The organism is Allobosea sp. P4_H5 (genome assembly GCF_056400825.1).
In genome coordinates this window covers 56,084-111,256 of the sequence record NZ_JBFUKM010000015.1, presented here as the reverse complement: position 1 = coordinate 111,256, position 55,173 = coordinate 56,084, and the positions used below count along the sequence as shown (strand labels likewise).

Annotated in this window: 56 protein-coding genes (1 of these 56 running past the window's edge); 25 read left to right on the top strand and 31 right to left on the bottom strand. The window is 67.3% G+C overall.

The window, feature by feature from the left end:
* Positions 1–57 precede the first annotated feature (57 nt).
* The 5 genes from phnE (AC1DS0_RS26290) to sugE all read left to right on the top strand — a co-directional run bounded on the left by phnE (AC1DS0_RS26290) (position 58) and on the right by sugE (position 4,122).
* Complete coding sequence (phnE, locus tag AC1DS0_RS26290; protein WP_476817171.1) at positions 58–939, top strand: phosphonate ABC transporter, permease protein PhnE; 882 nt, start codon at positions 58–60, stop codon at positions 937–939.
* Entirely contained in the window at positions 936–1,790 is an 855-nt protein-coding gene (gene phnE / locus AC1DS0_RS26285; RefSeq protein WP_476817170.1) for a phosphonate ABC transporter, permease protein PhnE, read from the top strand. The genes phnE (AC1DS0_RS26290) and phnE (AC1DS0_RS26285) overlap by 4 nt, the downstream gene beginning before the upstream one ends.
* 366 nt (positions 1,791–2,156) lie before the next feature.
* Positions 2,157–2,789: a glutathione S-transferase family protein gene (locus AC1DS0_RS26280; protein WP_476817169.1), complete on the top strand. Its 633-nt coding sequence runs from the start codon at positions 2,157–2,159 to the stop codon at positions 2,787–2,789.
* 41 nt (positions 2,790–2,830) lie between these two features.
* Positions 2,831–3,754: a DMT family transporter gene (locus AC1DS0_RS26275; RefSeq protein WP_476817168.1), complete on the top strand. Its 924-nt coding sequence runs from the start codon at positions 2,831–2,833 to the stop codon at positions 3,752–3,754.
* A gap of 50 nt (positions 3,755–3,804) precedes the next feature.
* On the top strand, positions 3,805–4,122 hold the full coding sequence (gene sugE / locus AC1DS0_RS26270; protein WP_476817167.1) for a quaternary ammonium compound efflux SMR transporter SugE: 318 nt from the start codon (positions 3,805–3,807) through the stop codon (positions 4,120–4,122).
* Positions 4,123–4,125: 3 nt separating this feature from the next.
* Here sugE and AC1DS0_RS26265 read toward each other — a convergent pair whose 3' ends face one another.
* Both AC1DS0_RS26265 and AC1DS0_RS26260 read right to left on the bottom strand, forming a co-directional pair.
* Entirely contained in the window at positions 4,126–5,028 is a 903-nt protein-coding gene (locus tag AC1DS0_RS26265) for a LysR family transcriptional regulator (RefSeq protein WP_476817166.1), read from the bottom strand.
* Between the two features lie 25 nt (positions 5,029–5,053).
* The gene (locus tag AC1DS0_RS26260; protein ID WP_476817165.1) at positions 5,054–6,025 is read right to left on the bottom strand and encodes a KpsF/GutQ family sugar-phosphate isomerase; all 972 of its coding nucleotides are present in this window, start codon (positions 6,023–6,025) and stop codon (positions 5,054–5,056) included.
* A 149-nt stretch (positions 6,026–6,174) separates the two neighbouring features.
* Here AC1DS0_RS26260 and AC1DS0_RS26255 point away from each other — a divergent pair, with 149 nt between their 5' ends.
* On the top strand, positions 6,175–7,731 hold the full coding sequence (locus tag AC1DS0_RS26255; RefSeq protein ID WP_476817164.1) for an outer membrane beta-barrel protein: 1,557 nt from the start codon (positions 6,175–6,177) through the stop codon (positions 7,729–7,731).
* Positions 7,732–7,744: 13 nt separating this feature from the next.
* Here AC1DS0_RS26255 and AC1DS0_RS26250 read toward each other — a convergent pair whose 3' ends face one another.
* From AC1DS0_RS26250 to phnG, 9 genes are all read right to left on the bottom strand, one after another.
* The gene (locus AC1DS0_RS26250) at positions 7,745–8,365 is read right to left on the bottom strand and encodes an LbetaH domain-containing protein (protein WP_476817163.1); all 621 of its coding nucleotides are present in this window, start codon (positions 8,363–8,365) and stop codon (positions 7,745–7,747) included.
* Between the two features lie 22 nt (positions 8,366–8,387).
* On the bottom strand, positions 8,388–9,089 hold the full coding sequence (locus AC1DS0_RS26245; RefSeq protein ID WP_476817162.1) for a DUF1045 domain-containing protein: 702 nt from the start codon (positions 9,087–9,089) through the stop codon (positions 8,388–8,390).
* A gap of 7 nt (positions 9,090–9,096) precedes the next feature.
* Positions 9,097–10,236 carry an alpha-D-ribose 1-methylphosphonate 5-triphosphate diphosphatase gene (locus tag AC1DS0_RS26240; RefSeq protein ID WP_476817161.1) on the bottom strand — a complete coding sequence of 380 codons (1,140 nt, stop codon included), beginning with the start codon at positions 10,234–10,236 and terminating at the stop codon, positions 9,097–9,099.
* On the bottom strand, positions 10,236–10,934 hold the full coding sequence (phnL, locus tag AC1DS0_RS26235; RefSeq protein ID WP_476817160.1) for a phosphonate C-P lyase system protein PhnL: 699 nt from the start codon (positions 10,932–10,934) through the stop codon (positions 10,236–10,238). The genes AC1DS0_RS26240 and phnL overlap by 1 nt, the downstream gene beginning before the upstream one ends.
* Positions 10,935–11,076: 142 nt before the next feature.
* Complete coding sequence (phnK, locus tag AC1DS0_RS26230) at positions 11,077–11,883, bottom strand: phosphonate C-P lyase system protein PhnK (protein WP_476817159.1); 807 nt, start codon at positions 11,881–11,883, stop codon at positions 11,077–11,079.
* On the bottom strand, positions 11,880–12,800 hold the full coding sequence (locus AC1DS0_RS26225) for an alpha-D-ribose 1-methylphosphonate 5-phosphate C-P-lyase PhnJ (RefSeq protein WP_476817158.1): 921 nt from the start codon (positions 12,798–12,800) through the stop codon (positions 11,880–11,882). Before AC1DS0_RS26225 ends, phnK begins: the two co-directional genes overlap by 4 nt.
* Complete coding sequence (locus tag AC1DS0_RS26220; protein WP_476817157.1) at positions 12,797–13,918, bottom strand: carbon-phosphorus lyase complex subunit; 1,122 nt, start codon at positions 13,916–13,918, stop codon at positions 12,797–12,799. Before AC1DS0_RS26220 ends, AC1DS0_RS26225 begins: the two co-directional genes overlap by 4 nt.
* The gene (gene phnH, locus AC1DS0_RS26215; RefSeq protein WP_476817156.1) at positions 13,919–14,521 is read right to left on the bottom strand and encodes a phosphonate C-P lyase system protein PhnH; all 603 of its coding nucleotides are present in this window, start codon (positions 14,519–14,521) and stop codon (positions 13,919–13,921) included.
* A gap of 2 nt (positions 14,522–14,523) precedes the next feature.
* The gene (phnG, locus tag AC1DS0_RS26210; protein ID WP_476817155.1) at positions 14,524–14,964 is read right to left on the bottom strand and encodes a phosphonate C-P lyase system protein PhnG; all 441 of its coding nucleotides are present in this window, start codon (positions 14,962–14,964) and stop codon (positions 14,524–14,526) included.
* 88 nt (positions 14,965–15,052) lie between these two features.
* On the opposite strand from phnG, the gene phnF reads away from it, so the two are divergent.
* Positions 15,053–15,802 carry a phosphonate metabolism transcriptional regulator PhnF gene (gene phnF / locus AC1DS0_RS26205; protein WP_476817154.1) on the top strand — a complete coding sequence of 250 codons (750 nt, stop codon included), beginning with the start codon at positions 15,053–15,055 and terminating at the stop codon, positions 15,800–15,802.
* Between the two features lie 21 nt (positions 15,803–15,823).
* Here the strand turns inward: phnF and serA are convergent, their stop codons facing one another.
* The 4 genes from serA to AC1DS0_RS26185 form a co-directional block, all read right to left on the bottom strand.
* Positions 15,824–17,080, bottom strand: coding sequence for a phosphoglycerate dehydrogenase (serA, locus tag AC1DS0_RS26200; protein WP_476817153.1), 1,257 nt, complete (start codon positions 17,078–17,080; stop codon positions 15,824–15,826).
* A 119-nt stretch (positions 17,081–17,199) separates the two neighbouring features.
* Positions 17,200–18,048, bottom strand: a complete 849-nt coding sequence (locus tag AC1DS0_RS26195) for a heme ABC transporter ATP-binding protein (RefSeq protein ID WP_476817152.1) — start codon at positions 18,046–18,048, stop codon at positions 17,200–17,202.
* Between the two features lie 3 nt (positions 18,049–18,051).
* Complete coding sequence (locus AC1DS0_RS26190) at positions 18,052–19,167, bottom strand: FecCD family ABC transporter permease (protein WP_476817151.1); 1,116 nt, start codon at positions 19,165–19,167, stop codon at positions 18,052–18,054.
* Positions 19,164–20,135 carry a heme/hemin ABC transporter substrate-binding protein gene (locus AC1DS0_RS26185; protein WP_476817150.1) on the bottom strand — a complete coding sequence of 324 codons (972 nt, stop codon included), beginning with the start codon at positions 20,133–20,135 and terminating at the stop codon, positions 19,164–19,166. Before AC1DS0_RS26185 ends, AC1DS0_RS26190 begins: the two co-directional genes overlap by 4 nt.
* A gap of 213 nt (positions 20,136–20,348) precedes the next feature.
* Between AC1DS0_RS26185 and hmuQ the strand changes: the two genes are divergently transcribed.
* From hmuQ to AC1DS0_RS26170, 3 genes are all read left to right on the top strand, one after another.
* Positions 20,349–20,696 (top strand): heme-degrading protein HmuQ, encoded by a 348-nt coding sequence (hmuQ, locus tag AC1DS0_RS26180; protein ID WP_152013468.1) that lies wholly within the window; start codon positions 20,349–20,351, stop codon positions 20,694–20,696.
* 13 nt (positions 20,697–20,709) lie between these two features.
* The gene (gene hutX, locus AC1DS0_RS26175) at positions 20,710–21,240 is read left to right on the top strand and encodes a heme utilization cystosolic carrier protein HutX (protein ID WP_476817149.1); all 531 of its coding nucleotides are present in this window, start codon (positions 20,710–20,712) and stop codon (positions 21,238–21,240) included.
* A 240-nt stretch (positions 21,241–21,480) separates the two neighbouring features.
* Positions 21,481–22,926, top strand: a complete 1,446-nt coding sequence (locus tag AC1DS0_RS26170; RefSeq protein WP_476817148.1) for a hypothetical protein — start codon at positions 21,481–21,483, stop codon at positions 22,924–22,926.
* A 120-nt stretch (positions 22,927–23,046) separates the two neighbouring features.
* On the opposite strand, the gene AC1DS0_RS26165 is transcribed toward AC1DS0_RS26170, so the two are convergent.
* Positions 23,047–23,769 (bottom strand): fused DSP-PTPase phosphatase/NAD kinase-like protein, encoded by a 723-nt coding sequence (locus AC1DS0_RS26165; RefSeq protein ID WP_476817233.1) that lies wholly within the window; start codon positions 23,767–23,769, stop codon positions 23,047–23,049.
* 146 nt (positions 23,770–23,915) lie between these two features.
* Between AC1DS0_RS26165 and ppa the strand changes: the two genes are divergently transcribed.
* Complete coding sequence (ppa, locus tag AC1DS0_RS26160) at positions 23,916–24,455, top strand: inorganic diphosphatase (protein ID WP_476817147.1); 540 nt, start codon at positions 23,916–23,918, stop codon at positions 24,453–24,455.
* Between the two features lie 62 nt (positions 24,456–24,517).
* On the opposite strand, the gene galU is transcribed toward ppa, so the two are convergent.
* Positions 24,518–25,396, bottom strand: coding sequence for a UTP--glucose-1-phosphate uridylyltransferase GalU (gene galU / locus AC1DS0_RS26155; protein ID WP_476817146.1), 879 nt, complete (start codon positions 25,394–25,396; stop codon positions 24,518–24,520).
* Positions 25,397–25,718: 322 nt separating this feature from the next.
* Between galU and galE the strand changes: the two genes are divergently transcribed.
* The 3 genes from galE to AC1DS0_RS26140 all read left to right on the top strand — a co-directional run bounded on the left by galE (position 25,719) and on the right by AC1DS0_RS26140 (position 29,352).
* Positions 25,719–26,708 (top strand): UDP-glucose 4-epimerase GalE, encoded by a 990-nt coding sequence (galE, locus tag AC1DS0_RS26150; protein WP_476817145.1) that lies wholly within the window; start codon positions 25,719–25,721, stop codon positions 26,706–26,708.
* A gap of 90 nt (positions 26,709–26,798) precedes the next feature.
* Entirely contained in the window at positions 26,799–28,034 is a 1,236-nt protein-coding gene (locus AC1DS0_RS26145) for a lytic murein transglycosylase (protein ID WP_476817144.1), read from the top strand.
* A 67-nt stretch (positions 28,035–28,101) separates the two neighbouring features.
* Entirely contained in the window at positions 28,102–29,352 is a 1,251-nt protein-coding gene (locus AC1DS0_RS26140; RefSeq protein ID WP_476817143.1) for an SGNH/GDSL hydrolase family protein, read from the top strand.
* Positions 29,353–29,359: 7 nt separating this feature from the next.
* Here the strand turns inward: AC1DS0_RS26140 and AC1DS0_RS26135 are convergent, their stop codons facing one another.
* From AC1DS0_RS26135 to AC1DS0_RS26090, 10 genes are all read right to left on the bottom strand, one after another.
* Complete coding sequence (locus tag AC1DS0_RS26135; protein ID WP_476817142.1) at positions 29,360–30,514, bottom strand: winged helix-turn-helix domain-containing protein; 1,155 nt, start codon at positions 30,512–30,514, stop codon at positions 29,360–29,362.
* A gap of 85 nt (positions 30,515–30,599) precedes the next feature.
* Positions 30,600–30,875 (bottom strand): hypothetical protein, encoded by a 276-nt coding sequence (locus AC1DS0_RS26130; RefSeq protein WP_476817141.1) that lies wholly within the window; start codon positions 30,873–30,875, stop codon positions 30,600–30,602.
* A 6-nt stretch (positions 30,876–30,881) separates the two neighbouring features.
* A complete protein-coding gene (locus tag AC1DS0_RS26125; RefSeq protein WP_476817140.1) occupies positions 30,882–31,892 on the bottom strand; it encodes a WD40 repeat domain-containing protein in 1,011 nt (336 codons plus the stop codon).
* Between the two features lie 167 nt (positions 31,893–32,059).
* A complete protein-coding gene (locus AC1DS0_RS26120; protein ID WP_476817232.1) occupies positions 32,060–33,691 on the bottom strand; it encodes a B12-binding domain-containing radical SAM protein in 1,632 nt (543 codons plus the stop codon).
* Positions 33,692–34,150: 459 nt separating this feature from the next.
* Positions 34,151–34,264, bottom strand: a complete 114-nt coding sequence (locus tag AC1DS0_RS26115; RefSeq protein ID WP_476817139.1) for a PsiF family protein — start codon at positions 34,262–34,264, stop codon at positions 34,151–34,153.
* 191 nt (positions 34,265–34,455) lie between these two features.
* On the bottom strand, positions 34,456–35,418 hold the full coding sequence (locus AC1DS0_RS26110) for a CobW family GTP-binding protein (RefSeq protein WP_476817138.1): 963 nt from the start codon (positions 35,416–35,418) through the stop codon (positions 34,456–34,458).
* A 43-nt stretch (positions 35,419–35,461) separates the two neighbouring features.
* Entirely contained in the window at positions 35,462–36,370 is a 909-nt protein-coding gene (locus AC1DS0_RS26105) for a metal ABC transporter substrate-binding protein (RefSeq protein WP_476817137.1), read from the bottom strand.
* A 35-nt stretch (positions 36,371–36,405) separates the two neighbouring features.
* Positions 36,406–37,281, bottom strand: coding sequence for a metal ABC transporter permease (locus tag AC1DS0_RS26100; protein WP_476817136.1), 876 nt, complete (start codon positions 37,279–37,281; stop codon positions 36,406–36,408).
* A gap of 155 nt (positions 37,282–37,436) precedes the next feature.
* Positions 37,437–38,162 carry a zinc ABC transporter ATP-binding protein AztA gene (aztA, locus tag AC1DS0_RS26095; RefSeq protein ID WP_476817135.1) on the bottom strand — a complete coding sequence of 242 codons (726 nt, stop codon included), beginning with the start codon at positions 38,160–38,162 and terminating at the stop codon, positions 37,437–37,439.
* Positions 38,163–38,176: 14 nt separating this feature from the next.
* Positions 38,177–38,323 carry a hypothetical protein gene (locus AC1DS0_RS26090; RefSeq protein ID WP_476817134.1) on the bottom strand — a complete coding sequence of 49 codons (147 nt, stop codon included), beginning with the start codon at positions 38,321–38,323 and terminating at the stop codon, positions 38,177–38,179.
* Positions 38,324–38,436: 113 nt separating this feature from the next.
* Between AC1DS0_RS26090 and AC1DS0_RS26085 the strand changes: the two genes are divergently transcribed.
* Entirely contained in the window at positions 38,437–38,700 is a 264-nt protein-coding gene (locus AC1DS0_RS26085) for a macro domain-containing protein (RefSeq protein ID WP_476817133.1), read from the top strand.
* Between the two features lie 152 nt (positions 38,701–38,852).
* Here the strand turns inward: AC1DS0_RS26085 and AC1DS0_RS26080 are convergent, their stop codons facing one another.
* Positions 38,853–40,475 (bottom strand): OpgD/OpgG family glucan biosynthesis protein, encoded by a 1,623-nt coding sequence (locus AC1DS0_RS26080; protein ID WP_476817132.1) that lies wholly within the window; start codon positions 40,473–40,475, stop codon positions 38,853–38,855.
* Between the two features lie 269 nt (positions 40,476–40,744).
* Here AC1DS0_RS26080 and AC1DS0_RS26075 point away from each other — a divergent pair, with 269 nt between their 5' ends.
* From AC1DS0_RS26075 to AC1DS0_RS26065, 3 genes are all read left to right on the top strand, one after another.
* Positions 40,745–41,674, top strand: coding sequence for a TAXI family TRAP transporter solute-binding subunit (locus AC1DS0_RS26075; RefSeq protein WP_476817231.1), 930 nt, complete (start codon positions 40,745–40,747; stop codon positions 41,672–41,674).
* 76 nt (positions 41,675–41,750) lie between these two features.
* Positions 41,751–43,910 (top strand): TRAP transporter permease, encoded by a 2,160-nt coding sequence (locus AC1DS0_RS26070; RefSeq protein ID WP_476817131.1) that lies wholly within the window; start codon positions 41,751–41,753, stop codon positions 43,908–43,910.
* Positions 43,907–44,269, top strand: a complete 363-nt coding sequence (locus AC1DS0_RS26065; RefSeq protein WP_476817130.1) for a DUF1850 domain-containing protein — start codon at positions 43,907–43,909, stop codon at positions 44,267–44,269. The genes AC1DS0_RS26070 and AC1DS0_RS26065 overlap by 4 nt, the downstream gene beginning before the upstream one ends.
* Positions 44,270–44,271: 2 nt before the next feature.
* On the opposite strand, the gene AC1DS0_RS26060 is transcribed toward AC1DS0_RS26065, so the two are convergent.
* Positions 44,272–44,511, bottom strand: a complete 240-nt coding sequence (locus AC1DS0_RS26060) for a hypothetical protein (protein ID WP_476817129.1) — start codon at positions 44,509–44,511, stop codon at positions 44,272–44,274.
* 111 nt (positions 44,512–44,622) lie between these two features.
* On the opposite strand from AC1DS0_RS26060, the gene AC1DS0_RS26055 reads away from it, so the two are divergent.
* The 6 genes from AC1DS0_RS26055 to AC1DS0_RS26030 all read left to right on the top strand — a co-directional run bounded on the left by AC1DS0_RS26055 (position 44,623) and on the right by AC1DS0_RS26030 (position 50,123).
* Positions 44,623–46,212: a gamma-glutamyltransferase family protein gene (locus tag AC1DS0_RS26055; protein WP_476817128.1), complete on the top strand. Its 1,590-nt coding sequence runs from the start codon at positions 44,623–44,625 to the stop codon at positions 46,210–46,212.
* Between the two features lie 27 nt (positions 46,213–46,239).
* Entirely contained in the window at positions 46,240–47,436 is a 1,197-nt protein-coding gene (locus tag AC1DS0_RS26050; RefSeq protein WP_476817127.1) for an amidase, read from the top strand.
* A 13-nt stretch (positions 47,437–47,449) separates the two neighbouring features.
* Positions 47,450–48,082 carry a nitrile hydratase subunit alpha gene (gene nthA / locus AC1DS0_RS26045; RefSeq protein WP_476817126.1) on the top strand — a complete coding sequence of 211 codons (633 nt, stop codon included), beginning with the start codon at positions 47,450–47,452 and terminating at the stop codon, positions 48,080–48,082.
* On the top strand, positions 48,079–48,738 hold the full coding sequence (nthB, locus tag AC1DS0_RS26040) for a nitrile hydratase subunit beta (RefSeq protein ID WP_476817125.1): 660 nt from the start codon (positions 48,079–48,081) through the stop codon (positions 48,736–48,738). Before nthA ends, nthB begins: the two co-directional genes overlap by 4 nt.
* On the top strand, positions 48,725–49,114 hold the full coding sequence (locus AC1DS0_RS26035; RefSeq protein ID WP_476817124.1) for a nitrile hydratase accessory protein: 390 nt from the start codon (positions 48,725–48,727) through the stop codon (positions 49,112–49,114). The genes nthB and AC1DS0_RS26035 overlap by 14 nt, the downstream gene beginning before the upstream one ends.
* A gap of 76 nt (positions 49,115–49,190) precedes the next feature.
* Positions 49,191–50,123, top strand: coding sequence for a DUF6454 family protein (locus AC1DS0_RS26030; protein WP_476817123.1), 933 nt, complete (start codon positions 49,191–49,193; stop codon positions 50,121–50,123).
* A 125-nt stretch (positions 50,124–50,248) separates the two neighbouring features.
* On the opposite strand, the gene AC1DS0_RS26025 is transcribed toward AC1DS0_RS26030, so the two are convergent.
* Both AC1DS0_RS26025 and AC1DS0_RS26020 read right to left on the bottom strand, forming a co-directional pair.
* Positions 50,249–51,265 (bottom strand): nickel/cobalt transporter, encoded by a 1,017-nt coding sequence (locus tag AC1DS0_RS26025; RefSeq protein WP_476817122.1) that lies wholly within the window; start codon positions 51,263–51,265, stop codon positions 50,249–50,251.
* A complete protein-coding gene (locus tag AC1DS0_RS26020; RefSeq protein ID WP_476817121.1) occupies positions 51,256–51,906 on the bottom strand; it encodes a DUF1007 family protein in 651 nt (216 codons plus the stop codon). Before AC1DS0_RS26020 ends, AC1DS0_RS26025 begins: the two co-directional genes overlap by 10 nt.
* Before the next feature lie 278 nt (positions 51,907–52,184).
* Between AC1DS0_RS26020 and AC1DS0_RS26015 the strand changes: the two genes are divergently transcribed.
* Positions 52,185–55,173, top strand: the 5' portion of a protein-coding gene (locus AC1DS0_RS26015) for an indolepyruvate ferredoxin oxidoreductase family protein (RefSeq protein WP_476817120.1). 563 nt of this gene lie beyond the right edge of the window; 2,989 of the gene's 3,552 nt are visible here — the first part of the coding sequence; its start codon is at positions 52,185–52,187; the stop codon falls past the right edge of the window.

The window sequence follows — 55,173 nt, the reverse complement described above, 5'->3', positions numbered from 1 at the left end:
TGACGCCCAGTCCGGGACCGGCATCAGCCGGTCCCGCGACGTGATGGAAGCGCCCCCATGACACTCGCGATCGATCGCAACGACCCGGCCATCGCCGCCCATGCCGAGCTCTATCGGCGCGAAATGGCGGCCAGGCGCCTGCGCACCCTGCTTGGCGCGGCGATCTTCCTCGCCTGCGTCGCCCTCGCCGCCATCGGCGCCGAGGTGGATCCGGCCAGGTTCGCGCAGAATCTCTGGCGTTTCCCGAAATACATCTACGAGACCCTGCCGACCTTGCGGCTCTCCAGCCTCGGGGCCGATCTCGGCGAATGGTACTGGGGCCTCAAAGGCTGGCTGAAGCTGCTCTGGCAGACGCTCCTGATCGCCTATGTCGGCACTGTGCTCGGCGCCATCGGCGGCTTCCTGCTCTGCTTCACCGCCGCCGCCAATCTCGGCCGTTCCTCGTGGGCGCGCTGGGCGACGCGCCGCTTCCTCGAATTCTGCCGCACCGTCCCCGAAATCGTCTTCGCGCTGATCTTCGTCATCGCCTTCGGCCTCGGCCCGCTGCCCGGCGTGCTCGCCATCGCCATCCACACCATGGGTGCGATGGGCAAGCTCTTCTCCGAGGTGGTCGAGAACATCGACATGAAGCCCGTCGACGGCCTGACCGCGACCGGCGCCGGCTGGTGGCAGACCATCCGCTTCGCCGTGGTGCCGCAGGTGCTGTCGAACTTCGCCAGCTATGCGCTGCTGCGCTTCGAGATCAATGTCCGCGGCGCTTCGATCATGGGCTTCGTCGGCGCCGGCGGCATCGGCCAGGACCTGATCGAGGCGATCCGCAAATTCTATTTCACCGATGTCAGCGCCATCCTCTTGCTGATCATCGTCGCCGTGATGCTGATCGACTTCGCCACCGAGCGGCTGCGGCACACGCTGCTCAGCCTGGAGCATGGCAAATGACGCTCGCCCTCTCGCCCAGCGACCGTGCCGCGCTGATCGCCCGCCACAAGGCCGCGATCGACGGCTCGCTGAAGACCAAGCTGATCACAGTCGCCGTGATTGCAGGCCTCGCCGGCCTCTTCCTCTATGGCGTCGCCTCGCTCGAGGCCTCGATCTGGAAGATCATCGCGGGTTTTTCCAATCTCGGCAGCTTCGTCGTGCTGATGCTGCCGCCCGATCCCGGCTCGCTCGCCCGCGCCATCATCTTCGTCAAGGCGCTGTTCGAGACGATCGCGATCGCCTTCCTCGGCACCATCCTCGCAGCGATCCTCGCCTTCCCGCTCGGCTTCCTCGCCGCCAAGAACGTCGTCGCCAACCGCGTCGTGCACTTCTTCGCCCGCCGCTCGCTCGACACGGTGCGCGGCGTCGACGCGCTGATCTGGGCGCTGATCTGGATCAACGTCGTGGGCTTAGGCCCCTTCGCCGGCATGCTCGCGATCATGACCAGCGATCTCGGCGCCTTCGGCAAGCTGTTCTCGGAAGCCATCGAGGCGGCCGACAGGAAGCCGGTCGAAGGCGTCGCTTCCGTCGGCGGCGGCAAGGCGCATGAAATCCGCTTCGGCCTGATCCCGCAGGTGCTGCCGGTGATCGCCAGCCAGGTGCTCTACTACATCGAGTCGAACACCCGCTCCTCGACCATCATCGGCATCGTCGGCGCCGGCGGCATCGGCCTGCATCTGGCCGAGACGATCCGCACGCTGGAATGGCAGCAGGTTTCCTTCCTGATCCTGCTGATCCTGGCGGCGGTGACGACGATCGACTTCCTCTCAAGCAAGCTGCGCTTCGCCATCATCGGCAAGCGGGCGATCTGAGGCCCTCATCACACCGGCGCGGCACACTACATCTGTCCAGTTCGATCGAGGACGATAGGGGCGCGGGGAACCCTCTCCTGTAAGGAGAGGGCAGGGTGAGGTGTGGGAGATTGGACCAGCTCCGCGAGCGCTCACCGCGCGGTCGGGTTCAGGCCAACGTTTTCAGTCCGAACACCTCACCCCTACCCCTCTCCTTCCAGGAGAGGGGTTCCCGCGCATGTTCGATCAGACACTCCAGCCATGACCATGATGCTCGGCCTTCCGCAAAGTCATGTGCTATTCTGCATAATCTGAAGGCTACATCACACATCGTGATGCACAATCGCACAAGCTATCTCATCGGCATCCAAACTTCGGAGCAAGCCGATGACCCCGATCGACCTCTACACCTACCAGACCCCGAACGGCCATAAGGCCTCGATCATGCTCGAGGAAACCGGGCTGCCCTACGCCGTCAACCTCATCGACATCGAGACGGGCGAGCAGCACCGGCCGAGCTTCCTGGCGCTCAATCCGAACAACAAGATCCCCGTCATCGTCGACCACGACCATGACCAGACGATCTTCGAGTCCGGCGCGATCCTGCTCTATCTCGCCGAACGCTCCGGCGTGCTCCAGCCGAATGACCCGCAGGCGCTGGGCAAGACGCTGCAATGGAGCTTCTTCCAGGCGGCACATGTCGGGCCGATGATCGGCCAACTCTGGCATTTCAAGGTCTTCGCCAAGGAGAAGCTGCCCTACGCGATCGAGCGCTATGAGCGCGAGACCGCCCGCATCCTGCGTGTCCTCGACGGCGAGCTGGCGCTGCGGCCCTATCTGGTCGAAGCCAGCTACGGCATCGCCGACATCATGGTCTGGCCCTGGATCGACGCCCTGCCCAAGCTCGGCGTGAGCCTGACCGACACCCCTCATCTGCAACGCTGGCACGAGACGATCGCGGCCCGCCCAGCCGTGCAGCGCGGCCTTGCCGTGCCGGCGCTCGCGCACGCCGACTCCTGAACGCGTCGCTCGCTCCCGGCCAAGCCTACAGGACGTTTGTCATGGATACCCTCTTCATCCCCCTTTCCCTCGCCGCCGGCGGCCTGCTGGCGGTACAGGCCGGCGCCAATGCTCAGTTGTCGAAGGCGACGGGGAGCCCCTTCGCCGCAACGACGATCCAGGTCGTCCTCGCCGCCCTCCTCCTGCTGATCGTCGCGATCGCGACCGGCACGGCCGCCGCTTTCGGCGGACTGCGAGCCGTGCCCTGGTGGCATGCGATCGGCGGCGTCGCGACGGCGCTCTATGTCGCCTCGACCATCCTGGTCTTCCCGCGGCTCGGCGCGGTCGTCGCGGTTGGCCTGTTCATCGCCGGCCAGATGCTGGCCTCGCTCGGGCTCGACAGCTTCGGCCTGCTCGGCGTGCCCCAGCAGGCGCCGAAGCCCGCCACATTGATCGGCACGGCCGCCGTCCTGGTCGGCGTGGTCGCGATCGTCTTCGGCCAGAAGGGCGCGACCAAGGAGCTCTCCGGCTCCAAGCTCGGCTGGATGCTGCTCGCCCTCGTCGCCGGGGCGGTTCTGCCGGTGCAGGGCGCGATCAACGGTTTGCTGCGACACGATCTCGGCGCGCCCTTCGTCGTCGGCACGATCAGCTTCGCGGTCGCGACCTTGTCGATGATCGCCGTGCTGCTGGTGACGCTGCTGCTGATGGATGACGCGAGGCCCCAGCTCGGCGGCCTCAGGACGATGCCCTGGTGGGGTTGGATCGGCGCGATCTGCGGCGCGACCTATGTCACCACCGTCTTCGTCGCGATCCCTGCCATCGGCACCGCCGCAACCGTCGGCCTCACCGTCGCCGGCCAGCAGATCGTCTCGCTCTTCGTCGATCGCCATGGCTGGTTCCGCCTGCCCCAGCGCGAGATCTCGCCCCTGCGCTTTGCCGGCGTCGTGGTCCTGCTGCTCGGCGTCGCCGCGATCAAGGTCTTCTGACCCTCAGCCCTTCTGACGGCGCCGTCCTCCCCATTCCAAGGAGACATCCCATGTCCTGGTTGCTGCTCACCGGAGCCGGACTGCTCGAGATCGTCTGGGCGATCGCGCTGAAGCAGGCCGGCGGCTTCACGCGGCTGTGGCCAAGCCTGATCGGCATCGTCTCGGCCATCATCAGCTTCGTGATGCTGTCGCTGGCGCTGAAGCAATTGCCGGTCGGAACCGCCTATGCGGTCTGGGTCGGCATCGGCGCGCTCGGTGTCGCCATCGCCGGCATCGTCGCCCTCGGCGAGAGCGCCTCGCCCATGCGCCTTGGCCTGCTCGCGCTGATCCTGATCGGCGTGATCGGCCTCAAGCTGGTCGAGGCCTGATCCTCAAGCGGAGGGTGAGCCCTCGCCTTCCAGCAAGGCACGGCGCTTCCTGAAGGCACCATAGGCGAAATCGGTGAAGGCGCGGACGCGCGCCGCGGCGCGCAGGTCCTCATGGGTCAGGATCCAGAGCGCCGTCTCCATCTCCGGTATGGGACGGCGCACGCAAGCCAAGGCCGGGACGCTGTCACCGAGATAGCAGGGCAGCGCCACCAGCCCGAGCCCCGCCACCGCCACCTGCTGCATCGCCAGCAGCGAATCGGCCCGGAGCACGATCTCGCTCTTCGGCAGCTTCGCCTGCATCCAGCGCGCCACCGAGGTGCCGCCGAGCGTGTCGTCCGGCCCGACCCAGCGATGTTCAGCGAGGTCGGCGTAATCGTGCCGCGAGAGATAGGCGGGCGCGGCGTAGATCGCGAAGGCAATCTTGCCGACCCGGCGTCCGACCAGCGTCGCCGGTGGGTTGTCGGCGGTGCGCAAGGCGACATCGGCATCGCGCTTGGTCAGGTTGAACATCAGGTTGGAGACAGCGACCTCCAGGGCAATGCCGGGATGCGCCTCGCCGAATTCTGCCAGGATCTCCGGCAGGATCGAGCCCATCAGCGTGTCGGTCGCGGTGATCCGAAGCGTGCCGGAGAGGCGCAGGTCCTGCCCGGCGATCCTGCGTTCGAGCTCGGTGACGGTGCCGGAGATGCTGCGCGCCGCCGCGACCAGTTCCTCGCCGCCGGCCGTCAGCACATAGCCGGTCGGCAGGCGCTCGAAGAGGCGTAAGGCCAGCTGCTGCTCAAAGGCGGCGATGCGGCGCAACACCGTCGAATGGTTGACGCGCAATTCGCGCGCCGCGCCGGCAAGCGAGCCGGCCTCGGCGACAGCGAGGACATAGCGCAGATCATCCCATTCGAGCGCGGCCATGAGCCCCCTCGCCAGGTACTATGGGTCAGGCGACGCCCAGCGCCAGCAGATCGTGGACATGGACGAGGCCGACCGGCCTGTCTTGCGCATCGGCGACGATCAGCGCGGTGACGCGCAAACGGTTGACCATCTCCAGCGCCTCGGCGGTCAGCGCATCCGGCGCGATCTTGCGCGGATCGCGGGTCATCACGTCGCGCGCCAGCCGCCCGCCCCAGCCGGCGCCGTGCTTGCGGCGCAGGTCGCCATCGGTGACGACACCGGTGAGCTTGCCGTCGGCATCGATGACTATGGCGCAGCCGAAGCCCTTGGCCGTGATCATCGAAACGACATCAGGCATCGCCGCCGCCTCGCCGACAACCGGCAGGCGCTCGCCCGAATGCATGATGGTCGCGACGGTCTTGAGCTGCGCCCCGAGCTTGCCGCCGGGATGGTAGACGTAGAAGTCCTGGCGCGAGAAGCCGCGCGCCTCGAGCAGGGCGACGGCGAGCGCATCGCCCAGCGCCATCTGCATCGTCGTCGAGGTCGTCGGCGCGAGCCCGTTCGGGCAGGCTTCCTCGGCCTTGGGCAGGACGAGCGGGACATCGGCCTCGCGGCCGAGCGCGCTGTCGCGATTGGCGGTGATCGCGATCAGGCCGACGCGGAAGCGGCGGGTGTAGCCGACGATCGCCGAGAGCTCGACCGCCTCGCCCGACCAGGACAAAGCGATGACGACGTCCTCGGGCTGGACCATGCCGAGATCGCCATGGCTGGCCTCGGCCGGATGGACGAAATAGGAGGGTGTCCCGGTCGAGGCGAGCGTCGCCGCGATCTTGCGGCCGACATGGCCGGATTTGCCCATGCCGGTGACGATGACGCGGCCAGTGGCAGCGCGGATCATTTCGACGGCGGCGGCGAAGGGGTCGGCGAGCCCGTTGCCGATCGCCTGGTGCAAGGCGTCGAGCCCGGCGCGTTCGGTGGCGATGGTGCGAAGGGCGGAAGCGCTGATGGTCGCGGTCATGGAGCGCGCCTCTAGCACGGCGCAGGCCCGCCTGGCCACCGGCGCCGGCGCATTGACGCGGCATTAACCCTCTTCGTTCTAACTCCATTAACCATGCGCGCCGGCCCGGCGCGGATATGTCTTTGCCTTGCCGGAGCATCGTCGCGCCCGTGTCCCGTTTCGCCCAGATCTGCTGGCTGGCAGGCGTCGCAGGCTGCTGCGGCGTCGCCGGGCTGACGGTGTGGCCGGAGCAGGCTCTCGCGCAGACGCAGCCGGCCGATATGCCGGCACGCGCACGCACTCCCGCCTTGCGGACAGGCACGCCCGACTATGTCGCCCAAAGGCCGAGCCCCGCCCCCGGGACTGCGTCCGCCCTGCCTGATGGCGTCGAGGATGCGGCCCCCGCCCCTCGCGGCCGGTCCAGCGCGATCTCGCGCGGCCAGCCGGCGCGCGCCAGCCAGCCGCTCCAGTCCTCGCGCCTGCGCGGCGTCACCCAGCGCCAGTTCCGTGCGCCACCGCAGACGGTGTCCAATCTGCCGCCGGCGCTCCCGCCGGCGCCCGAACCGCGCAAGCGCAAGCGACCGGAGGAGGACCCTTACGCGCCGCTCGGCCTGCGGCTCGGCAATGTCATCCTGCGCCCGGCGATCACCGGCTCGGTCGGCTATGACAACAATCCCGAGCGCATCTCCGGGCCGAGCAAGGGCTCGCTGTTCAGCCGCACCGAGGGCGAGCTCGGCGTCCAGTCCGATTGGAACGTCCACGAGCTCACCGGCATGCTGCGCGGCGGGTACAGCCGCTATTATCGCAACGACAGCGCCTCGCGACCGGACGCGGAAGGCAACATGGCGCTGCGCCTCGACGCGACGCGCGACACCCGCATCCTGCTCGAATCGCGCCTGCGGCTCGACACACAGCGCCCCGGCTCGCCCGACCTGACCTCCGCCGTGCAGGGCCGACCGATGACCTGGAACTATGGCGCCGCAGCCGGTGTCACCCATGATTTCAACCGCCTGCAGGTGACCTTGCGTGGCGCAATCGACCGGCAGGATTACGAGGACGCCGAGCTCGGCAATGGCCGCAGGCTCAGCCAGGCCGACCGCAACCAGACGCAGTACGGCCTGCGCCTGCGCGCGGCCTATGAGGTGACGCCGGGCTTCAAGCCCTTTGTCCAGGGCGAAATCGACACCCGCCAGTTCGACGAGAAGGTCGATTCCAGCGGCTATATGCGCTCATCGGACGGATATACGCTTCGCCTCGGCTCGACCTTCGAGATCAGCCGCATGCTCACCGGCGAGGTCTCGGGCGGCTATCAGGACCGCAAATACGAGGATGGCCGCCTGCGGAACCTGCGCGGCTTCGTCGGCGATGCTGCGATCCTGTGGACCCCGACACCGCTGACCACGGTGACGCTGCGCGGTTCAGCCGAGCTCGGCGACACCACCATCCCCGGCTCGAGCGGCACGACGGCGCGCCGCGTCGGTCTCGAGGTGGCGCACGCCCTGCGTCGCAACCTGACCGTCACCGGCTTCACCACCTTCAGCCGCACCGAATATGACGGCCAGGACCTGCGCGAGAACCTGTCGACCATCGGCGCCAGGATCGAATACAAACTAACCCGGACCTTCGCGATCCGCGCCAGCTTCACCCATGAGCGGCTGAACTCGACCAATCAGGGCTCGGACTACACCGCGAATGTCGCGCAGGTCGGCTTGCGGGTGCAGTTCTGACGGCGCTTGGCTGTCAGCCCTCGTATTTCTCCAGGAACGCCTCGACGCTCAGCGCGCGGAAATCGTTGAGCGCGGTGCGCAGCTGCGCATGTTCCCAATCCCACCAGGTCAGCGCCTTCAGTCGCTCGGCGATCTCCTCGGGGAAGCGCCGGCGGATGATGCGGGCCGGGTTGCCGGCGACGATGGTATAGTCCGGCACGTCCTTGGTCACGACCGCGCCGCCCGCGACGACCGCGCCAGTGCCGATGCTGCGGCCGGCGAGCAGGATGGCGCCGTGGCCGATCCAGACATCATGGCCAATCGTGACAGGTGTCGAGCGGCGCCAGTCGAAGAAGGCGGCCTCGTCCTGTGCATCCTCGAAATAGGCGCTGGCGCGATAGGTGAAATGCGCCTGGCTCGCCCGCTGCATCGGATGGTTGCCGGGATTGATGCGGGTGTGCGCCGCGATCGAGCAGAACTTGCCGATGGTCGTGTAGATGATATTGGAATCGTTCACGACATAGGAATAGTCGCCCAGCGTCGATTCCGCGAAGACGGTGCGGGCGCCGATCTCGGTGTAGCGGCCGAGCACCGCGTCGCGGACGTTCGCGGTCGGATCGATCACGGGTTCGAGCCCGAGCTTCTTGCCTGCCATGACGGGCTTCCCTGAGGATGAACTAGCCGAGCGGGATGTTGTCGAGCAGCACGAAGCGGCTGCTGCGGCTCTCCTGCTTGAAGATGGCAACGCGATCGATCAGCACCGGGCCGGCCGGGAGGGTGCCTGCGTAAGCCTGCGTCAGTGCCGCCTTGACCGGAGCGACCTCTCCGTCCGGCAACGAGCCGGTCAGGGTCATGTGGAAGCGGAAGGCGTCACCGACATAGGGGTAGCCATAGGCTTCGAGATAGGCCCGGTGCGCCGGTGTCAGCGGGCTCTGGAGGCGCCGCGCCAGATCGGCAGCGGAAAGCGGGGCGCGGAACGGCTCGAAGGCCTGGACGATGTCGAAGGCGAAACGCTGCAGCTCCTCGCTCGGCTCCGACGGGGTCAGCGCGATGAAGCGGCCGAGCGCGTTGACGGCAAGCCCGGTGAGCCGGACCGGCGGACGCCCGGCGACATAGTTACGCGCGAAGGCGCGCAAGGCGCCCTCATTGCGGCCATTGGCGAGCTCGAACGGCGCCTTCAGCGTGGCGTGGAAGCCATAGCGGCGCGGCTCGGCGGTCACGTCCGACCAATCGAGCTCTTCGCAACCCGGCGGGACGGCGAAGTCGATGTCCGCGCCGGTGACGGCGTCAAAGCCCAGCGTCGCACTGCCGAAGCGCCAGAGGGCGCTGTCGGCGGCGGGAGCGTAGTAGAGCGCGTAGCGCGGCGTGGCCTCAGTCATGCTGCGCTCAGAAGGCCCGGCGTCCCTGCGACCAGACGGTGGCGATCACCGGCGTCGCGCCCAGCGCCTTGAAGCGCACGATGTCGGCGCGCAGGCCGGGCTTGAGATGGCCGCGATCTTTCAAGCCGAGGATGTCGGCGACCCTCCAGGTGACCTTGGCCATCGCAGCCGGCAGGGTGATGCCGTGCTTGTCGTTGAGCTTGAGCACGGCCTGCAGCAGGCTCGCCGGGACATAGTCGGAGGAGAGCCCGTCGAGCAGGTCCTTCTCGGCGAGCTCGGCCACCGAGACGCCGCCGGAATGCGAGCCGCCGCGGACGACATTGGGAGCGCCGGCGATGGTGGCGAGGCCGCGCTGCTTGGCCGCCTGCGCCGCCTCGACCGTGGTCGGGAATTCCGAGATCACCGCGCCCGAGGCGATGCCGGCATCGACATGCTCGATGGTGGTGTCGTCATGGGTCGCGATCGGGATGCCGCGAGCCTGGAACATCTCGACCACGGCGCCCCAGTTGCGCCCGACATTGTCGGCGCCTTCACGCTGGCGGACGACGACATCCTCCTCGAATTCGGCCTCGGTCTTGCCGTTGCCGAGCGCATAGGTGCGCAGGTGAGCGAGATCGCGCCACTGCCGCTGGCCAGGAGTGTGGTCCATCAGCGAGACCAGCTGGACCAGGGCATCCTCCTGATAGGGCTCGATGTCGCGGAGCAGGTCCGGGCTGGTCAATTCGCAGCGCATATGGATGCGGTGATCGATGCGGAAGACGTTCTCGGCGGTACCAAGCCGCAGCGCATCCATCACGTCGGCGAAGATGTCCTTGCGGTAGTCCTTGGCCGAAAAGGGCGTGCCGGCACAGATCGCGTCGTAGACGGTGGTGACGCCCGCCGCCGCCATCTGGGCATCATGGACGAGCGCCGCCGCCAGCCCGTTCGGCCAGAAGACCTTCGGGCGCGGCATGAAGTGCTTTTCCATGTTGTCGGTGTGCATCTCGACGAGGCCGGGCGCGACATAGTCGCCCTGCACGTCGATCGCCTCCGGCAGGGAGGAACGGCCCTGGTCGACCGAGCGGATGCCGTTCTCGTCGAAGGCGATGGTCCCGGTGACGACCTCGTCCTCGAGGATCAGGCGGGCATTGGTCAGGATGGTGGACATCAGGCGGCCTTCCGGAAATCGGTGATGTCGAGATAACGGGTCGCGACAGCCTCTCGCACGGCCTCGTCATGGAAGATACCGACGATGGCGGAGCCCTGTTCGCGGGCTTCGGCGATCAGCTTGACCACGACGTTGCGGTTATTGGCGTCGAGCGAGGCGGTGGGTTCGTCGATCAGCATGATCGGCGAGGGATCGACGAAGGAGCGGGCGATGTTGACGCGCTGCTGCTCGCCGCCGGAGAAGGTCGCAGGGGCAAGATCCCAGAGGCGCTGCGGCAGGTTGAGACGGGCGAGCATGGCTTTCGCGCGCTCGCTCGCCTCCTCAGGGGAAGCGCCGCGGGCAAGCAGCGGATCGCGAACGATGTCGAGCGCCGTGACGCGCGGGATGACCCGCAGGAACTGCGAGACGAAGCCGAGCGTGCGGCGGCGGATGTCGAGCACGGTTCGCGGCACCGCCGAGACGATGTCGATGGGACGACCGGCATGGGTGATGGCGATGGTGCCGGAGGTCGGCCGGTAATTGCCGTAGAGGATGCGCAGCAGGCTCGACTTGCCGGCGCCGGAGGCGCCAGCGAGCACCAGCGCCTCGCCGGCCGCGACCGAAAAGTTGACGTTGTCGAACACTGGCAGGCGCACGCCGCCCTGATTGTGCAGGGTGAATTCCTTGGCGACGTTCTCGACGTGAATCATCGTGGTCATGGTGTCAGTGCCTTGTGCCGGCGCGGTGACGAGGATGTGACGGAAGCGCTGCCGTCATGCTCGGGCTTGACCCGAGCATCTCTTGCCGGAGATTCTCGGGTCTCCGCTGTGCTCCGCCCGAGAATGACGTGCTCGTGCTTGCTCATACCGTGAGCACCGCGGAGGTCAGCAGCTGCGTGTAGGCGTGCTGGGGATCGTCGAGGACCTGGTCGGTCAGGCCCTGTTCGACGACCCGGCCATCCTTCATCACCATCAAGCGGTCTGTCAGCAGGCGGGCGACGGCGAGATCGTGGGTGACGATGATCGCGGCGAGGCCGAGATCGCGCACCAGCACGCGCAAGAGATCGAGCAGGCGGGCCTGCACGGAGACATCGAGGCCGCCGGTCGGCTCGTCCATGAAGACGAGCTTCGGCTCGGAGACCAGCACGCGGGCGATCTGCAGGCGCTGCTGCATGCCGCCGGAGAACTGACGCGGCCGGTCGTCGATGCGGTTGCCGGCGATCTCGACGCGGGCGAGCCAATCGAGCGCAGTCTCGCGGATCCTGCCGTAATGGCGGGCGCCATTGTCCATCAATCGCTCGCCGACATTGCCGCCGGCCGAGACGTCCATGCGCAGGCCGTCGCGCGGGTTCTGGTGGACGATGCCCCAGGCCGTGCGCATCAGCCGGCGCCGTTCCTGCTCGGCGACCGAATAGATGTCGAGCGGCTCGGTGCCGCCCCTGAACAGCACCTCACCCTCGTCGGGTTTGTCGATGCCGGCAAGGCAGCGCAGCAGGGTCGACTTGCCCGAGCCGGATTCGCCGACGATGCCGAGAACCTCGCCCGGCCAGAGGTCGAAAGAGACGTCGGCGCAACCGATGCGCTCGCCATAGAAGCGGCTGACGCCGGCGACCGAGAGCAGCGGGGCGGGATCGAGCCCGAGCTCCTGCGGATTGACCTGCATGTTCATGGCTTATCCTCGACCAGATGCAGCGCCGAGGCGTCGGCGAGCATGGCGCCGCGGTGGCCGTCGGCCCGCCGCGTCTCGCAATGATGGCTGTCGGAGCAGACGAACATGCGCCCGCCCTGGTCGTCGATCACCACCTCGTCGAGATAGGAATCGGCGGCGCCGCAGAGCGCACAGGGCTGCTCCCAGCTCTGGATGCGGAAGGGATGGTCGTCGAAATCCAGGCTGCGCACGCTGGTATGCGGCGGCACCGCATAGATGCGCTTCTCGCGCCCGGCGCCGAAGAGCTGCAGGGCCGGCGACATCTGCATCTTCGGATTGTCGAATTTCGGGATTGGCGAGGGCGCCATCACGTAGCGGCCATTGACCATGACCGGGTAGTCATAGGTCGTCGTCACCTCGCCGAAGCGGGCGATGTTCTCGTAGAGCTTGACCTGCATCAGCCCATATTCGGCCCAGGCGTGCATCTTGCGCGTCTCGGCCTCGTGCGGCTCGAGCTTCCTGAGCGGTTCTGGCTGCGGCACCTGGTAGACCATGATCTGGCCGGCCTTCAGCGGCGCCTCGGGGATACGGTGGCGCGTCTGGATGATCGTCGCCTCATCGGTCGCCTCGGTCGTGCGGGCATCGGCGGTGCGCTCGAAGAAGCGGCGGATCGAGACAGCGTTGGTGGTGTCGTCGGCGCCCTGGTCGATCACCTTCAGCGTATCGTCCGGGCCGATGATCGCGGCGGTGACCTGGATGCCGCCGGTACCCCAGCCGCGGGCGAGCGGCATCTCGCGCGAGCCAAACGGCACCTGGTAGCCGGGAACCGCGACCGCCTTGAGCAAAGCGCGGCGGATCATCCGCTTGGTCTGCTCGTCGAGATAGGCGTAGTTGTAGGCTGGCCTGGTCTCGTCGCTGATGCTCTGGTGCACGGTCATTCCGCGGCCTCCGGCAGGGCTTCGTTCTGTTGCTCGGCAAGGCGCAGCTCGCGCTCCTTGCGGATGCGGCGGATCAGTTCGAGCTCGCCCTGAAAATCGACATAGTGCGGCAGCTTGAGATGCTCGACGAAGCCGGCCGCCTCGACATTGTCGGAGTGATAGAGGACGAATTCGTCCTGCTGGGCCGGATAGGTCGCCGCCTCGCCGAATTCGCGCGCCTTCAGCGCCCGGTCGACCAGCGACATCGACATCGCCTTGCGCTCGCTATGGCCGAAGGAGAGCCCGTAGCCGCGGGTGAACTGCGGCGGGACTTCCTTTGAGCCGGCGAACTGGTTGACCATCTGGCATTCGGTCAGGGTGACGTCGCCGAGATCGACGGCAAAGCCGAGCTCTTCCGGCACATACTCGACAGCGACCTCGCCGACCCGGACCTCGCCGACGAACGGGTGGCTGTTGCCGAAGCCGCGCTGCACCGAATAGCCGAGGCCGAGCATGAAGCCCTCGTCGCCGCGCGCCATCGCCTGCAGGCGGACATCGCGCTCGGCCGGGAAGGTGACGGGCTCGCGGGTGAGATCGAAAGGGCGCGGATCGCCCTCCGGCGGCGCTTCCTCTTCCATCAGCCCCTCGGCGCCGAGAATGTCGGGCACCCGCGGCATGGAGGCGTCGAGCGGCTGTGCGGCGGGGCGGGCCGGGCTCTCCGCCGGAGCCGCCTGATCCATCAGGGCAAAATCGAAGAGCCGGTGGGTGTAGTCATAGGTCGGGCCGAGCACCTGGCCGCCAGGTAGATCCTTGTAGGTCGCCGAGACGCGGCGGCGGATCGCCATCTTCGCCGTATCCAGCGGCTCGGATGAGCCGAAGCGCGGCAGGGTGGTGCGATAGGCGCGCATCAGGAAGGCGGCCTCGATCGCGTCGCCCTGCGCCTGTTTCAGCGCCAGCGCGGCGAGATCGGGATCGTAAAGCGAGCCCTCGTTCATGACGCGAGCGCAGGCGAGGCCCATCTGCTCGCGGATCTGCGCGACGGCGAGTTCCGGCACGCTCTCATCGCCGCGCCTTGCCTCGGCGATGAGATCATGGGCGGCGAGGATGGCGGCTTCGCCGCCCTTGACCGCGACATACATTCAGCGGGCCTCCACAATTTGTGTCGAGCGCGGCAAGCCGAGCACCTGCGCGCCATGGACCAGCAGCAGGTCGATGCCGAGCGGGTAGAGCGCGACGTTGCCTTCGACCTCGGCCCAGAAGTCCGGACGCAGGCCGCTCGGAGCAATGGTGCGCTGGCCGGCAATGCCGGGACCTTCGAGCGTAACGACCTCGCCACCTTCGAGCCCGGCACACTGGACCAGCACAGTGGTTGAGCGATCCGGGAATTGATCGTCGCCGGAATTGAAGGCGGCGAGCTTCGGCTCCGGCACGGCACCGTCGATCACGGCGAAGGCGGCGCGGGCGGGATCGTCGACGAGGGCGGCGCCGCAATGGAAGCGCAGCCAGGCACCGGCCGGGCCGTCGCGCAAGGCGGCCGGCAGCCAGATCGATGTCTCGTAATCGGCAAGCGTCAGCAGCGCGACCGCCGTCGCTGGCTCGAGCCCAACGGGCGCCTCGACCGAAACGCCGATGTCGCAGGCGAGGCCCGGCTCCGAGAGGGCCGCCAACAAGGCACGGAAAGCGCTTTGCGATTGGAAAACCGGGTCGGAGAAGCCGGCATGGATCTGGTTGTCGTCCTGCATCGTCACGCTCCCCTGACCAGCGTGAAGAAATCGACCTTGGTGGCCGCCGCCTTGCGCGAGGCGAGCTCGCGGGCAGCCTGCTGCTTCTGCGCCAGGGCAAAGACGCCGCGCCGCAGCGGGCCGGTCTCGATTTCACCCTGGAGCAGCGCGTCGGTGACAGCGGCGAGCCGCGCCTTGCGACCATCGCGACCGAGTGCGTAGGAGAAGCCCATGGCGCCGCTTTCGAGGCGGACGACGCAGCGCGTCACCGTGGCCTCACCGAGGTTGAAGCGGCGGCCAGCGCCGCCGGCGCGGCCCTCGACCATGACGGTGCCGGTTTCCGGAGCCTTCAGCAATTCATGCGTCGGCAGCGGTCCCGCCTGCTGCAGCAAGGCGTCGATCTCGCCTTGCGTGGCACGGGCCAGCACTGCCATCCAATGCTGGCGTGTCGCGATGTCCGTCATGCCGTGTCGGCCTCTCGCCAAGCGCTAATGTCTAGACTATAATAAGCCTGTCGCTGGAAAAGGTCTATACATTTTGGATGAAACTTTGATGACGCCGAGCTTGCCGGACAATCAGGGCAGTGATGGCGGCACGGCCTGGCGGCGGATCGCCGATGCGCTGGCGGCCTCGATCGAGCAGGGTGAATACGAGCCCGGCGATACGCTGCCGGCGGCGATCGTGCTCGCCGAGCAATACGGTGTGCACCGGCACACGGTACGGCAGGCCTTTCGGCATCTGGCGGAACAGGGGCTGGTTACGGTCGCGCGGGGACGCGGCACGCAGGTCAGCTCCCGGCGCGTGCCCTATCCGCTCGGCCGGCGCGTCAGCATGCGCGCCAATCTCGGGCGGATCGGCATGATCGGCTCCAGCCGCATGCTCTCGGCAGAGGTGGTGGCGGGTGACGCGGAGATTTGCGAGGCACTGGCGCTTGAGCCCGGGACGCCGCTATGGCGGTCCGAAGGGCTCAGCCTCGCCGACGGCACGCCGATGGGAACCGGGACGCATTGGCTCGCCGTCGCGCGTTTCCCCGGCTTCGACAAGGTCTATCGCGATGCGGAGGCGTCGATCACGGCGGCGTTCAAGGCCTATGGCATCCTGGACTATGTGCGCCGCTCGACCCGGTTGACGGCGCGGCTCGCCACGGAGCGCGAGGCGGCGTTGCTGCGGATCGAGCCCGGTGCGGCGGTGATGGTGTCGCTGGCCGTCGACGCGCTGCCCGACCTGACGCCGATCCACATCGTCAACAGCGTCTTCGCCGGCGAGCGGATGGAGATGGTGGTCGAGCCCTTCGGGGATTGACGATCGCCGTAGTCGTCCGCCTCAGCCGCGCTCGTAGAGCAGGCGGGCGCGGATCGTGCCGTCGAGAGCGCGGATCTCCTCGATGATCTCGCGCGCGACCTCGCCGACCGGATCGGCCTCCATCACGACATAGCCGATCTCGCCGTCGGTCTGGAAATTCTGGGCGGCGATGTTGATGTTGCGGCTGGCGAAGACGTCGTTCAGGCGGCGCAGCATGCCCGGCGCATTGCGCTGGACCTGGATGAAACGGGTGCCGGTCGGGCGCGCCGGCAATTGCACCTGCGGGAAATTGACCGCGCCGACGGTCGAGCCGACATCGGAATAGTCGACCAGCTTGCGCGCCACCTCGGCGCCGATGCGCTCCTGCGCCTCTTCCGTCGAGCCGCCGACATGCGGGGTCAGGATGACGTTGGACAGGCCCTGCAGCGGGGTGACGAAGCGCTCGCTGTTCGAGGCCGGCTCCTTCGGGAAGACGTCGACCGCCGCGCCGGCGAGCGCGCCGCTGCGCAGCGCCTGCGCGAGCGCGTCGAGATCGACCACCGTGCCGCGCGAATTGTTGATGAGATAGGCGCCCTGCTTCATCGCCGCGATCTCGGCCTTGCCGATCATGTTGTGCGTGGCGGGCGTTTCCGGCACGTGCAGCGAGACCACGTCGCTATTGGCGAGCAGGGCCTTCAGGCTTTCGACCGGCTCGGTATTGCCGTGGCGCAGGCGGTCGGTGTGATCGTAATAGATCACGCGCATGCCCATCGCCTCGGCGATGTTGGATAGCTGGCTGCCGATATTGCCGTAGCCGACGATGCCCAGCACCTTGCCGCGGACCTCGAAGGAGCCGTTGGCCGACTTGTCCCAGCCGCCCTCATGCGCCGAGCGCGAGCGATCGGGAATCCGGCGCAGCAGCATGACGATCTCGCCGATGGTCAGTTCGGCGACGCTGCGGGTGTTGGAGAAAGGCGCGTTGAAGACCGGGACGCCGCGCAGGCGGGCGGCGTCGAGATCGACCTGGTTGGTGCCGACCGAGAAGCAGCCGACGGCGAAGAGCCGCTTGGCGGCGGCGAAGACCGGCTCGGTCAGCTGGGTGCGCGAGCGGATGCCCAGGATATGCGTCTTCTCGATGGCTTCGATCAGCTGGGCCTCATCGAGCGCCTTCGGCAGGCGGGTGAGGTTGGTGTAGCCGGCCTGCTGCAAAGCGGCGACGGCGGAATCGTTGATCCCCTCGAGCAGGAGGACGCGGAGGCGGTCCTTCGGGAAGGAAAGCCGGTCGGTGGGGAGGTTCATGGCGCGCTCGACGGTCCAGCGATGCGCCCGCTCGCCTGGTCGGGCGGAAGGCGCCGGAGCGCCCGCTATAGACCTGTTGTCGCAGCGCACAACCGCAAAGTTGTCGCGCCGGGTTCGCGTTAGGCGCTCGCCGCCCGCAGCGGCACGACACCGCCCGGCGGGACCGGCGTCAGGTGCTGCTGCGGCAAGAGGAAGGGCTGTCCGGCCGGCGGCAGGCGACTGAAGGAAAGCGAGACGCGGAAGACGCCGCGCAGCAGATTGTCGTCGAGGATCGTCGCCGGCTCGCCCTGCGCGACGATCGTGCCCTCATGCATCACCACCAGCCGGTCGGCATAGGTCACGGCGAGGTTGAGATCATGCAGCACGACCAGAACGGCCGCACCTTCAGCCGCGATGGTGCGGGCGGCGTCGAGCAAGGAGAGCTGGTGGCAGAGGTCGAGGCTGGCGATCGGCTCGTCGAGGAACAGGATCTGGCGCGGCGCGACGCTGCGGCCGGCCTCGAGCTGGCAGAGCGCCCTGGCGAATTGGACGCGCTGCTGCTCGCCGCCCGAGAGGGTCTGGTACTGGCGCCCGGCGAGGCCGACGACGCCGGCGGTCTCCAGCGCCTGGGCGATGATCTCACCCTTGCGAGCCCGGGGCTGCGCCCGGCCGACACCTTCCAGGCCGAGGCGCGCGACCTCGTAGACGCTGAACGGGAAGGCGAGGCGCTGGTTCTGCACCATCACGGCGCGGCGGCAGGCGAGCTCCCAGGCCGGAATCTGCGGCAGAGCCGCGCCGTCCATGCGGACCGCGCCTTGCGAGGGGGCGAGTTCACCGGTCAGCAGCTTGAGCAGGGTCGACTTGCCGGCGCCGTTCGGGCCGACCACGATCGTGGTGGCACCTTCCTCAAGCGCCAGCGAGGCGCCGCGCACCAGCGTGCTGCCGCGCACCGAGAAAGACAGATCAGTCGCGTCGAGGAGCGCAGCCATTCCTCAGAGCTCCGCGATCCGGCCGCGGCGCAGCAGCAGCCAGAGGAAGAAGGGCGCGCCGATGAAGGCGGTGACGATGCCGATCGGCAGTTCGGCCGGCACGACGACGAGCCGGGCGATGATGTCGGCGCCGACCAGCAGCGCCGCGCCGCCGATCGCCGAAAGCGGCAGCAGCAGGCGGTGGTCGGGCCCGATCGAGAGCCGGATCAGGTGCGGCACGACGATGCCGACGAAGCCGATCACGCCGGCCGCGGCGACGCTGGCACCAACCGCGAGCGCGACCAGCAGGATCGACAGCGCCTTGATGCGCTGGACGGGGATGCCGAGATGGTAGGCCTCGGCCTCGCCCAGCATCAGCGCATTGAGCCCGCGCGCCAGCAGGGGCACGGCGACCAGCAGCGGCAGCACGATCGGGGCCACCGCCGAGAGCTTGGTCCAGCTCGCGCCACCGAGGCTGCCGAGCGACCAGAAGGTCAGGTCGCGCAATTGCCGGTCGTCGGAGATGAAGGCGAGCAGGCCGGTGAGCGAGCCCGCCAGCGCGCCGAGGGCGACGCCGGCGAGCAGCATGGTCGCGACCGAGGTGCGGCCCTGGCGCGTCGCGATCAGATAGAGCGCCAGCGTCGAGACGAGGCCTCCGAAGAAAGCGCCGAAAGGCAGCAACGCGAAGGGCAGCTTCATTGCGAAGGCGGAGAGGAAGAAGCGGTCGCCGAGCACGATCGTCGCGGCTGCGGCGAGGCCGGCGCCGGCGGAGACGCCGACCAGGCCGGGATCGGCGAGCGGATTGCGGAACAGCCCCTGCATCAGCGCGCCGGAAATGGCGAGCGCCGCTCCGACCAGCGCACCGAGCAGGAGGCGCGGCATGCGGATATTGAGCACGACCAGCGCCTCGCGGCTGTCGAGCAGATCGGCGGGGCCGAGACCGAGCTTCGCCAGCAGGATGTCGGCGACGCGCCCGGGCGCGATCGAAAAGGCCCCTGCCCCGAGCGAGAGCAGCATCAGCAGCAGGCAGAGGCCGACCAGCACCGCGACGGCGACGACGCCCTTGCGGCGATGGCCGGCGGTGAGCACCGCCAGCGCGGCAGCACTCGCATTCGGGGTCTGCTTCACGGCGAGGGTCATTTGGCGGCGGAGAGCTGGGCGATCTTGGCCTCGGGATAGAGCTCGGCCATCAGGTCGCGCGCCGCGTTCGGGGTGCGCGGGCCGAAGCCGAGCAGATAGAGCCCGTCCATCCGGATCAGCGATTTCTGCTTGGCCGCCGGGGTCTGCGAGAAGGCCGGCATGGCAAAGAGCTCGTCGGGCGTCGCATTGTGGGCGCTGCTGAAGCGCATCATCAGCACGACGTCGGGCGCGGCGGTGATGATCGCCTCGTCGGTCATCGGCTTGAAGCCTTCAACCGCGCTGGCGGCGTTGACGCCGCCGGCGAGCGCGATGATCGCGTCGGCGGTCGTGGCCCGGCCGCCGACAATGGTGCGCCCGTTCTGCAGCGAGAGCACGAACAGGACGCGCTTCTGCTTCGGCAGGCCGGCGCGCAGCTTGTCGAGCTCGGCGAAGCGGGTCTTGACGCTCGTGGCGAGCTGCTGCGCCGGCTCGGCGACGCCAGCGGCCTTGCCGATCGCGGCGATCTTGCCGACCACCGCTTCCGGCGACAATGCCTCCGGGATCATGGTGATCGGCGTGCCGGATTCCTTGAGCAGAGCCAGCGCGTCGGGCGGGCCGGCTCCTTCCACCGCGATGACCTGCGAGGGCTTCAGCGACAGCACGCCCTCGGCCGAGAGCGCCCGGACATAGCCGACGCTCTTCTTGTCCTTCAGCGCTTCCGGCGGCCACTGGCTGGTGGTGTCGACGCCGACGATCTTGTCCTGCTGGCCGAGCGCGTAGAGCACCTCGGTGACGACGCCGCCCGCCGCGACGATGCGCTCGGCGGTCTGCGCCCGGGCGGGGGCGACGACGGCCAGCGGCTCCAGCGACCCGGAGAGGCCGCCCAGCGCCAGCAGGGACACGACGGCAGCCGCCGCGATCTCCCGGCCGAGGCGCTTGGCCCTGAAGCCCGCGAGCGGAGCGGATGAAGGCGCTTGCAGCGTGCCCATGATCGATCTCATGCGTGCGACGACGCGTAGCAGAAGCGGCTAGGACGCCCATCTACACTGAAGTCATTACAAAGTAATGGCTCTTTTATAATCGTTCAAAACAACGATTATTCGAGCCGTTATTGACGGTGATATGCAGCTTTACTAAGGAGGGTCAAGAGCGGCGCAAGCTGCCGGACCATCACCTTTTTCTAAACCGCCGAGGATTTCCCGATGTTCATCGCCATGAACCGCTTCAAGGTCGTCAAGGGGGAGGAGGAGGCCTTCGAGACGGTCTGGTCCTCGCGCAAGACCCGCCTCGACGAGATGCAGGGCTTCATCGCCTTCCATCTGCTCAAGGGCCCGGAGAAGGAGGACCATACCCTCTACTCCTCGCACACCACCTGGGCCTCGAAGGACGATTTCACCACTTGGACCAAGTCGGACCAGTTCCGCGAGTCGCACCGCAATGCCGGCCAGCCGCGGCCGACGCCGCTCTATCTCGGCCACCCCGAATTCGAGGGCTTCGAGACGATCCTGACCGAGCACAACCCGCATCTGCCGCGCCAGGCGGCCGAGTGAGAGGCTGATCACGATGTCGCTCGCTGAGACATTGCCCCCGGCCGCTCCAGCCGAAGCCATGGAGAAGGTCCGGGCAGCGCTCGCCGCCAAGCCTGACGGGGTGATCGAGGCGGTCGCGCGCGAGCACGGCGTCTCGACGCTGGCCGTGCTCGAGGCGACGCCGGAAGAGCAGCGCCGCTTCATTGCGGCGGAGCGCTTCGAGGCGCTCTGGCAGGAGCTGTCGAGCTGGGGCACGGTGCTCTTCATCGTGCACACGCCCGACATCGTGCTCGAATGCGAGGGCTCGCTGCCGGTCGGCTCCTTCGGCCATGGCTACTACAATATCCATGGTGACAGCCCGATCGGGGGCCATATCAAGGCCGGCAACTGCCAGGCGATCTACCTGGTCGACCGGCTGTTCCACGGCCGCCGCTCCTGCTCGGTGCAATTCTTCAACGGCGCCGGCGAGGCGATGTTCAAGGTCTTCGTCCGCCGCGATGCGGCGCGCGAGCTTCTGCCCGACCAGGTCGTACGCTTCGAGGCGCTGAAGCGCGATTTCGCCTGAGATCGACCGACTTCGACGGCCGACCAAGCCATCAGAGCCTCCGCCCTCCGGCGGAGGCTTTCTTGTCAGGCCCCGGACGCATGGCCGCAGGCGCATAACTGATAAATGACGTCAATCGCCACGCTTCCGCCACAAGCACCACCATATCGGGTGGGCGGGGCCTGAGATATCGCGAAAGATCGAGAATTTACCAAGCGTTAACCATAGAAGCGCAGCTTTCTGCCTGCGGAGAAAAGTGACGTGATCGACACCGTTGATCGCGCACGGCCTCCGACAGGTGAGCGCCACGGCCGGCCGGCCGGCGCAGACGGCCTGCCCGAGACTCCGGCTGAGGACGCTGCGATGGCAGCACAGCTCGCCCTGACACGGGTCAGCCTCGCCAGGGATCTCATCGGCCCTGCGTCGACTGCAGCCAATCCCAAGGCAGCACTGTCATCGCTCGCCAAGCGCGCCGGCTTCCGCAACGGGGCCATGCTGGCGCTGCGTTTCGTGCAGGCGCGCCTGTTGTCGGTGTGGGGGCTGCTGCTGGCCGCCGCGCTGTGCCCGCCCAAGGTCTTCGCCGACTTCGCGATCTTCGCGGCCCTGGCCAACCTGGCTGCGATCGCCGTCCTGCTGCGGTTCGAAGCGGTGTTCTTCCAGAACAACGACCGGCTGCGGCTCGGCAGGGCCTTCCGCCTGGCGGTCGCCACCGGCACCATCTTTCTCGCCCTGGCCGTGATCGCGGTCCTGTTCGCGGCATCGCAGGGCTGGATCCTGCGCGGCTTCGGCGCGCTGTTCCTGATCTCGCTGGCGAGCCGGGCGGCGATCCGGCTGCTGCTGGCCGAGGCCACGGCGGAAGGCGACTTCGCCACGATCGGCAACAGCAACATCGCCCAGGCGCTGCTCCAGCCCGGGATGATGATCCTGCTGATCTGGCCGCTCGGGCCGATAGCACTGGCCCTGTTCGCCGCCGATGCGTTCGGCCATGCCGTCGCGGCCTGCTACCTCGCCTGGCGCCGGCGCAGCTCGCTGCTGCGCCTGATGCATCCGTCGCGCTGGTCGCTGACCGAACTGATCATGGCAGGCTGGCAATGGCGCAGCTCGCCGACCTTCCTCCTGCCCTCGGCATTGCTCTCCTTCGGCTTCTCGGCGGCGCCGCTGCTGGCGCTGCCGATGTCGAGCAACCCGGTGCTGGCCGCCCATGTGGCCCTGGCGACGCGCCTGCTCGACATGCCGGCGCAGATGTTCGGCGCCGTGACGACGCCGCTGGTGATGAGCGATCTGCGCAGGCATCGCGGCCACGATCGGCAGAAGCGAGCCCGCCTGCTCACCCTGGGGATGGTGGCCATCGTGGCGACGCTCTTCACCGCGATCGCCTTCGTCGTCGTCAGCACCGACGAATTGCTCCTGAGCGGCACCAAATGGGACGGCATCGGCGAGGTGATGGCGATCATGGCACTGTTCTATGGCTGCGGCGCCCTGGCCGGCCCCTTGCAGGAAATGGGCGCCTTCTCATCGCGCCCGCATAGCCAGATGACGGCTAACGCGGTGGCGCTGGCCGCCGCGGCGATCGTGATCTGGGGGTTCGGCAGCCTGTCGCCGGCCCTGCTCGCGGTGATCGGATTGATCTCGCTGGGGCGCCTGCTGCTGCACTTGCGCCTGACATGGACCGCGATCGGCGACCAGCGGGTGGCGAGCGCAGGCTAGAGCAGGATGCGAAAAAGTGGGAACCGGTTTTTGCAGGAATCCTGCTCTAAACTCTTAGAATCGATCACATTTTATGATTTTGGATCAATTCGATCTAAAATCATCGTGATCTAGCGTCGGCTATTCCCGGCGGATCAGCCGGTCGGCGAGCAGCGAGGAGAAGAAGCCCGGCTTGAACTCGCGCTCGAGCCGTTCGGGATCGTACTCCTTCGCCACCCAGTCGAGGAACGGCGTGCCCTTGCTGGCGCCCTCGCGGGCATAGGTCTCGAAGAAGGCATCGAGGATGCCGGTCTTGGCGAAGCGGAAATGGCCGTAGCGCAGCGAGAGCTCGGCCATCGCCTCCGCGAGAGGCCGCTTCTCGTGGATCAGCAGATAGAGCGCAGCGAAGAAACCGGCCCGGTCGGCGCCCGATTTGCAGTGGACCAGGGCAGGTGTCTGCAACCCCGTGAAGAAGGCGGGGGCAGCAAGAAGGGTGTCGCGATCCGGTGCGCCGCGCGAACGCAGGACGAATTCGACCAACGCGATGCCGTGGCGCTCGCAGGCCTCCTTCTGCAGCGGCCAGGCGCCGTGCTCGCGGCCGCCGCGCAGGTTGACGATCGTCTTCACGCCGTGGCGGGCGAACCAGGCGATGTCGGTCGGGGCCGGCTGGGCGGCGCGCCAGAGCTGCGGGGTGATGCGGTGCGCATTGAGATAGACCAGCCGGAAGATGCCGTGGTCGGCCAGCAGCATGTTGGCCCAGGCGCGCGCGCGATCGAGCCGGCCGCGCAAGGGACGATCCCAGCGCGCGATGCGCGCCATGCGCCTCGCATAGCGGTCTTCCGGCCGCCGCCAATGGTTCAGCATGGGATCGCACATGTCATGCCGGCCCGATAGCAGCGGCGGCGAGCTTGCGCAAATCGGTAACCCCTTGCGACTAAAGCCCGGGCTTGGCCTTTGCGGCTGGAACGCGCATAAGGCGCCCGAAGTTTTGTCATCGACAGGTCAGGTACATGCGGCTCGACGCCATCGCCATCGGCAAGAATCCCCCGGACGAAGTCAACGTCGTCATCGAAGTCGCGATCGGCGGCGAACCGATCAAATACGAGATGGACAAGGAAGCCGGCACGCTCTTCGTCGACCGCTTCCTCTATACGCCGATGCGCTATCCCGGGAATTACGGCTTCATCCCGCATACGCTGTCGGAAGACGGCGACCCTTGCGACGTGCTCGTCGCCAATACCCGCCCGCTGGTGCCGGGCTCCTACATCGCAGTCCGCCCGATCGGCGTGATGATGATGGAGGATGAGGGCGGCGGCGACGAGAAGATCATCGCCGTGCCGGTCCCCAAGCTGACCAAGCGCTACGAGAACGTGACGAACTACACCGATCTGCCGCAGATCACGCTCGATCAGATCCAGCACTTCTTCGAGCACTACAAGGACCTGGAACCCGGCAAGTGGGTGAAGCTCACCGGCTGGGGCGACGCCGCCAAGGCCAAGCAGCTGATCGTCGAGGCGATCGAGCGGGCCAAGAAGGCGAAGGCGGGCTGATCTCCTGTCATTGAGAAACTCGCCATGGCCGGGCTCGCTCCGACCATGGCGTTCGGCGTTTTCTATTTCTTCAGCAGCCGCTCGATCTCAGCCCGCAATTGCGGGCCGAGGTCGCCGCGCTCCAGCGCATAGGCGACATTGGCGCTGAGGAAGCCGATCTTCGAGCCGGTGTCGTAGATGTCGCCGTCGAAGCGCACGGCGAAGAATTTTTCCTGCTGCGCCAGCGCGATCATTGAATCCGTGAGCTGGATCTCATTGCCGGCCCCCTTCTCCTGCTTGGCGAGCAGATCGAAGATCGTCGGCTGCAGGATGTAGCGGCCGGTGATGTGCAGGTTCGACGGCGCCGTGCCCTTCGGCGGCTTCTCCACCATCTTGCTGATCTGCGAGACCTTGGCCTTGGCATCGGCGACGCCGACGATGCCGTATTGATGGGTCTGGTCTTCCGGCACCGGCGCCACCGCGATGTGGTTGCCGCCATGCTCCTCATAGGCCGCGATCATCTCGGCGAGGCAGCCCTTGCCGCTGGTATGATGCAGCATGTCCGGCAGCAGCAGCGCGAACGGCTCGTCGCCGACGATGTCGCGCGCGCACCAGACGGCGTGACCGAGGCCGAGCGGCGCCTGCTGGCGGGTGAAGCTCGCCGTGCCGGCTGCCGGCAGATCGTGCTTGAGCGCATCGAGCTCCTTCACCTTGCCGCGCTTGGCCAGCGTGTCGTCGAGCTCATAGGCCATGTCGAAATGGTCCTCGATCACGGCCTTGTTGCGGCCCGTGACGAAGACGAAATGCTCGATCCCGGCTGCACGCGCCTCGTCGACCACATGCTGGACCACCGGCCGGTCGACGATGGTCAGCATCTCCTTCGGGATCGCCTTGGTGGCAGGCAGGAAGCGGGTGCCGAGACCAGCGACGGGGAAGACCGCCTTGCGGATTTTCTTGATCATGCGCGTCCATCTCGCGCGCCCTGCGGCGCGCGCCTGCTGAGGTCGGAGGGCTGCGGGAGAGCCGGCTTCGCCCGATTCATGCCGGCTGCTAAAGGCTGGCCCGCGATTCTGGCGAAAGCCGGGCCGGCCCAGTTCTCGAATACCAGTCGGGCCTTGCCGACACGTCAATGCTTTTCCGTCATTCTGGCAGTTCTGCCGCCCTGGCCATCATTCTTGCATGGGTTCACCCGAGCGGCGCCCGAGATTAGCCATGTGCGCCGGACAGGCTGGATCGAACTGTCGTGATTCCGGATTATGCCGGTCACGTGACGAGGAGACGAAGATGGCGATTCTGGTTTCAGGCGGCGCGGGCTATATCGGCAGCCACATGGTCCTTGAGCTGCTGGACCGCGGCGAAAAGGTCGTCGTGCTCGACGATCTCTCGACCGGCTTCTGGTGGGCGGTGCCGCAGGAGGCGATCCTCGTGCGCGGCGACATGGGCGACCAGGCCCTGGTCGAGCGCACCATCGCCGAGCATGGCATCAGCGAGATCGCGCATTTCGCCGCGAAGATCGTCGTGCCGGATTCCGTGTCGGATCCGCTCGGCTATTATCACAACAACACCGTCAAGACGCGCGCTTTGCTGGAGAGCGCCGTGCGCGGCAGCGTCAAGCATGTGATCTTCTCCTCGACCGCTGCCGTCTATGGCGAGCCGCCGGTCTCGCCGGTGCCGGAGGAAATCGCCCTCAATCCGATCAACCCCTATGGCCGCTCCAAGCTGATGAGCGAATGGATGCTCGGCGATGTCGCCCGCGCCCATGGCCTCACTTACGTCGCGCTGCGCTATTTCAACGTCGCCGGTGCCGATCCTAGGGGCCGCTCCGGCCAGTCCAGCGCCACCGCCACCCATCTGATCAAGGTCGCGAGCCAAGCGGCGCTGGGTCAGCGCGCCGGGCTCGATATCTTCGGCACCGACTACGCGACACCCGACGGCACCTGCATCCGCGACTACATCCACGTCACCGACCTCGCCCGCGCCCATCTCGCCGCGCTCGACCATTTGCGCGCCGGCGGCGAGAACCTGACGCTGAACTGCGGCTATGGCCGCGGCTACTCGGTCAAGGAGGTGACCGAGGTGGTGAAGCAGGTCTCCGGCGTCGATTTCCCCGTTCGGCTCTCGCCGCGCCGCCCAGGCGATCCGGCCGCGCTCGTCGCAAAAGCCGACCGCATCCGCGCCGAGCTCGGCTGGCGGCCGGAGCATGACGACCTCACCGAGATCGTCACCCAGGCGCTGGCCTGGGAGGACAGCCTGCGCAAGCGCAATGCGAGCTGACAGCCAAGATTTGGCGCGGCGTTAACCCATGGTTAACTTCGTTCGGGCGCTGTGGTGGAAACAGCCCGCGACCGAGCCAGAGGAGCCACCATGCGCCCCGTCACCGTTCTCGCCTTCGCCGTGGCGCTCGGCCTCGGGCCGGCGCTTGCGCAGACGACGGGTTCGATCAATCCGGCGCGGGCACAGACCCCCAAGCCCGAGACGCGGCCGGCCGCGCCGGGCTTGGACGGTTTCCTGAAGACGCTCTGGCCGATGGCGCAGGCGCGCGGCATCTCGCGCAAGACCTTCGACCTCGCCTTCCAGGGCGTGACGCCCGACCCCTCGATCGTGACGCTGACCCGCAAGCAGTCGGAATTCGTCGCGCCGATCTGGAGCTATCTCAACAGCGCGGTCGGCGGCGGCCGCATCTCGCGCGGCCGCGAGATGCTGGAGGCCCATGCCAGCGTGCTGGCCCAGGCCGAATCCCGCTATGGCGTGCCCAAGGAGATCATCCTCGGCATCTGGGGGATGGAAACCAATTACGGCTCGTTCAAGGGCGACAAGGACGTGATCCGCTCGCTCGCGACGCTGGCGAACATCCGCTATCGCGGCGACTTCTTCCGCGACGAGCTCCTGACCGCGCTGGAGCTGATCGAGAAGGGTTATGTCGAGCGCAGCGAACTGCGCGGCTCCTGGGCGGGCGCGATGGGCCACACCCAGTTCATGCCGTCGAGCTACATGAAATACGCGGTCGACCAGACCGGCGACGGCCATGCCGACATCTGGACCTCGACCAGCGACGCCATCGCCTCGACCGCCAATTATCTCAAGGGCTATGGCTGGACCCCCGGCCTGCCCTGGGGCATCGAGGTCGTGGTGCCAGAGGGCTTCGACCACAATCTCTACCGCGCCAGCTTCTCTGCCTTCCGCTCGGCCGGCGTGCGCCGCGCCGATGGCGGTTCGCTCCCGTCTTCGGGCGAGGCCAGGCTGTTCTACCCGGCCGGGCATACCGGCCCGGCCTTGCTGCTGACCGCGAATTTCGACGTCATCAAGAAGTACAATTCCTCCGACGCCTATGCCCTCGCCGTCGGTCATCTCGGCGACCGGATCGTCGGTCGGCCTGCCTTGCAGGGCGACTGGCCGGTGAAGGCGCCGCGCCTCGACAAAGTGGGGATCACCGATGTCCAGCGTCGGCTGAAGGGCTTGGGCCTCTACAATCACGACGCCGACGGACGCATCGGCACCGGCACGCGCGAGGCGGTCAGGCAGTACCAGCTGCGCGTCGGCCTCCTCGCCGACGGCTACCCGACCCCGGCGCTGCTGACGCGGATGAAGGCGCCCCGCTGACGAAGCGGGCAATCGCGACTATATTGCCCTCGGCGCCAACGTCCGACCGGCGCCGATCGAGAGCACGATGCGCCCGCGTTCGCTCTTCATGGTTCTGGCTGCGGCCCTGCTCGTGCTCGTCACCGGCGGGCCGGCCTCGATTGCCCAGAACCCGGTCCCGCCGGGCCGGATACCGCAGGCACAGCCACAGGGTCGCAGCCTGTTCAACATGTTCTGGCAGATTCCGGAGAGACCGGCGGTCCAGCAACGGCAGCCACGCGAACGCGTCGCGCCGGCCCAGCGCCGAGCACCGACACGCGTGGTCGTTCGCGACGATCCCGTGATCCCCAAGGTCGACGTCAATCACCATGTCCTCGTGATCGGCGACACGCTGGCGGGCCAGATCGCCGAAGGGCTCGAGGACAGCCTCGGCGACCGTGCCGATGTCGCCGTGGTGAGCAAGGCCAAGGCCGATAGCGGCCTGGTCCGGACCGATTTCTACGACTGGCCGAAGGCAGCCGGCGAACTCCTGGCGGGCGACGCCAAGGTCATGGTCGGCGTCGTCGTGCTCGGGCCGAACGACCGCCAGGTGATCCGCGAGGGCGAGATCACCCATGAGCCGCTGAGCGAGCGCTGGCTCCAGCTCTACAAGGCACGGATCGAGGCCGTCGCGGCGTCCTTCAGCACCAAGCGCGTGCCGCTGATCTGGGTCGGCGCGCCAGCGATGCAGAACGCGCGCCTCTCGGCCGACCTGACCACGCTGAACGATCTCTTCCGCAAGGGCGCCGAGGCGGCCGGCGGGGAGTTCGTCGACCTCTGGGGCGCCTATGTCGACAGTGAAAATCGTTATGCCGCCATGGGACCGGATGTGAACGGCCAGGTCGCCCGGCTTCGGCTCGGCGACGGCGTCCATTTCACCAAGGCCGGCGCCCGCAAGGCTGCCCATTTCGTCGACGTCGTCATCCGCCGTATCCTGGAGAAGACGCCGACGCAGAACGTCATCGCCCTGCCTGTTCCTCCGGAGGCAGAGGGCACGCCGGCACCGCCGCCGCAGCCACAGCCGATGGATGTCGAGCGCCTGATCGACCGCATGGTCAGCGGCGTGCCGACCGATCTCCCTCTCGTGCCGGTGGTCCCGCCCAGACCCCTCGCAGGCCCTATCCTGCCCCTGACCGGGGCGGTCTCCCCAGGTGGCGATGCGGCGCTGATCGCCTCGATCCAGGAAGCGCGCGGCCGCGGCGATGTCGCAGCTGGGCTCGACCGCGTCTTCGGCCAGGGCATCGCGCCGGAACCGCACCCCGGCCGCGCCGACGACTTCCGCTGGCCGAGGCCGAACTGAGGCTTTCTCACCCCAGCTGAAAGCGCTCGAAGCGCTGCATCTCCTCGTCGACCTGCCGCTTCAGTTCTGCCGACGGCCCCGGGACCAGCCAGGTCCATTGCTGCACCAAGAGCTTGCGCGCCGCCCGGTCGGCCTTGAGGTCGGCGACAGCGACGATGCGATCCCCCGCCAGCACCGGCAGGCCGAAATAGCCGAAGACGCGCTTCTCCTTCGGCAGATAAGCCTCGAAGACGTGGTCATAGCCGAAGAACAGCTTCAGCCGCTTGCGCTGGATGATCAGCGGATCGAAGGGCGAGAGGATGTGGACGAGGCTGCCGTCCGCCGGCTCTGACGGCTCCAGCACACTCGGCGCAGCCCAATGCGGCGTCTTCTCGGCACCTTCGATCGCGACCGGCACCAGCTCCTTGCGCCGCACGCGTCCCGCGATCAGCTCGGCGATCGCCTTCTTGCTGGGCGCGTCGAGATGGCAAATCGAATCGAGGCTGACGATGCCCTGAGCGCGCAGGGCGCGGTCGAGCTTGTAGGCCGCAATCTGGCGTTCCGATGCCGGCGCCGGCTGCTTTTCCCAGCCGAAATGCCGGTCGATCAGCTCATAGGTCTTGAGCATGCCGGAGCGGGCGGAGATCGCGAGCTCGCCATCGTAGAAGGCGCGCTCGAGCAGGCCTTTCGACGGTTTCTTGCTGGCCCAGAGATGCGTCTTCTCGACCAGCACGTCGGTATCGATATCGCGGATGGTGAGGGCGCCGTCCTTGCGGATGCGGCGCAGCAGCTTGCGCGTCTCCTCGCGGCTGCCGACGGAGGCCCAGCGCTTGGGCTCGGCGCGGTGCGCCTTCATCGCCGGCAGGAAATAGCGGAGATCGGCAGTCGGCACATAGGACAGCGCATGCGTCCAGTACTCGAACACCGCCTTGTCCTGCGACTGCGCCTGCGCGAGATCGTCGCGGCGATAATCGGGGATCCGGCTGTAGAGGATATGGTGGTGGCAGCGCTCGACCACGTTGATCGTGTCGATCTGGACATAACCGAGATGGCCGACCGCTGCGGCGGTCGCCTCGGGGCCGAAGCCAAAGGGCCCTCGCGTGTCGAGCCTCTGGGCCTTGAGCCAGATCCGGCGCGCTTCCGCCTTGTCGAGCTTCAGAATCTTTCGCGGTCGCGTCGCCATGAGAGCAAGCTAGCGATGGTATCGCCAAAGGTTAAGGCGCGCAGCCGCCACCTGCTGACATATTGTGGCGGTGGTCTTCGTCGGTTCAGCCGGTTGCAGACAACGCCTGCGCCAGCGCCTCCGGCGTCAACTCCGCCAGCCCCATCTGGACCTTGAACGCCCGGGTCTTCTCGCCGGGCTTCATCACCAGGATCACCGTCTCGGTGCCGGGACAGGCGGGATCGGCGCAGAGGATCTCGTTGACCGCGATCACAGTGTTCTCAGGCAGGCCGAGCAGCTCGCGCACCTGCCGCTTGACCTGCGCCGCGGCATCCGCGCCGGCGGACTCACGCTTGTCCTTGCCGAACAGGCCGAAGCGCATCGCCGCTCAGCCGCCCGGCAGGGTCAGCACGCCGGCCGCACCATCCTCGGTGCCGAAGGCGAGGCGCTTGCCGAGCTTGTCCCAGGCAAAGGCGGTGATGCCGCTGTCGCGTTGCGCTGGCCGTACCAGTAGCTCCGAGGCGTCGGTCAGGCGGATCATCAGAATGCAGCCATCGTCGTAGCCGACCGCCAGCACCAGCGCCTTGGGATGGAAAGCGACGCGGGTGACCTTGGCGTGGCGCGCGCCGCATTCGCGCGGCGCCTTGCCGGTCGGCCCCTCGCCCTGGAAGGGCCAGACGATGGCCGCGTCCGCGCCGCTGGAAGCGAGCCAGAGCCCGTCATGCGACCAGGACAGCGAGCGCGGCTTGGCCGGATAGCCGGTCATGCGCATATGGCTCGGCTTCTCGCCGAGGCGCCAGCCATGCAGCGCGTTCTCCTGCATGGAGGTGACCACGAAGCGCCCGTCGGGCGACCAGGTCACATCGAGATGCGAGCCCTTCCATTCCAGGAAATCGGGCTTGGCCTCGGTGTTCGGATACCAGAGCAGCACGCCGTTCATCTGGGCGATGGCGAGGCGATAGCCCTTCGGCGCCAGGCTAAGGCCCTGTGGCGTCGAGGCGACCTCGATCGACCTGACCCTGCCTTTGTCGTCGCGGGCGTGGACATCGCGGCCGCTGTTCCAGGCGATGCTGCCGGAGGGCGACACGGTGACGGCATCGATCCAGCGGCGCTTTTGATCGCGAGCCAGCTCTTCCGACACGCCATCGGCCGAAGTCGCGACGACGCGGCCGTCATCGCCGCCGCTGATCAGGCGCGTGCCGTCCGAGGCTACGCAGAGCAGGCCGCCGCCATGCGCCTCGATGCTCTCGGTCTCGCCGTCGCGCCAGCGCAGCACCCGCCCGTCGGCGAGGGCGAGAGCCAGCGTCTGCTTCAGCCAGACAGCGCCGACGACATGCTCGCCGGCCTCGACGGGAACGACATGCTCGCGCAGCGAGACCGGTTTGGCGATCGAATCCATGGCTGCCGGTCTAGAGCATGTTGGGCAAAAGTGGGACCCACTTTTACGATCGAGGCATGCTCGACTTTCTGATTCTGCCTACGTTCCGTCCGGTTGGTTCAAGGCGGAGGGAGCGCGCGCCCGCAAGCGATGCTGGCGGGCGCAACGTCGTCAGCCCCGGGTCGCTTCTACGCCGGGACGGCGACAGCAGCCTTCGACAGTTCCAGCTGAGCGGGAAGGGCTGCGGGTTGCGTGTCCGGCAGGTTGTCGATCTGCCGCTGCAACTGGGCGATCACATGTCGGGAGAACGGGCCCAGATGCAGATAGAGCGCCATCATCATGAGCGCATAGGGCAGTGCCTGGCGATTATGGATGAGACAGTCGAGCACCGTCTTCCAGAACTCGCGCCGAACGCCCCCCTTCGCGACCGTCATCTGCCAGAACAGGCGCCAGGACGATTTCAGCTCCTGCCATTCCATCGACCGGGGCAGTTCCAGCCGGCGATGGGTGCAGTCGAGCATCCGCCCGACCCGTCGAACGCGGCCGAAGAAAGCGCCGGGCGCATACACGGCCTCCAGGACGGCCTTGTAGTCTGACAGAATGGCGCGGCGCGGACGGCTGGTCACGAAATTGAGACCGGCGGTGCATTGGTCGCCAAGCCCTTGCGTACGATCGGCATCATCGGGAAGGACGAGGCGGCCCTCGCGGTCGAGGCGCCGCGTCAGCTGCGTATTCGGCAGAGCATAGAGCAGGCCGACCATGCAGACCGGGATCGCGGTATCCTCGATGCAGTCGATCATGCCGCGTGCGACGCTGCCTTTTTCGCTGTCGAAGCCGAGGATGAAACCAGCGTTCACGAAGAGCCCCGCCCGATAGATCTTGTGAACGCTCTCCTCCAGGCTGCGGCGGGTGTTCTGCTTCTTTTGCGTCAAGACCAGCGTATCGGCGTCCGGACTCTCGATTCCGACAAAAATCGTGAAGAAATTGGCTTCGCTCATCGCCTCCATCAAGGCGGGATCGTCGGCAAGATTGATCGAGGCCTCGGTCGAGAACTCGAACGGGGAGTTTTTCTCCCTCATCCAGTCCGTGAGAGCCGGTAGAAACTGCCTGAGTGCCTTCTTGTTGCCGATCAGGTTGTCGTCGACGAAATCGACATGGCCGCGATAGCCGAGCGCGTACAGGGTATCGAGCTCGGCCATGACCTGCGCGTTGGTCTTGGTGCGCGGTACACGCCCGTAAAGCTCGATGATGTCGCAGAACTCGCAATTGAACGGGCAGCCGCGCGAGAACTGCACGCCGACATGCAGATAGTTCTTGAAGGTCAGAAGATCGAAGCGCGGCGTCGGGCTCCTGGTAACGTCGGTCTTGCCCATTTCGGCGCGGAAAACACCGCTTCTGGCGCCGCCCGTCCAGGCAGCGACGAAATCGGCCATGATCTCCTCTGCCTCCCCGAGCACCTGAAAATCCGCGGCGGCATAGATATCCGGCGTGGAGGTCGCGTCAGGACCTCCGACCACGACGGGTTTGCCGCGCGATCGGCACATCTCGATGACCGCCAGCGCCCCATCCTGCTGCGGCAGCATGCCTCCGGTCATGACGAGGTCGGCCCAGTCGAGATCCTGTGCGCCGAGTTCCTCGGTGTTCAGGTCGACAAGGCGGACCTCCCATGTCGTGGGCAGCAATGCGGCGACCGTGATCAATCCCAGCGGAGCGGCGGGATGGCGGGCTCCGGCGAGTGCGCATGTCGCCTTGTAGTTCCAGAAAGAGTTGGCGTTGAAGGCGGGGTAGATCATCAAGACCCGATTGCGGGCGATTTGCATGCCGGCTCCTATCTGTGCGGCACGAGACGGTGCGCGCGACCGGTGACATCCGGAACGTGGGTGCTCCAACGCATCGAAGACCTCGAAGTGCGGAAGCCGATGAGGCGGCGCTTCGGACCGTCCAGCGACACGCTTGGCAAAGGCCATGCCAGAACGGCAGGGCGTCACGGCGCGCGGGCTGGGCGGGTTCGACGCCGCTTCGCAGCCGAGATACAACGCGAACATTGCACGAAAATGCGGAGGGGCCTCCAGAAACTGGAGCCGTGCTCGATTCCTGTCGTGCAGGTTTGCCCCCACTGGGGCGCAGCGGCTCCAGGCCGGTTCGCGAGACTGCGATGTCGGGTCCGGTGTCGCATGCTGGAAGCAACCGCTTTCCGGCCCAGGCTCGACTGCTGGCCAGTTGCAGGCGGATCGAGCGGCAGCGCTCTTCGCCCGCCGCTCTACAGGCGTTTCAAACGGTCAACGCCGCTTGCAATCGCTGCGAAACGTCTTGCGGGCCTTGCCATGGAGGCCTTGCTTGTCGGCCTCGGTCGAGCAGGCTTTCGACTTCGCCGCCTTGGTTTCCGCGGCCATCGTGGTCGGCTGCGCGGCCGGGGACGCCGGGCGAGCTGTCAGACAGCGCGATTCCGCGCCTGCCGACTAGAATGGACCCTGAATGCCCGGGGGGCAGGAAGCCAGCCCTGCGGCCGGGGTTCCCGCAACTCTCCATTGCAGCGACCGAAGCCTGACTTAAGCCCTCGGCCTGAACGGGACTGTCGAGGCGTTCAAGCCGCGCAGGCCATGAACCCCTTGCGCAGCGCCGCCTCGTCGAGATCGCGGCCGATGAAGACGAGACGCGATTCCCGCTTCTCGCCGGACTTCCAGTCGCGCTGCAGGTCACCGTCGAGGATCATGTGCACGCCCTGGAAGACGAAGCGGCGCGGCTCGTCCTTGAAGGCCAGGATGCCCTTGGAGCGCAGGATGTTCGGCCCCTGCACCTGGCTGATGTCATTGATCCACGGCATGAACTTTTCCGGGTCGACATCGCCGGGGATCGTGAAGGACATCGAGCGGACATCTTCGGAATGGTGATGATGATGGCCGGATTCGAGGAAGTCCGGCTCGATGTCGAGGATGCGGTCGAGATCGAAGGCATTGCGGTCGAGCAGCTCGGCGATCGGCAGGTCGCAGCGCGTCGTTTTGTGCAGCTTGGCATAGGGGTTGATCGCGCGGATCGCCGCCTCGACCTCGGCAAGCCCTTCGGCGCTGACCAGATCGGTCTTGTTCAGGATGATCACGTCGGCGAAGGCAATCTGGTTCTTCGCCTCCGGCGCATCCTTGAGCCGGTCCTGCAGCCATTTCGCATCGGTGACGGTCACGACCGCGTCGAGCTTGGTGGCGTCGCCGACATCCTGGTCGACGAAGAAGGTCTGGGCGACCGGGGCGGGATCGGCAAGGCCGGTGGTCTCGACGATGATCGCGTCGAACTTGCCCTTGCGCTTCATCAACCCGTCGAGGATGCGGATCAGGTCGCCGCGCACCGTGCAGCAGATGCAGCCATTGTTCATCTCGAACACTTCCTCGTCGGCGCCGACGACGAGGTCGCCATCGATGCCGGTCTCGCCGAACTCGTTGACGATCACGGCGAATTTCTTGCCGTGGTCCTCGGTGAGGATGCGGTTGAGGAGCGTGGTCTTGCCGGCGCCCAGATAGCCGGTGAGCACCGTGACGGGAATCTTCTCGGACATGGGAAACGACCTGGTTGGTGGCGCTGCGATGATCGCGATCCGGTCAGGCCGGGCCGCCGACGAGCGCCTTCTCGATCTGGCTTATATTGTGTTTCATCATCGCGATGTAAGTCCCGGCCGGACCGCCGGCGGCCGAAAGCGCATCCGAATAGAGGCGCCCGCCGATCTTCGCGCCGCTCTCCTTGGCGATCTGCTCGGCCAGGCGCGGATTGGTGATGTTCTCGAGGAAGACCGCCGGCACCTTCTCGGCCTTGATCTGGCGGATGATGCGAGCGACGTCCTTGGCCGAGGCCTCGGCCTCGGTCGAGACGCCCTGCGGCGCGATGAACGCGATGCCATAGGCTTTGACGAAGTAGCCGAAGGCGTCGTGCGAGGTGATCGCCTTGCGCCGGTCGGCCGGGATGCGCGCAACCGCGGCCTTGATTTCAGCTTCGAGCGCATCGAGCTTGGTCTGATAGGCGGCTGCATTGGCCTCGTAGCCCGCCTTGCCTGCCGGGTCGGCTGCAACCAGCGCATCGCGGACATTGCCGACATAGAGCTTTGCGTTGGCGACGCTCTGCCAGGCATGCGGATCCTCGCCGCCATGACCGTGGCCGTGATCGTCGGCCATCTTCAGCGGCGTGATGCCGGTAGTCGCCGTCGCGACGGTCGCCTTGGTGCCCGACGACTTCACCAGCCGGGTCAGCCAACCCTCGAACTTCAGCCCGTTGACGACGACGAGCTTCGCCCCTGCCACCGTCTTCGCGTCGGCCGGCGTCGGCGAATAGACATGCGCGTCGCCGTCGGGCCCGACCAGCGTGGTCACTGCGACCCGGTCGCCACCGATCTCGCGCACGAAATCGCCGAGGATCGAGAAGCTCGCGACGACGGGCAGCTTCTCCTGGGCAAAGGCCGGCAATGGCAGGGCAACGCCGGCGGCAAGGCCGAGGAGGACGGAGCGACGGTTCAGCATGATGACTCTCGCGCTAATGAAACACTATAACATAACTAGCGTTGGAGATGGGCCCTCGGCAAGAGCCGTCGCGCAAGGCCGCCCTGCGATCCCAGCAGGAGCGAGCCGAGATAGAGCGCGCCGGCCGAGAGGATGATCGCCGGCCCGGCCGGGAGATTGCTGCCGGCAGCATAGGAGGCGACGAGCCCGATGTATCCGGACGCCATGCCGAAGCCGGAGGCGAGCAGGATCAGCCGGGTGATGTCGGCGGTCCAGAAGCGGGCAGCGGCGGCTGGCAGCATCATCAGCCCGACCGCGAGCAGCGTACCGAGAGCATGAAAGCCGGCGACGAGGTTGATCACGACGAGCCCAAGGAAGGTCAGGTGGACGACGCCGCCCGAACGGCTGACCGAGCGCAGGAAGCCGGGATCGACACATTCGAGCACCAGCGGGCGATAAGCCAGCGCCAGCACGCCGAGCGTCAGGCTGGCGACGCCGGAGAGCAGCACCAGCACATCGTCGTCGAGCGCCAGCACATTGCCGAACAGCACATGGAAGAGATCGACCGCAGAACCGCGCAGCGAGACGAGGGTGACGCCGAGCGCCAGCGAGATCAGGTAGAAGGCGGCGAGCGAGGCATCTTCCTTGAGCACGGTCAGGCGCGCCACGGCGCCAGCGGCGAGGGCCACGGTGAAGCCCGCGACGAGCCCGCCAAGCGTCATCGCCGGCAGCGAGAAGCCGGCGACGAGATAGCCGAGCGCAGCGCCGGGCAGGATCGCATGCGCCATGGCGTCGCCGGTCAGGCTCATCCGCCGCAGCATCAGGAAGACACCGACGGGAGCGCCCGAGACCGACAGCGCAATCACGCCGACCAGCGCCCGGCGCATGAAATCGAATTCGGCGAAAGGGCCGATCAGGAGGTCGTGGAGCATCGCGTTCAATTCAAATACGCCATCGTCCCGGGCGGAGCGAAGCGAAGACCCGGGCCCCATTCCGGAACCGGTCAGGAATGGATCCTGGGTCTCCCTTCGGTCGCCCGGGATGACCCGGCACAGGATGTTTCAATCAAAAAGAAGGGTGGAAAGCCTCAAGCTGCGCAGGGCGTGGCATGGCTGTCGAAGGCCTCGACCATGCGCCGCGCCTTGAGCAGGTTGTTCGCCGTCAGCACCTCGCCGGTTTCGCCCCAGGCGATCGCCTCGCGCGCCAGCAGCAGCGTCTGCGGGAAGGCGCGCCTCACCGTCTCGATGTCATGCAGCACGGCAACGACGGTCCGGCTCTCGCCATGCCAGCGCTGGACCAGCGCCAGCAGATCGGCGCTGGTGCGCGCATCGATCGCGGTGAAGGGTTCGTCGAGCAGGATGATGTCGGCGTCCTGCAGCAGCAGCCGGGCGAACAGCGCCCGCTGCATCTGGCCGCCCGAGAGCGTGCCGATGCTGCGGCTCTCGAAGCCGGTGAGGCCGACCGCTGCGATCGCCGCCTCGACCTTGCTGCGTTGACCGAGGCCGATCTTGCCGAAGATGCCGGCCGCGCCCCACAGACCCATGGCGACGAGATCGTAGACATGGATCGGGAAGGAGCGGTCGAGCTCGGCCGATTGGGGGAGATAGGCGAGCCGTTTGCCCTTGGCGAGCGTCACGGTGCCATCGAGCGGCGAGAGCGCACCGGCGATGGCCTTGAGCAAAGTCGACTTGCCGGCGCCATTCGGCCCGACGATAGCGGTCAGGCTGCCGGGTGCGATCTCGCCGCAGAGATGATGCACCGCCGGGTGGCGGTCATAGCCGAGCGTCAGGTCGCTGAAGCGGATGGCGGGCACAGGGATACTCTTGTTCACAGAATGACGGCGAGGGTCGCCGCCCAGAGCACCAGGATCACGCCGGATGCCAGACCGAGCCTTTGCCCGGCCGACAGCCGCAGCAGCGACCAGCCGGGAACCTCGGCGACAGGCTGGCGATGGTGGGCATGATCATGAGCCATACCGAATGATATAATATTACGCTCGCCGACGAGCAAGCACGATCACCCTTGCATCGAGCGCAACGCCACTGCGTTATCGGCATCGTCAACAATGTCCGAACAGGAGCAGGCCGGTGAGCGCCGAGCGGGTGACCTTCAAAGCGATACGGAACGGCGTCGCGACCGAGATCAAGGCCGATGCGATCGAGATCGGCCTGCCGGACGGGTTGAGCTTCCGGATCATGGCCTTCGCCGGCCGCAAGAGCTCCGCCACCCTGCACATGCCGGCCGACGATCCGCAGGCACCGAGCTTCGACGTGTTCTGCGTCGAGCCCGGCGCGGCCAACACTTTGTTCGTCTCGGTCGACCGGGCCCAGAAGCGCCAGATCGAGGGGTAGGCGTCTCGGCTCGGAACCCGTCTCGAAACTCGCTGCGGCGCGCCAGATGGCGGTGGTTTCGAGAACCGGAGCGCAGCGGACATTGGTCCGTGAGCACCGGACGCGCAGAAAACGCCGCCAGGTGGCCGCTGGAGTAGAGTTTCCAGGCGGGTTCAGCCCGGCCAGTACTGGTAGAGCCAGGTTTCGGTCAGCACCTTGTCGCCGCCGCGCAGGAAGCAGCGCATCTCGACCGGCTCCGCGCCGTCGACGGTGAGGTCGAACTGCGCCCGCCAGTGGCCGGGCACGTCGTTCGGTACCGCTTCGGCGAAGGTATAGGAAAAGCTGCCGCGCGAGGCCGAGAGCACGACCTCGGGCTTGACCCCGAACGGGATGTCCTCGAGCGCCGGCCCCTTGAACTCGATCATGAACTTGCGCACGCCCTTTGGCCGCACCGTGCCCGGCTGGCCGCCATTGCCGAGCCTTGTCGCGACGACGCGGCCGAGCGCCGGCGGGAATGGCTCGTCGGCGAGCCAGTGCAGGCGATAGCGGAAGTTATAGGCGTTGCCGGCTTTCGCCGGCGCTTCCGGCACCCACATCGCGACGATGTTGTCGTGAATCTCGTCGTCGGTGGGGATCTCGATCAGCTGGACCGCGCCCTTGCCCCATCCGCCCAGCGTCTCGATCCACAGGCTCGGCCGGCGCTCGTAGAAGACGCCATCCATGTAATGATCGATGAGGCGATCGCGCTGCATCAGGCCGAAGCCGCGCGGGTTTTCGTCGACGAAGCTGGATGCGACGGTGCGCTGGGGGTTGTTGAGCGGGCGCCAGGCGCGCTCGCCATTGCCGGTCCAGAGCGCGAGCCCGTCGGAATCGTGCACCTCCGGCCGCCAGTCGACCATGGTCGTCTTGGCGGTCTCGGAATACCAGTACATTGAGGTCAGCGGCGCGATGCCGAGCCGTGCGACATCCTTGCGCAGGTGCAGTTCCTGCTCGATCTCCATGTCGACGCCCTTGCCGCGATGCATGCGGAAACGGAAGGCCCCCGCCACGCTCGGCCCCGAGAGCAGGGCATAGACGACGACATGCTCGGCCGCCTCGCCGGGCGTCTCCAGCCAGACATGGGTGAAGTCGGGGAATTCCTCCGGCCGGTCGCCGACCGCCGGATCGACCGCTAGGCCGCGGGCCGAGAGCCCATACTGGTAGAGCTCGCCGATGGCGCGGAAATAGGAGGCGCCGAGGAAGGCGACCCAGTCGTTCTTCTGCCAGTCCAGCTTCTCGCTCTTGCGGCCGGGATGGCCGGAGCGGCTCTCCTGGAAGCGGAAGCCGGCGAAACCGGCGCCCGGCGGCAACTGCTTGGCCGGCGAATCGGCCGGCATCTCGAAATAGCTCTCGTCGTAGACGATCTCGCGCGCCTTGCCGTCGTCGAGGACATGCATGCGCACGGGCTTCTGGAAGTAGCGGCCGAGATGGAAGAAAGTCACCGGCCAGGGCGAAGGTCCATTGGCCCAGAGCGCCAGCTCCGGCTTGAACTTGATCTTGCCGTGGGCGTCGTAGTCGATCTTCTCGAGCACGTCAGGCTTGGGGTTCGGCGGCGGCTCATAGGGTTTTCCGGCGAGATCGCGAGCCCGCGCCTTCAAGCCTTCGAAGGAGAAGGCGTCGGCGGTGCCGAGCTTCAGCCCCTGCTGCGCCAGCGCCGGGCCGGAGAAACCGGCTGCGGCGAGGGCGGCCGTACCGGCGGCACCCGCGAGCAATGTGCGGCGGTCGATCAGGGGCGTGGTCGGCTGTCGCGGCTGCATCGGGCGGGGCGCTCCATCGAGGAAAGATCGGAAGATGGTGTTTCCGGCTAGCCTGTCCAGCCGGCGAGGGCAATCTCCGCAGCTTCCTGGCGCCAGCAGGGCGGAAATCGCACGCAATCGCGGCATGACGAGTTCCTAGCGCTTTGGAACAACTTTTCTTTCGCTCCGCGAACGGCCTACAACTGGGGAAAGTCCGGCCGTCCGAGCCTGACCATATATCGGGAGGAACCATGACGACGCTGCTCGCCGGCCGCCGCTTTGCCGGGCTCATGACTGCCGTGATCATCGCCGTGACGCCGGTCGCGGCCAAGGCGCAGGACTTCATCAACGTGCTGACCGGCGGCACCTCCGGCGTCTACTATCCGATGGGCGTCGCGCTCTCGAAGATCTATGGCGACAAGATCCCGAACACCCGCCCCTCGGTGCAGGCGACCAAGGCCTCGGTCGAGAATCTCGTGCTGCTGCAGCAGGGCCGCGGCGAGATCGCCTTCACCCTCGGCGATTCCCTGGACGCCGCCTGGAAGGGCGACGAGGAGGCCGGCTTCAAGAGCCCGCTGAAGAAGCTGCGCGGCATCACCGCGATCTACCCGAACTATGTCCAGATCGTCGCCTCGAAGGAGAGTGGCATCAAGACGCTGGCGGATCTCAAGGGCAAGCGCCTCTCGGTCGGCGCGCCCAAATCCGGCACCGAGCTCAATGCCCGCGCCATCCTCGGCGCTGCCGGCCTGTCCTACAAGGACCTCGGCAAGATCGAGTACCTGCCCTTCGCTGAATCGGTCGAGCTGATGAAGAACCGCCAGCTCGACGCCACCCTGCAATCGGCCGGCCTCGGCGTCGCCTCGATCCGCGATCTTGCCACCTCGGTCGAGATCGTCGTGGTCGAGGTGCCGAAGGCAGTGATCGACAAGGCCGGCCCGCCCTTCATCAGCACGCCGATCCCGGCCAACACCTATGGCGGCCAGACGACCGACGTGAACACGGCCGCCGTGGTGAACTACCTCGTCACCCATGACGGGGTGAAGGAGGAGCTGGTCTACCAGATGACCAAGAACATCTTCGAGAATCTCGGCGACCTCGCCGCCTCGCACTCGGCCGGCAAGTCGATCAAGCTCGAGAACGCGCTCGACGGCATGCCCGTGCCGCTGCACCCGGGCGCGGCGCGCTATCTCAAGGAAAAGGGCCTCAAGGTCGGCTCCTGATAGATCGCGTAACTGAGGGGACAAGCGACGCCGGCTCCGCATGAGCCGGCGTCCTCGCATTGCGGGGAACGGGACCATGGCGCAGCAGACCACAGTGGCGGGAGCCGATACCGACCGGCTGCACGAGCTCTCCGGCGCGAGCGGTGCACCGGTCGAGAACGAGGCGCTCGACAATTTCGAGCACGGCTTCCCGCCCGGTTTCGGCCCTGGCAGATGGGGCCTGCTCGCCTATGCCGTCGCCCTCGCCTTCGCCTCCTTCCAGATCCTGATCTCGGCCTGGCATTTCCTGCCGAGCCAGGCGGTGCGCGGCGTCCATGTCGGCTTCCTGTTGCTGCTCTCCTTCGGCCTCGTCGCCAACTTCAAGGCCAAGACGGAGGCCGGCCGCTGGCTCGGCTGGGCGATCGGCCTGCTCGGCTTCCTGGTCGGCCTCTACCAGCTGATCTTCTATGCCGACCTCATCGTGCGCGACGGCGACCCGACCACGCTCGATCTCGTCGTCGGCTCCCTGCTCGCTATTCTGGTCTTCGAAGCCGCCAGGCGCCTGATGGGCAACGCCCTGCCGATCATGTGCGGCGTCTGCCTGCTCTACTGGTTCTTCGGCCAGTATCTGCCCTCGCCGTTCAACCATCGCGGCTACGGCTTCGACCAGATCATCGGCCATCTCTCCTTCGGCACCGAAGGCCTTTACGGCGTGCCGACCTATGTCTCGGCGACCTATATCTTCCTGTTCATCGTCTTCGGCGCCTTCCTCGAAAAGGCCGGGATGATCCATCTCTTCAACGACGTCTCGCTTGGCCTGTTCGGCGGGGCGCGCGGCGGGCCGGCCAAGGTGGCGGTGTTCTCGTCGGGCCTGATGGGGATGATCTCGGGCTCCGGCGTGGCGAATGTCGTCACCGTCGGCCAGTTCACCATTCCGCTGATGATCAAGTTCGGCTACCGCCGCGCCTTCGCCGCCGGCGTCGAAGCCACCGCCTCGATGGGCGGCCAGATCATGCCGCCGGTGATGGGCGCTGCCGCCTTCATCATGGCCGAGACGCTCGGCGTCGATTATTCCGAGATCGTCAAGGCAGCCGCGATCCCGGCCGTGCTCTACTTCGCTTCGGCCTTCTGGATGGTGCATCTGGAAGCCGGCAAGCACGGTCTCAAGGGCATCGAGCGCGCTTTGCTGCCGAGCCCGATCCGGGCGCTGCGCGAGCGCTGGTACCTGGCGCTGCCGCTCGCCGTGCTGGTCGTCATGCTGTTCCACGGCTTCACGCCGCTCTTTGCCGGCACGATCGGGCTAGCTCTCACCGTCGGTCTCCTGCTCGGCGCCGGCATCGCGCTCGGCTTCAAGACGATGACGCTGCGCGTGATCTTCTGGGTCGGCCTCGGGCTGATCGCCGGGGCGCTGCTGCGCGAGGGCATGGATGTCCGCGTCGTCGGCGGCCTGATCCTGGCGCTCGTCCTGCTGAACACCCTCACCGTCGGCGGCCGGGCGACGCTCGCCATCTGCCGCAACGCGCTCGCCGACGCCGCCAAGACGGCGCTGCCGGTCGGCATCGCCTGCGCCATCGTCGGCACCATCATCGGCCTGATGACGCAGACCGGTATCGGCACCACCTTCGGCGCCTGGATCATCGGTCTCGGCAAGACCAGCCTGTTCCTGGCACTGGTCCTGACCATGGTGCTGTCGATCCTGCTCGGCACCGGCATCCCGACGATCCCGACCTACATCATCGTCGCGGCGCTCGCCGCTCCGGCACTGGAAAAGCTCGGCGTGCCGCTGATCGTCAGCCACATGTTCGCCTTCTACTATGGCATCATGGCCGACCTCTCGCCGCCGGTGGCGCTGGCGGCGCTGGCAGCGGCACCGATCGCCAGGGAAAACCCCGACAAGATCGGCTGGGAAGCGATGCGCGTCGCGCTCGCCGGCTACGTCATCCCCTTCATCGCCGTCTATTCGCCGGCACTGATGCTGCAGCCGGGCGATCCGATGAGCGCGACGATCGGCTTCTGGCCGTCCGTGGTCTATGCGGTGATCAAGGCGAGCGTCGCCATCGGCCTGTTCGGCATGGTCGCGATCGGCTTCCTGTTCGGGCGCCTCACCGTGCTCGAACGCGTGCTCTCATTCGCCGCCGCGGTCTTCCTGTTCGGCGAATTCCCCTATAGCGACCCGCTCGGCTATGCCCTCGCCGCCGCGATCGTCGCCCGCCACTGGTGGGTCAATCGCGAGACGACCGCGATCAGGGCAGCATGATCTGCCTTGTCGCCGGCGCATTGCTGATCCCGCTCGGAGCGAGCGAGATCACGCTGTCCTGGCGGCATTCAGTGCAGAAATCGCTGTGGGAGGAGCTTTGGCGGGAGACGCCCGACGGGCTCGTCCTCACTGAAGCCCGTATCCAGGGCTCCGGCGCCGGCATGGATCCGCCTGATGGAGCCAGGCTCGTCGACGGCTTCTGGCGTTGGAAGCCGAACCTGCCTCCACTGCCGGACGTCGTGATGCGCCGCTCCGGCGCCACCGCCGACTGGCGGATCTGCGTGCAAGAGCGCTGCCACGCGCTCGACGAGTTGCTGCCGGCGGAAGCCGATCCGGTGGTGATGAAGCCGTGCGGCTGAACTCAGCTGCGGTGGGTCAGGCGCTCGACCTTCACGACCCGGCGCATGAAATTCACCAGGCCATAGGCGGCAAGCACCGAGAACAGGCCCATCAGGACATAGGCGACGACGTGGCCGAGCTCGAACAGGCCGGCGAGCGCCCAGCCTGACGCCAGCGCGACGCCGAAGATCTCGACCGCGATCAGGATGGCAAGCGAGACCACCATGATCACGTTGCGCCAGTTGGTGCGGCCAGCCGCCATGCTTTTACCCTCGGAACCCATGCATGGACCGCCTAGCCTAGCCGGCGGCGGCATGCAACAAAATCGCGCCTACCGGCATATGGTCCCGCCTGCCTGAATGAAAAGAACCTGATGCCCGATTCACCGGTTTTCAACTCGGCCGCCGTCGCCGCACCCCACCGTCTCGCATCCGAAGCCGGGCGCGCCATCCTCGCCGAGGGCGGCAATGCGATCGAGGCGATGGTCGCCATGGCTGCGACCATCGCGGTCGTCTACCCGCACATGAACGCGATCGGCGGCGACGGCTTCTGGCTGGTGCACGAGCCCCGCGGCAAGGTCCATGCGATCGAGGCCTGCGGTCCGGCGGGGAGCCTCGCCACGATCGAGCGCTATCGCGAGAAGGGCCATGACACGCTGCCGGCGCGCGGCCCGGATGCGGCGATCACCGTCGCCGGCGCGATCGGCGGCTGGCAGGCGGCGCTCGCTTTGTCCGCCAGCCTCGGCGGCAAGCTACCGCTGAGGGATTTGCTCACCGACGCCATCCGCCATTGCACCGAGGGCTACGATATATCGGAGTCGGAGCTGCGCACCTGGCCGCAGGAAGCCGATGCGGTGAAGGCGGCGCCCGGTTTCAGCGAGTTCTTCTGGCCCGGCGGCGAACGGCCCAAGGCCGGCGACCGCCGCAAGCCCACAGCTCTCGGCGCGACGCTGGAGCAGCTCGCCCATGTCGGGCTCGACGACTTCTATCGCGGCGACATCGGCCGCGAGCTCGCCGAGGACCTCGGACGCTTGGGCGCGCCGATCACCCGCGCCGATCTCGAAGCCTTCCGCGCCCGGCCGGTCCAGGCGCTGTCGCTGAAGCTGCCGGGCCTCACGGTCTACAATTTCCCGCCGCCGACGCAGGGGCTGACCGCCCTGATGATCCTCGGCATCTTCGAGAAGCTCGGCGTCACCCGGCCGGAGAGCTTCGATCATCATCACGGGCTGGTCGAGGCGGTGAAGCGGGCGCTCGCCATCCGCGACAGGGTCGTCACCGACCCGGCCTTCATGACAATCGATCCGGCGAGCCTCCTCACTGACACCGCCCTGGAACGCGAAGCCGCGAAGATCGACCGCAAGCGCGCCGCAAGCTGGCCGTTCCGGCCCGGCGAGGGCGACACGATCTGGATGGGCGCGATCGACGGCTCTGGCCTCGCGGTGTCCTATATCCAGTCGCTCTACTGGGAATACGGCTCCGGCTGTATCCTGCCCAAGACCGGCGTCAACTGGCAGAACCGCGGCGTTTCGTTCTCGCTCGATGCGAAGGCCCTGAACCCGCTGATGCCCGGCCGCAAGCCGTTCCACACGCTCAATCCGCCGCTCGCTCGTTTCGACGATGGCCGCATCGTCAGCTACGGCGCGATGGGCGGCGACGGTCAGCCGCAGTTCCAGGCGCAGATCCTGTCGCGCTATCGCTTCGGCCAGGGCGTTGCCGATGCCGTCGACGCGCCGCGCTGGCTCTTCGGCCGCACCTGGGGCGCCGGCTCGATCTCGCTCAAGCTGGAGAACCGCTTCGACCCGATGCTGCTGGCCAGGCTCACCGCCGCCGGGCACCCGGTCGAGGAATACAGCGAGGCCTATTCCGACCAGTTCGGCCATGCCGGCATGCTGGTGAAGCACCAGAAGGGGCATGTCGAGGCGACGCATGATCCGCGCTCGGACGGCGACGCCAAAGGCATCTGATTGGGATCTGGGGGGATCTGAGAACACATGATCGAGAACGACCCGTTCCGCTGCTTCGTACCCTATCCGGACGCACCGGTGAAACATGCCTCGTCCGGCCCGCTCGCCGGGCTGACGCTCGCGGTCAAGGACCTGTTCGACGTCAAGGGCTATCCGACCGGCGCGGGCTCGCCGACTGTACTGGCGCTCTCGGGGATCAAGACCAAGACGGCGCCGATCGTGAAGGCCTTCCTGGAGGCCGGAGCCCGCTTCGTCGGCAAGACCAATACCGACGAGCTCGCCTTCTCGCTCAACGGCAAGAACGCCCATTTCGGCTCACCCGTGAATCCGGCGGCGCCTGACCGGATCACCGGCGGCTCCTCCTCCGGCTCGATGGCGGCGGTGGCCGGCCGGCTCGCCGATATCGGCCTCGGCTCCGACACCGGCGGCTCGGTCAGGGCGCCGGCGAGCTATGGCGGGCTGTTCGGCATCCGCCCGACGCATGGCCGGCTCTCGCTGAAGCGCGCCTGGCCGCTGGCGGAGAGCCTCGACACCGCCGGCTTCTTCGCCCGGGATGGCGAGATCTTCGCCCGCGCCGCCAATGTGGTGCTCGGCAAGGACCGGCTGAGCCTGCCGGAAACGCCTCGCCTCCTCCTCGCCGACGACCTCTTCGCCCAGGCCGTGCCCGAGGCCGAGCGCATCCTGCGCAATGTCGTGCAACGCATCGTGCCGATCCTCGGCCAGCCCGAGGCGGTGCGCGCCGTCAGCGACATGGACGCGCTCTACTGGGCCTTCCGCTGGATCCAGGGCCGCGAGGCCTGGGCTTCGGACGGCGCGATGATCGAGCGCCACGCCATGCCGCTCGGGCCGGGGGTCGCCGAGCGCTTCGCCTTCGGCAAGGCGGTCAGCGATGCCGAGGTCGCCCGCGGCGACAGCGTGCGCAAGGCTTTCCGGGCGAAGCTCGCCAAGCTGCTCGGCAAGGACGGCGTGCTGATGCTGCCGACGGTGCCCGATGTCGCCCCGCTGGTCAGCGCCGGCGAGCCCGAGCTCGAGGATTTCCGCAACCGTGCCCTGCGTCTGCTCTGCCTTGCCGGTCTCTCCGGCTTCCCGCAGATTTCGATCCCCGTCGCGCATCGCGACGACGCGCCGCTGGGGCTGTCGGTCATCGGCCCGAAGGGCTCCGACAAATCGCTCGTCGCCTTCGCCGTGAGGTTCGAGCGGGCGGCGCGGATCAGACTGGCATGACGAGGAGGGCGCGATGAGCGGCCACGACCATCACCATCATCATGACCACGAGCACGACAACCATTTCACCCCGATCGAAGCGCGGGTGAAGGCGCTGGAATCGCTAATGGTCGAGAAGGGCTATGTCGACCCCAGCGCGCTCGACGCGATCCTCGACACCTATGAGACCAAGATCGGCCCGCGCAACGGCGCCCGCGTCGTCGCCAAGGCCTGGAGCGATCCGGCCTATGCCGCGCGCCTGAAGACTGATGGCACCGCCGCCGTTGCCGAGCTCGGCTATGGCGGGCGCGGCGGCGAGCATATCGTCGCCTGCTTCAACACGCCCGAAGAGCACAACCTCATCGTCTGCACCCTGTGCTCCTGCTATCCGTGGCCGGTGCTGGGACTGCCGCCGGTCTGGTACAAATCGCCGCCCTATCGCGCCAAGGCGGTGATCGACCCGCGCGGCACCCTTGCCGATTTCGGCGTGAGCCTGCCGGCAGGCCAGCGCATCCGCGTCTGGGATTCGACCGCCGAGACACGCTTCATCGTCATTCCCATGCGGCCTGCGGGCACCGAAGGCTGGAGCGAGGACGAGCTGGCGTCGATCGTCAACCGGGACTCGATGATCGGCGTCGGCCTGCCCTCCCCGGAGGACAGGCCATGAACAGCGCCCACGACCTCGGCGGCCAGATGGGCTTCGGCCCGGTCGTGCCGGAGAAGGACGAGCCGATCTTCCATGCCGACTGGGAGAAGAAGGTCCTGGCGATCAATGTCGCCGCCGGCGCGATGGGTGCCTGGACGATCGACGGCATCCGCCATGCGAGAGAGAGCCTGCCGCCCGCGCAGTACCTGTCGTCGAGCTATTACCAGATCTGGCTGGCAGCGCTCGACAAAGTGCTGGTCGAGCAAGGCTTCCTGAGCAAGGAGGAGCTGGCGTCGGGTGTTGCCGGCAGCACGCGCCGGGAGCCCAAGCGCGTTCTGAAGGGCGAAGAGGTTCCGGCCGTCCTGCGCCGCGGCTTCCCCTATGAACGCGAGGCGCCGGCGCCGGCCCGCTTCAAGGTCGGCGACAAGGTCCGCACCATCGTGATGCATCCGCAGCACCATACCCGCCTGCCGCGCTATGCACGGGGCAAGCAGGGCGTGGTCGAGCTGGTCACCGGCTGCCACGTCTTCCCGGATACCGGCGCCCATGGCGCACCCGAGACGGCGCAATGGCTCTACACCGTCGTCTTCACCGGGCCTGAGCTCTGGGGCCGCGACGCCGATCCGACCTCGACCGTCAGCATCGAGGCCTGGGAGAGCTATCTTGAGCCGGCCTGACGCCGCACTCGCCGACGCGCTCGCGGCCGGCACGCCGATCCCGCGCGACGCCGAGGGCCCGGTCTTCGCCGAGCCCTGGCAGGCGCAGGCCTTCGCCCTCGTCGTCGCCCTGCAGAACCGCGGCGTCTTCAGTGCGGATGAATGGGCGCAGGCGCTCGGCGGCGAAATCCGCGAGGCCCTGGCCAATGGCGGCTGCCGCGACGGCTCGGACTATTACGAGCGCTGGTGCGAGGCTCTGGAGCACCTGCTGATCGAGAAGGGCCTTGCCTCGCAGACGAGCGTCGATGCCCGCGCCGCCGCCTGGGAACGCGCCGCCGAAGCGACGCCGCATGGCAAACCGATCCTGTTGGAGAACGACCCGCTGGCGCAGCACTGATCAGGCTTTGCAGCGTCGTCATGAAGCGCGATTATCCCGGCAATGCCCGAGAACGGGCTGCCGCAGGAGGATCGCGATGAGGACCGCAATGATGGCGCTCGCAGCTACGGCGCTGGCGACGGTGGCACAGGCCGCCGACCCCGCGCTCAACACGCTGCTCCCGAAGCTGACACGCGCGACGCAGTGGACGCAGAAGGCCGCAGTCGAGCTGCAGTTCCCGACGCACCATCCGCAGGGGATGGTCAAGATCGGCGACGCCTTCTTCATCTCCTCGGTCGAGATCAAAAAGCCGACGACGCGCTATACCGAGCCTAAGGACGGCTATGATCGCGATACCGGCGAAGGCACCGGCCACCTCTTCAAGGTCGATGCGCAGGGCAAGCTGCTGGCCGAGATCACGCTCGGCGAGGGCTCGATCTACCATCCCGGCGGCATCGACTTCGACGGCAAGGACCTGTGGGTCCCCGTCGCCGAATACCGGCCGAACAGCCAGTCGATCATCTACAAGGTCGACCCCGAGACGCTGAAGGCGACCGAGGTCTTCCGCTTCAAGGACCATGTCGGCGGCATCGTCCACAACACCGACGGCAAGTCGCTGCACGGCGTCAGCTGGGGCTCGCGCCGCTTCTACGCCTGGCCGCTCGGCGCCGACGGCAAGATCACCAACGCCACGGTCGCGCCGGAGAGCCTGCGCGTCGCCAACCCGGCGCTCTACATCGACTATCAGGACTGCCACTTCATCGGCATGAGCCGGATGCTCTGCTCCGGCCTCAACAACTACCGCGCCAGCAAGGACGGCCCGGTCTTCCGCCTCGGCGGCTTCGAGATCGTCGATCTCAAGGACAACCGCCCGGTCTTCCAGATGCCGGTCGAGCTCTGGTCGCCCTCCGGCCTGCCGATGACGCAGAACCCGTTCTGGGTCGAGCCGGCAAGTGACGGCGTCCGCGCCTATTTCGTGCCGGATGACGATAAGTCGACGCTGTTCGTCTACGAGGCCGCGGCGAAGTAGAGTCGGTTCGTAAGCCTTCTTCGTCATGGTCGGGCTTGTCCCGACCATCCACGTCTTCGCATCACTGACCGAGCGTGGTGTTCAAGACGTGGATGCTCGCCACAAGGGCGAGCATGACGGTGTGGTTAGCTCCCCTGCCCGGCCGCCCACAGGCCGAAGAACAGCGCCGCGCCCAGCACCGCGACGAAGGCGGCCGCGAGCACTTCGAGCCCGGCGATGATCCGGGCTGCCTTCAGCGAACCGCCGCCGGCAACGCGCAAAGCCGCGAACTTGAAGAACACCGCAAGTGCCGCCAGCGCCCCGGTGGTCAGCGCGGTGCCGAGCGCCATGGCGAAAGTCGCGGCGATGCCGGCCCAGAGCAGGCCCTGCGCATTGGCGAAGACGAGGATGATCAGCGCGCCCGCGCAGGGACGCAGGCCCGCCGCCAGCACGACGCCGGCCATATCGCGGAAGGAGCGCAGGCGCGAGACCTCATCGGCACCGGGCATATGGACATGGTCGCAGGTTGCGGGGTCATGCCCCGCGCTGCCGCCGAGCGCGACAAGGTTGCCGGCCTTGCGCCAAAGCACAAAGAGCCCGACCAGCGCGACCAGCGCGAAGCTGCCCTGCTCGATCACCCAGGTGGTCGAGGCCATAGTCTTGGCGGTGGCGTTCAATGCCAGCGTCAGCGCGCCGACCAAGCCGATCGCCACCAGCGCCTGCACCAGCGCGGCCGCGAAGGAGAGCGCCAGCCCACGCTTCAGGCTGCGATTGTCGGCGACGATATAGCCGGAGATCACCGCCTTGCCGTGGCCGGGCCCGGCGGCGTGGAAGACGCCATAAGCGAAAGCGAGCCCGAGCAGGCCGGGCAGCGCCGCCGGCGATTGCGCGATCGCCTTCAGCGTCGCCGTCAGCTCGCGATAGAAGCTCGACTGCCAGGCGAGGATCACCGCGCCGATCCCGGTCGTCGCCGGCAGCGCCTCGCGCGGCAGCGCCGTGCCGAACGGGTTGCGCGGCGGCGGAGGCGGCGGCGGAAAATAGAGGCTGGCCAGCCAGGCGATCAACCCGAGCGCACCGGCGACCAGGGCGAGCGCCAGCAGCGCGACAAGCAGCCGACGCGGCCAGAGCGGCAGGCCCGGCGCGGCGGGAGCGCTCAGGGACATGCCACCAACGCCCTTGTCGTGACCTGATAGGCGCTCATATCGGGCGTCGCGGTGATGTCCTCCTGCGCCAGGCGCTGCTGCGTCGCCGCGTCGAGCTTGGGCGGGCGCATGATCCGGACGATGCAGCCCTTCGGAGCATCGCGCGCCGCCACCGCATCAGCCTCCTCGCCGATCTCGAAGGCAACAAAATAGGTGGGATCGCCGACCTCGATGCCGAAGGATCGGCTGGCCGTCGCCGGGGTCTTCAGCGGCAGCGTATAGGTGAGCGTCAGGATCTTGTTTTCATAGGCGAGCGAGGCCTCGCCCGGCGTGCCGAATTCCTGCACCTTGCCGTTCGCCTTGGCGATGGTGAAGAAGCCGACATCCGGCAGCGATTCCATGTTGACCTTGGCGAGCTCGGTCAGCTCGTCCGGGGTGATCTTGCCGTCGCCGTTCTTGTCGAGGCCCTGGACCATATAGGCCGAATAGGCCTCGTCGAAGCTCCAGCGATGGCGCAGCGCCTTCACCGCGCCGCTGGCGTCATAGAGGATCTCGGTGCGCGAGGTCACGAAGACGTGCGGATGCGCCAGCGCCGGCAAAGCCAAGCCGAGCCAGGCCGAAATGGCGGCGAGCAGCGTCAGGAGCGTCGAGTATCGCGGCACGCGGCAATTTCCTCGAATCTGCGGCGAATCCGGCCGAGCCTTCATACAAAAACGCGCCTTGCGCGCCTACCCTTGCAATCCCGTGCCGTGAGCCCTGCCGGCATCGCCCGCAAAGGCGGCCAAATCGCGGCGCAGCGCTATCGGCCAGTCTGGAATTAGCCCAGTGTGATTTGACGATATCACGTCGGTTATGTCAGCCTTGTTGACATAATATCGGATTGGAGGCCGGCCGTACCGGTCCCATAGTCGATGGATATGCGATCGTCGGGAGGTCGGCCATGGCCGGTACGCAGCAGACTTCGCAGGACGCCGCGGCAGCTGAGCCGGAGCTCAGGACGGTCGCGCTCGACGACAAATACGATCTCTCCAAGCAGCAGATCTTCCTGACCGGCACGCAGGCCATCGCCCGCATGCTGCTGGTCCAGCATGAGCGCGACCGGCAAGCGGGCCTGAACACCGCCGGCTTCGTCAGCGGCTACCGCGGCTCGCCGCTCGGCGGGCTCGACCAGCAGCTCGCCCGCGCCGGCAAGCAGCTCAAGCCCGCCAACATCGTCTTCCAGCCCGGCCTCAACGAGGACCTCGCCGCGACCGCGATCTGGGGCACGCAGCAGGCCGAGCTCTCCGGCGAGGGCAAATATGATGGGGTCTTCGCGCTCTGGTACGGTAAGGGTCCCGGCGTCGACCGCACCGGCGACGTCTTCCGCCATGGCAACATGGCCGGAACCTCGCGCCATGGCGGCGTGCTCTGCCTCTTGGGCGACGATCACACCGCGGAATCCTCGACCAACGCCCACCAGACCGAGTTCGTCCTGGTCGACCGGATGATGCCGATCCTCAATCCGGCCGGCGTCCAGGAGATCATGGACTATTCCCTGCACGGCTTTGCGCTCTCGCGCTTCGCCAGCGTCTGGGTCGGCCTGAAATGCGTCAAGGACAACATCGAATCGACCGCCTCGGTCGACGGCTCCATCGACCGGGTCAGCATCGCGATCCCCGATGATTTCGTCATGCCGCCGGGCGGCCTCAGCATCCGCCGCGAGCTCGATTTCCTCGACCAGGAAAAGCGCCTGCATCTCTACAAGCGCGCCGCGATCCTCGCCTATCTTCGCGCCAACAAGCTCAACCAGACCATCCTCTCCGGCGGGCCGGCGCCGCGCATCGGCATCATCACCGTCGGCAAATCCTATCTCGACGTGCGCCAGGCGCTGGAGGAGCTCGGCCTCGACGAGGTCCGCGCCAATGATCTCGGTATCCGCCTGTTCAAGATCGCCTGTCCCTGGCCGCTCGATCCGCAGGAGCTGAAGGACTTCGCCAGAGGGCTCGACCTCGTCATGGTCGTCGAGGAGAAGCGTTCGCTGATCGAAGTCCAGCTGCGCGAGGAACTCTACGGCACCGCGCACCAGCCGATGGTGATCGGCAAGAAGGACGAAAAGGGCGAGTGGCTCTTCCCGGTCCATGGCGCGCTCGATCCGAACGACATCGCCATCGCGCTCGGTGCCCGCCTGCTGCAATACCGCGACGATCCGGCTCTCAGGACCCGCCTCGAAGAGATCGCCGCCGCACAGGGCCGCCTCGCCGAGGCAATCGAAGTCGCCAAGCGCACCCCCTATTTCTGCTCGGGCTGCCCGCACAACTCATCGACCGTCGTGCCCGAGGGCTCGCGCGCCTATGCCGGCATCGGCTGCCACTACATGGTGCAGTGGATGGACCGCGACACCACCGGCTTCACCCAGATGGGCGGCGAAGGCGCCAACTGGGTCGGTGAAGCGCCGTTCTCGAAACGCGGCCACGTCTTCCAGAATCTCGGCGACGGCACCTATACCCATTCCGGCTCGCTCGCGATCCGCTGGGCCGTCGCGAGCGGCGTCAACATCACCTACAAGCTGCTCTACAACGACGCCGTCGCGATGACCGGCGGCCAGCAGGCGGAAGGGCATCTGTCGCCCGACCAGATGGCCCGCCAGGTCGCGGCCGAGGGCGTCACGCGCATCGCGGTGGTCTCCGACGATCCCGACAAATACCCGGCCGGCACGCTCTGGCCCCCCGGCACCACCCTGCACCATCGCGACGATCTCGACGCCGTCCAGCGCGAGCTCGCGACCGCTTCTGGCGTCTCGCTTTTGCTCTACGACCAGACCTGCGCCACCGAGAAGCGGCGCCGGCGCAAGCGCGGCGCCTATCCCGACCCGGACAAGCGCGTCATCGTCAACGAGCTGGTCTGCGAGGGCTGCGGCGATTGCGGAGTGAAGTCGAACTGCGTCTCGGTGCAGCCGCTCGAGACCGAGTTCGGCCGCAAGCGCCAGATCGACCAGTCGAACTGCAACAAGGACTTTTCCTGCGTGAAGGGTTTTTGCCCCTCCTTCGTCACCGTGCATGGCGCGCGGCCGAAGAAGGCTGAGCCGCGCACGCTGGACGCCTCCGCGCTTGGTGCCGGCGATCTGCCCGAGCCCAAGGTGCCGGCGCTCGACCGCAACTTCGCTGTTATCGTCACCGGCGTCGGCGGCACCGGCGTCGTCACGATCGGCGCGATCCTCGGCATGGCCGCGCATCTCGAAGGCAAGGGCTGCGGCATGATCGACATGGCCGGCCTCGCCCAGAAGGGCGGCGCGGTCTTCAGCCATGTCCGCCTCGCCCCGACGCCGGACGAGATCCACGCCATCCGCGTCGCCGCCGGACAGGCCGACCTCGTGCTCGGCTGCGACCTCACCGTCACCGGCTCGAAGAAGGTGCTGGGCGCGATCCGCCCCGGCTCGACCGTGGTGGTCAACACCGCAGAAAGCCTGCCGGGCGACTTCACGCGGAATGCCGATTTCTCGCTGCCGACCGAGCGGCTGAAGCGGGCGATCGTCTCTGCTTCCGGCCGCGACAACACCCATCTCGTCGATGCCACGGCCGCCGCTGTGTCCTTCCTCGGCAATGCCATCGCCGCCAACATGTTCATGCTCGGCTACGCCTGGCAGCATGGCGGCGTACCGCTCTCGCGGGCCTCGCTGCTGCGGGCGATCGAGCTCAACGGCGAAGCCGTGGCGATGAACAGGCAGGCTTTCGAGCTTGGCCGCCGCGCCGCGCATGATCCGGCTGCCCTGCTCGCGGCGCTCGCCGAGGCCAAGGCGCCGACGGACGCCCGCCAGATCTCGCAGAGCCTCGACGAGATCATCGCCCGCCGCGTCGACTTCCTTACCGGCTACCAGAACGCCGCCTATGCCACACGTTATCGCGAGCTGGTCGAGAAGGTCCGTGCCAAGGAAGCGGGCATCTTCCCCGGCC

Bases quoted from the DNA above. Each gene is read 5' to 3' on its own strand.
- phnE (WP_476817171.1), top strand. From the start codon at position 58: ATGACACTCGCGATCGATCGCAACGACCCGGCCATCGCCGCCCATGCC.
- phnE (WP_476817170.1), top strand. From the start codon at position 936: ATGACGCTCGCCCTCTCGCCCAGCGACCGTGCCGCGCTGATCGCCCGC.
- AC1DS0_RS26280 (WP_476817169.1), top strand. From the start codon at position 2,157: ATGACCCCGATCGACCTCTACACCTACCAGACCCCGAACGGCCATAAG.
- AC1DS0_RS26275 (WP_476817168.1), top strand. From the start codon at position 2,831: ATGGATACCCTCTTCATCCCCCTTTCCCTCGCCGCCGGCGGCCTGCTG.
- sugE (WP_476817167.1), top strand. From the start codon at position 3,805: ATGTCCTGGTTGCTGCTCACCGGAGCCGGACTGCTCGAGATCGTCTGG.
- AC1DS0_RS26265 (WP_476817166.1), bottom strand. From the start codon at position 5,028: ATGGCCGCGCTCGAATGGGATGATCTGCGCTATGTCCTCGCTGTCGCC.
- AC1DS0_RS26260 (WP_476817165.1), bottom strand. From the start codon at position 6,025: ATGACCGCGACCATCAGCGCTTCCGCCCTTCGCACCATCGCCACCGAA.
- AC1DS0_RS26250 (WP_476817163.1), bottom strand. From the start codon at position 8,365: ATGGCAGGCAAGAAGCTCGGGCTCGAACCCGTGATCGATCCGACCGCG.
- AC1DS0_RS26245 (WP_476817162.1), bottom strand. From the start codon at position 9,089: ATGACTGAGGCCACGCCGCGCTACGCGCTCTACTACGCTCCCGCCGCC.
- AC1DS0_RS26240 (WP_476817161.1), bottom strand. From the start codon at position 10,236: ATGTCCACCATCCTGACCAATGCCCGCCTGATCCTCGAGGACGAGGTC.
- phnL (WP_476817160.1), bottom strand. From the start codon at position 10,934: ATGACCACGATGATTCACGTCGAGAACGTCGCCAAGGAATTCACCCTG.
- phnK (WP_476817159.1), bottom strand. From the start codon at position 11,883: ATGAACATGCAGGTCAATCCGCAGGAGCTCGGGCTCGATCCCGCCCCG.
- AC1DS0_RS26225 (WP_476817158.1), bottom strand. From the start codon at position 12,800: ATGACCGTGCACCAGAGCATCAGCGACGAGACCAGGCCAGCCTACAAC.
- AC1DS0_RS26220 (WP_476817157.1), bottom strand. From the start codon at position 13,918: ATGTATGTCGCGGTCAAGGGCGGCGAAGCCGCCATCCTCGCCGCCCAT.
- phnH (WP_476817156.1), bottom strand. From the start codon at position 14,521: ATGCAGGACGACAACCAGATCCATGCCGGCTTCTCCGACCCGGTTTTC.
- phnG (WP_476817155.1), bottom strand. From the start codon at position 14,964: ATGACGGACATCGCGACACGCCAGCATTGGATGGCAGTGCTGGCCCGT.
- phnF (WP_476817154.1), top strand. From the start codon at position 15,053: ATGACGCCGAGCTTGCCGGACAATCAGGGCAGTGATGGCGGCACGGCC.
- serA (WP_476817153.1), bottom strand. From the start codon at position 17,080: ATGAACCTCCCCACCGACCGGCTTTCCTTCCCGAAGGACCGCCTCCGC.
- AC1DS0_RS26195 (WP_476817152.1), bottom strand. From the start codon at position 18,048: ATGGCTGCGCTCCTCGACGCGACTGATCTGTCTTTCTCGGTGCGCGGC.
- AC1DS0_RS26190 (WP_476817151.1), bottom strand. From the start codon at position 19,167: ATGACCCTCGCCGTGAAGCAGACCCCGAATGCGAGTGCTGCCGCGCTG.
- AC1DS0_RS26185 (WP_476817150.1), bottom strand. From the start codon at position 20,135: ATGGGCACGCTGCAAGCGCCTTCATCCGCTCCGCTCGCGGGCTTCAGG.
- hmuQ (WP_152013468.1), top strand. From the start codon at position 20,349: ATGTTCATCGCCATGAACCGCTTCAAGGTCGTCAAGGGGGAGGAGGAG.
- hutX (WP_476817149.1), top strand. From the start codon at position 20,710: ATGTCGCTCGCTGAGACATTGCCCCCGGCCGCTCCAGCCGAAGCCATG.
- AC1DS0_RS26165 (WP_476817233.1), bottom strand. From the start codon at position 23,769: ATGCTGAACCATTGGCGGCGGCCGGAAGACCGCTATGCGAGGCGCATG.
- ppa (WP_476817147.1), top strand. From the start codon at position 23,916: ATGCGGCTCGACGCCATCGCCATCGGCAAGAATCCCCCGGACGAAGTC.
- galU (WP_476817146.1), bottom strand. From the start codon at position 25,396: ATGATCAAGAAAATCCGCAAGGCGGTCTTCCCCGTCGCTGGTCTCGGC.
- galE (WP_476817145.1), top strand. From the start codon at position 25,719: ATGGCGATTCTGGTTTCAGGCGGCGCGGGCTATATCGGCAGCCACATG.
- AC1DS0_RS26145 (WP_476817144.1), top strand. From the start codon at position 26,799: ATGCGCCCCGTCACCGTTCTCGCCTTCGCCGTGGCGCTCGGCCTCGGG.
- AC1DS0_RS26140 (WP_476817143.1), top strand. From the start codon at position 28,102: ATGCGCCCGCGTTCGCTCTTCATGGTTCTGGCTGCGGCCCTGCTCGTG.
- AC1DS0_RS26135 (WP_476817142.1), bottom strand. From the start codon at position 30,514: ATGGCGACGCGACCGCGAAAGATTCTGAAGCTCGACAAGGCGGAAGCG.
- AC1DS0_RS26130 (WP_476817141.1), bottom strand. From the start codon at position 30,875: ATGCGCTTCGGCCTGTTCGGCAAGGACAAGCGTGAGTCCGCCGGCGCG.
- AC1DS0_RS26125 (WP_476817140.1), bottom strand. From the start codon at position 31,892: ATGGATTCGATCGCCAAACCGGTCTCGCTGCGCGAGCATGTCGTTCCC.
- AC1DS0_RS26120 (WP_476817232.1), bottom strand. From the start codon at position 33,691: ATGCAAATCGCCCGCAATCGGGTCTTGATGATCTACCCCGCCTTCAAC.
- AC1DS0_RS26115 (WP_476817139.1), bottom strand. From the start codon at position 34,264: ATGGCCGCGGAAACCAAGGCGGCGAAGTCGAAAGCCTGCTCGACCGAG.
- AC1DS0_RS26110 (WP_476817138.1), bottom strand. From the start codon at position 35,418: ATGTCCGAGAAGATTCCCGTCACGGTGCTCACCGGCTATCTGGGCGCC.
- AC1DS0_RS26105 (WP_476817137.1), bottom strand. From the start codon at position 36,370: ATGCTGAACCGTCGCTCCGTCCTCCTCGGCCTTGCCGCCGGCGTTGCC.
- AC1DS0_RS26100 (WP_476817136.1), bottom strand. From the start codon at position 37,281: ATGCTCCACGACCTCCTGATCGGCCCTTTCGCCGAATTCGATTTCATG.
- AC1DS0_RS26090 (WP_476817134.1), bottom strand. From the start codon at position 38,323: ATGGCTCATGATCATGCCCACCATCGCCAGCCTGTCGCCGAGGTTCCC.
- AC1DS0_RS26080 (WP_476817132.1), bottom strand. From the start codon at position 40,475: ATGCAGCCGCGACAGCCGACCACGCCCCTGATCGACCGCCGCACATTG.
- AC1DS0_RS26075 (WP_476817231.1), top strand. From the start codon at position 40,745: ATGACTGCCGTGATCATCGCCGTGACGCCGGTCGCGGCCAAGGCGCAG.
- AC1DS0_RS26070 (WP_476817131.1), top strand. From the start codon at position 41,751: ATGGCGCAGCAGACCACAGTGGCGGGAGCCGATACCGACCGGCTGCAC.
- AC1DS0_RS26065 (WP_476817130.1), top strand. From the start codon at position 43,907: ATGATCTGCCTTGTCGCCGGCGCATTGCTGATCCCGCTCGGAGCGAGC.
- AC1DS0_RS26060 (WP_476817129.1), bottom strand. From the start codon at position 44,511: ATGGCGGCTGGCCGCACCAACTGGCGCAACGTGATCATGGTGGTCTCG.
- AC1DS0_RS26055 (WP_476817128.1), top strand. From the start codon at position 44,623: ATGCCCGATTCACCGGTTTTCAACTCGGCCGCCGTCGCCGCACCCCAC.
- AC1DS0_RS26050 (WP_476817127.1), top strand. From the start codon at position 46,240: ATGATCGAGAACGACCCGTTCCGCTGCTTCGTACCCTATCCGGACGCA.
- nthA (WP_476817126.1), top strand. From the start codon at position 47,450: ATGAGCGGCCACGACCATCACCATCATCATGACCACGAGCACGACAAC.
- nthB (WP_476817125.1), top strand. From the start codon at position 48,079: ATGAACAGCGCCCACGACCTCGGCGGCCAGATGGGCTTCGGCCCGGTC.
- AC1DS0_RS26030 (WP_476817123.1), top strand. From the start codon at position 49,191: ATGAGGACCGCAATGATGGCGCTCGCAGCTACGGCGCTGGCGACGGTG.
- AC1DS0_RS26025 (WP_476817122.1), bottom strand. From the start codon at position 51,265: ATGTCCCTGAGCGCTCCCGCCGCGCCGGGCCTGCCGCTCTGGCCGCGT.